At 59.6% G+C, this 57671-nt stretch carries 51 protein-coding genes (1 of these 51 running past the window's edge); 19 read left to right on the top strand and 32 right to left on the bottom strand.

The features are described 5' to 3' along the window. From rplL to B8746_RS02490, 6 genes are all read right to left on the bottom strand, one after another. Nucleotides 1-248, bottom strand: the 5' portion of a protein-coding gene (rplL, locus tag B8746_RS02515; protein ID WP_084391649.1) for a 50S ribosomal protein L7/L12. Its footprint begins 130 nt before the window's first position; only the first 248 of its 378 coding nucleotides appear in the window; it begins with the start codon at nt 246-248; its stop codon lies off the left edge, out of view. A gap of 61 nt (nt 249-309) precedes the next feature. Beyond that, nucleotides 310-825 carry a 50S ribosomal protein L10 gene (gene rplJ / locus B8746_RS02510; protein ID WP_084391648.1) on the bottom strand — a complete coding sequence of 172 codons (516 nt, stop codon included), beginning with the start codon at nt 823-825 and terminating at the stop codon, nt 310-312. Nucleotides 826-1241: 416 nt separating this feature from the next. Next, entirely contained in the window at nt 1242-1940 is a 699-nt protein-coding gene (gene rplA / locus B8746_RS02505) for a 50S ribosomal protein L1 (RefSeq protein ID WP_084391647.1), read from the bottom strand. 5 nt (nt 1941-1945) lie between these two features. Beyond that, complete coding sequence (rplK, locus tag B8746_RS02500; protein WP_084391646.1) at nt 1946-2389, bottom strand: 50S ribosomal protein L11; 444 nt, start codon at nt 2387-2389, stop codon at nt 1946-1948. A gap of 210 nt (nt 2390-2599) precedes the next feature. Continuing rightward, a complete protein-coding gene (locus B8746_RS02495) occupies nt 2600-3442 on the bottom strand; it encodes a M48 family metallopeptidase (RefSeq protein ID WP_158084518.1) in 843 nt (280 codons plus the stop codon). A 127-nt stretch (nt 3443-3569) separates the two neighbouring features. Beyond that, a complete protein-coding gene (locus B8746_RS02490) occupies nt 3570-4892 on the bottom strand; it encodes a hypothetical protein (protein WP_084391644.1) in 1323 nt (440 codons plus the stop codon). A gap of 179 nt (nt 4893-5071) precedes the next feature. Here B8746_RS02490 and B8746_RS02485 point away from each other — a divergent pair, with 179 nt between their 5' ends. Together B8746_RS02485 and B8746_RS02480 are read left to right on the top strand one after the other, a co-directional pair. Continuing rightward, entirely contained in the window at nt 5072-5884 is an 813-nt protein-coding gene (locus B8746_RS02485) for a TrmH family RNA methyltransferase (protein WP_084391643.1), read from the top strand. Further along, nucleotides 5881-6768, top strand: a complete 888-nt coding sequence (locus B8746_RS02480; RefSeq protein ID WP_084391642.1) for a class I SAM-dependent methyltransferase — start codon at nt 5881-5883, stop codon at nt 6766-6768. Before B8746_RS02485 ends, B8746_RS02480 begins: the two co-directional genes overlap by 4 nt. Before the next feature lie 10 nt (nt 6769-6778). Here the strand turns inward: B8746_RS02480 and B8746_RS02475 are convergent, their stop codons facing one another. Then, entirely contained in the window at nt 6779-9373 is a 2595-nt protein-coding gene (locus B8746_RS02475) for a response regulator (RefSeq protein ID WP_084391641.1), read from the bottom strand. Between the two features lie 372 nt (nt 9374-9745). Between B8746_RS02475 and B8746_RS02470 the strand changes: the two genes are divergently transcribed. From B8746_RS02470 to B8746_RS02460, 3 genes are all read left to right on the top strand, one after another. Continuing rightward, the gene (locus B8746_RS02470) at nt 9746-11572 is read left to right on the top strand and encodes a L,D-transpeptidase family protein (RefSeq protein WP_084391640.1); all 1827 of its coding nucleotides are present in this window, start codon (nt 9746-9748) and stop codon (nt 11570-11572) included. A gap of 3 nt (nt 11573-11575) precedes the next feature. Continuing rightward, on the top strand, nt 11576-12454 hold the full coding sequence (locus tag B8746_RS02465) for a D-Ala-D-Ala carboxypeptidase family metallohydrolase (protein ID WP_084391639.1): 879 nt from the start codon (nt 11576-11578) through the stop codon (nt 12452-12454). Nucleotides 12455-12532: 78 nt separating this feature from the next. After that, complete coding sequence (locus B8746_RS02460; protein ID WP_084391638.1) at nt 12533-13408, top strand: TerC family protein; 876 nt, start codon at nt 12533-12535, stop codon at nt 13406-13408. Between the two features lie 22 nt (nt 13409-13430). On the opposite strand, the gene B8746_RS02455 is transcribed toward B8746_RS02460, so the two are convergent. After that, entirely contained in the window at nt 13431-14465 is a 1035-nt protein-coding gene (locus tag B8746_RS02455) for a FliM/FliN family flagellar motor switch protein (protein WP_084391637.1), read from the bottom strand. Between the two features lie 291 nt (nt 14466-14756). Then, nucleotides 14757-15173 carry an RNA polymerase-binding protein DksA gene (gene dksA, locus B8746_RS02450; protein ID WP_084391636.1) on the bottom strand — a complete coding sequence of 139 codons (417 nt, stop codon included), beginning with the start codon at nt 15171-15173 and terminating at the stop codon, nt 14757-14759. A 246-nt stretch (nt 15174-15419) separates the two neighbouring features. Between dksA and B8746_RS02445 the strand changes: the two genes are divergently transcribed. Then, nucleotides 15420-16739, top strand: coding sequence for a hypothetical protein (locus tag B8746_RS02445; protein WP_084391635.1), 1320 nt, complete (start codon nt 15420-15422; stop codon nt 16737-16739). Here B8746_RS02445 and B8746_RS02440 read toward each other — a convergent pair. The 3 genes from B8746_RS02440 to B8746_RS02430 are packed head-to-tail and all read right to left on the bottom strand — an operon-like array spanning nt 16736 to nt 18099. Further along, nucleotides 16736-17389: a MarC family protein gene (locus B8746_RS02440; protein WP_084391634.1), complete on the bottom strand. Its 654-nt coding sequence runs from the start codon at nt 17387-17389 to the stop codon at nt 16736-16738. The two genes, B8746_RS02445 and B8746_RS02440, sit on opposite strands and share 4 nt — an antisense overlap. A 10-nt stretch (nt 17390-17399) precedes the next feature. After that, nucleotides 17400-17699, bottom strand: coding sequence for a hypothetical protein (locus tag B8746_RS02435; protein ID WP_143434506.1), 300 nt, complete (start codon nt 17697-17699; stop codon nt 17400-17402). 4 nt (nt 17700-17703) lie between these two features. Continuing rightward, nucleotides 17704-18099, bottom strand: coding sequence for a flagellar biosynthesis repressor FlbT (locus B8746_RS02430; protein WP_084391632.1), 396 nt, complete (start codon nt 18097-18099; stop codon nt 17704-17706). Between the two features lie 179 nt (nt 18100-18278). On the opposite strand from B8746_RS02430, the gene B8746_RS02425 reads away from it, so the two are divergent. Beyond that, nucleotides 18279-19145: an AAA family ATPase gene (locus B8746_RS02425; RefSeq protein ID WP_084391631.1), complete on the top strand. Its 867-nt coding sequence runs from the start codon at nt 18279-18281 to the stop codon at nt 19143-19145. Nucleotides 19146-19174: 29 nt separating this feature from the next. Here B8746_RS02425 and B8746_RS02420 read toward each other — a convergent pair whose 3' ends face one another. The 3 genes from B8746_RS02420 to B8746_RS02410 all read right to left on the bottom strand — a co-directional run bounded on the left by B8746_RS02420 (nt 19175) and on the right by B8746_RS02410 (nt 23408). After that, nucleotides 19175-20500 (bottom strand): amidohydrolase family protein, encoded by a 1326-nt coding sequence (locus B8746_RS02420; protein ID WP_084391630.1) that lies wholly within the window; start codon nt 20498-20500, stop codon nt 19175-19177. Between the two features lie 10 nt (nt 20501-20510). Further along, complete coding sequence (locus B8746_RS17060; RefSeq protein WP_158084517.1) at nt 20511-22598, bottom strand: beta-propeller domain-containing protein; 2088 nt, start codon at nt 22596-22598, stop codon at nt 20511-20513. 72 nt (nt 22599-22670) lie between these two features. Further along, nucleotides 22671-23408, bottom strand: coding sequence for a TlyA family RNA methyltransferase (locus tag B8746_RS02410; protein ID WP_233123842.1), 738 nt, complete (start codon nt 23406-23408; stop codon nt 22671-22673). Nucleotides 23409-23502: 94 nt separating this feature from the next. Here B8746_RS02410 and B8746_RS02405 point away from each other — a divergent pair, with 94 nt between their 5' ends. After that, the gene (locus tag B8746_RS02405; RefSeq protein WP_198943693.1) at nt 23503-24114 is read left to right on the top strand and encodes a superoxide dismutase family protein; all 612 of its coding nucleotides are present in this window, start codon (nt 23503-23505) and stop codon (nt 24112-24114) included. Here the strand turns inward: B8746_RS02405 and B8746_RS02400 are convergent, their stop codons facing one another. Together B8746_RS02400 and arfB are read right to left on the bottom strand one after the other, a co-directional pair. Then, the gene (locus B8746_RS02400) at nt 24115-24849 is read right to left on the bottom strand and encodes an SDR family NAD(P)-dependent oxidoreductase (protein WP_084391628.1); all 735 of its coding nucleotides are present in this window, start codon (nt 24847-24849) and stop codon (nt 24115-24117) included. An 11-nt stretch (nt 24850-24860) separates the two neighbouring features. Continuing rightward, a complete protein-coding gene (arfB, locus tag B8746_RS02395) occupies nt 24861-25298 on the bottom strand; it encodes an alternative ribosome rescue aminoacyl-tRNA hydrolase ArfB (protein ID WP_084391627.1) in 438 nt (145 codons plus the stop codon). Between the two features lie 115 nt (nt 25299-25413). On the opposite strand from arfB, the gene B8746_RS02390 reads away from it, so the two are divergent. After that, nucleotides 25414-26049 carry an RcnB family protein gene (locus B8746_RS02390; RefSeq protein ID WP_084391626.1) on the top strand — a complete coding sequence of 212 codons (636 nt, stop codon included), beginning with the start codon at nt 25414-25416 and terminating at the stop codon, nt 26047-26049. Nucleotides 26050-26404: 355 nt separating this feature from the next. On the opposite strand, the gene B8746_RS02385 is transcribed toward B8746_RS02390, so the two are convergent. Beyond that, entirely contained in the window at nt 26405-28411 is a 2007-nt protein-coding gene (locus tag B8746_RS02385; protein ID WP_158084516.1) for a lytic transglycosylase domain-containing protein, read from the bottom strand. A 148-nt stretch (nt 28412-28559) separates the two neighbouring features. Between B8746_RS02385 and dapA the strand changes: the two genes are divergently transcribed. Both dapA and smpB read left to right on the top strand, forming a co-directional pair. Then, nucleotides 28560-29435, top strand: a complete 876-nt coding sequence (gene dapA / locus B8746_RS02380) for a 4-hydroxy-tetrahydrodipicolinate synthase (protein WP_084391624.1) — start codon at nt 28560-28562, stop codon at nt 29433-29435. 6 nt (nt 29436-29441) lie between these two features. Then, nucleotides 29442-29921: an SsrA-binding protein SmpB gene (gene smpB / locus B8746_RS02375; RefSeq protein WP_084391623.1), complete on the top strand. Its 480-nt coding sequence runs from the start codon at nt 29442-29444 to the stop codon at nt 29919-29921. Here smpB and B8746_RS02370 read toward each other — a convergent pair. The 4 genes from B8746_RS02370 to B8746_RS02355 all read right to left on the bottom strand — a co-directional run bounded on the left by B8746_RS02370 (nt 29918) and on the right by B8746_RS02355 (nt 33216). Continuing rightward, entirely contained in the window at nt 29918-30895 is a 978-nt protein-coding gene (locus tag B8746_RS02370; protein ID WP_084391622.1) for a threonine ammonia-lyase, read from the bottom strand. The genes smpB and B8746_RS02370 overlap by 4 nt on opposite strands. 17 nt (nt 30896-30912) lie before the next feature. Beyond that, nucleotides 30913-31914, bottom strand: coding sequence for an NAD-dependent epimerase/dehydratase family protein (locus tag B8746_RS02365; protein ID WP_084391621.1), 1002 nt, complete (start codon nt 31912-31914; stop codon nt 30913-30915). 66 nt (nt 31915-31980) lie between these two features. Then, nucleotides 31981-32856 (bottom strand): UTP--glucose-1-phosphate uridylyltransferase GalU, encoded by an 876-nt coding sequence (gene galU / locus B8746_RS02360; RefSeq protein WP_084391620.1) that lies wholly within the window; start codon nt 32854-32856, stop codon nt 31981-31983. 72 nt (nt 32857-32928) lie between these two features. Next, entirely contained in the window at nt 32929-33216 is a 288-nt protein-coding gene (locus tag B8746_RS02355) for a hypothetical protein (protein WP_084391619.1), read from the bottom strand. Nucleotides 33217-33550: 334 nt separating this feature from the next. Here B8746_RS02355 and B8746_RS02350 point away from each other — a divergent pair, with 334 nt between their 5' ends. Beyond that, nucleotides 33551-34585 carry a mechanosensitive ion channel family protein gene (locus tag B8746_RS02350; protein ID WP_084391618.1) on the top strand — a complete coding sequence of 345 codons (1035 nt, stop codon included), beginning with the start codon at nt 33551-33553 and terminating at the stop codon, nt 34583-34585. Nucleotides 34586-34859: 274 nt separating this feature from the next. Here the strand turns inward: B8746_RS02350 and B8746_RS02345 are convergent, their stop codons facing one another. Further along, the gene (locus B8746_RS02345) at nt 34860-35627 is read right to left on the bottom strand and encodes an SDR family NAD(P)-dependent oxidoreductase (protein ID WP_084391617.1); all 768 of its coding nucleotides are present in this window, start codon (nt 35625-35627) and stop codon (nt 34860-34862) included. Between the two features lie 57 nt (nt 35628-35684). On the opposite strand from B8746_RS02345, the gene B8746_RS02340 reads away from it, so the two are divergent. From B8746_RS02340 to B8746_RS02330, 3 genes are read left to right on the top strand one after another with little or no spacing between them, the layout of a single operon-like run. Further along, complete coding sequence (locus B8746_RS02340) at nt 35685-36812, top strand: Re/Si-specific NAD(P)(+) transhydrogenase subunit alpha (protein ID WP_084391616.1); 1128 nt, start codon at nt 35685-35687, stop codon at nt 36810-36812. Continuing rightward, on the top strand, nt 36809-37177 hold the full coding sequence (locus B8746_RS02335) for a proton-translocating transhydrogenase family protein (protein ID WP_084391615.1): 369 nt from the start codon (nt 36809-36811) through the stop codon (nt 37175-37177). Before B8746_RS02340 ends, B8746_RS02335 begins: the two co-directional genes overlap by 4 nt. A gap of 3 nt (nt 37178-37180) precedes the next feature. Further along, nucleotides 37181-38599, top strand: coding sequence for an NAD(P)(+) transhydrogenase (Re/Si-specific) subunit beta (locus B8746_RS02330; protein ID WP_084391614.1), 1419 nt, complete (start codon nt 37181-37183; stop codon nt 38597-38599). 335 nt (nt 38600-38934) lie between these two features. Here B8746_RS02330 and B8746_RS02325 read toward each other — a convergent pair whose 3' ends face one another. The 3 genes from B8746_RS02325 to B8746_RS02315 all read right to left on the bottom strand — a co-directional run bounded on the left by B8746_RS02325 (nt 38935) and on the right by B8746_RS02315 (nt 43851). Further along, the gene (locus B8746_RS02325; RefSeq protein ID WP_084391613.1) at nt 38935-40710 is read right to left on the bottom strand and encodes a DUF885 domain-containing protein; all 1776 of its coding nucleotides are present in this window, start codon (nt 40708-40710) and stop codon (nt 38935-38937) included. A 100-nt stretch (nt 40711-40810) separates the two neighbouring features. Next, entirely contained in the window at nt 40811-41140 is a 330-nt protein-coding gene (locus tag B8746_RS02320; RefSeq protein WP_084391612.1) for a hypothetical protein, read from the bottom strand. Between the two features lie 65 nt (nt 41141-41205). Further along, the gene (locus tag B8746_RS02315; protein ID WP_084391611.1) at nt 41206-43851 is read right to left on the bottom strand and encodes a M14 family metallopeptidase; all 2646 of its coding nucleotides are present in this window, start codon (nt 43849-43851) and stop codon (nt 41206-41208) included. A gap of 186 nt (nt 43852-44037) precedes the next feature. Between B8746_RS02315 and B8746_RS02310 the strand changes: the two genes are divergently transcribed. Both B8746_RS02310 and B8746_RS02305 read left to right on the top strand, forming a co-directional pair. Beyond that, entirely contained in the window at nt 44038-45237 is a 1200-nt protein-coding gene (locus tag B8746_RS02310; protein ID WP_084391610.1) for an FAD-dependent oxidoreductase, read from the top strand. Between the two features lie 68 nt (nt 45238-45305). Next, a complete protein-coding gene (locus B8746_RS02305; RefSeq protein WP_084391609.1) occupies nt 45306-47693 on the top strand; it encodes a transketolase in 2388 nt (795 codons plus the stop codon). Nucleotides 47694-47696: 3 nt separating this feature from the next. On the opposite strand, the gene B8746_RS02300 is transcribed toward B8746_RS02305, so the two are convergent. After that, nucleotides 47697-49112: a tetratricopeptide repeat protein gene (locus tag B8746_RS02300; RefSeq protein ID WP_084391608.1), complete on the bottom strand. Its 1416-nt coding sequence runs from the start codon at nt 49110-49112 to the stop codon at nt 47697-47699. Between the two features lie 164 nt (nt 49113-49276). Between B8746_RS02300 and B8746_RS02295 the strand changes: the two genes are divergently transcribed. Further along, the gene (locus B8746_RS02295; protein ID WP_143434505.1) at nt 49277-50122 is read left to right on the top strand and encodes a hypothetical protein; all 846 of its coding nucleotides are present in this window, start codon (nt 49277-49279) and stop codon (nt 50120-50122) included. A gap of 334 nt (nt 50123-50456) precedes the next feature. Here B8746_RS02295 and B8746_RS02290 read toward each other — a convergent pair whose 3' ends face one another. Both B8746_RS02290 and B8746_RS16940 read right to left on the bottom strand, forming a co-directional pair. After that, entirely contained in the window at nt 50457-51188 is a 732-nt protein-coding gene (locus B8746_RS02290) for an HNH endonuclease (protein WP_084391606.1), read from the bottom strand. Then, nucleotides 51142-51477, bottom strand: coding sequence for a hypothetical protein (locus B8746_RS16940; protein ID WP_143434504.1), 336 nt, complete (start codon nt 51475-51477; stop codon nt 51142-51144). The genes B8746_RS02290 and B8746_RS16940 overlap by 47 nt, the downstream gene beginning before the upstream one ends. A gap of 130 nt (nt 51478-51607) precedes the next feature. On the opposite strand from B8746_RS16940, the gene uvrB reads away from it, so the two are divergent. Next, nucleotides 51608-53809 carry an excinuclease ABC subunit UvrB gene (gene uvrB, locus B8746_RS02280; protein WP_084391604.1) on the top strand — a complete coding sequence of 734 codons (2202 nt, stop codon included), beginning with the start codon at nt 51608-51610 and terminating at the stop codon, nt 53807-53809. Between the two features lie 14 nt (nt 53810-53823). Here the strand turns inward: uvrB and B8746_RS02275 are convergent, their stop codons facing one another. The 3 genes from B8746_RS02275 to B8746_RS02265 all read right to left on the bottom strand — a co-directional run bounded on the left by B8746_RS02275 (nt 53824) and on the right by B8746_RS02265 (nt 57498). Next, nucleotides 53824-56013 carry an ATP-binding protein gene (locus tag B8746_RS02275; RefSeq protein WP_084391603.1) on the bottom strand — a complete coding sequence of 730 codons (2190 nt, stop codon included), beginning with the start codon at nt 56011-56013 and terminating at the stop codon, nt 53824-53826. Between the two features lie 191 nt (nt 56014-56204). Continuing rightward, on the bottom strand, nt 56205-56678 hold the full coding sequence (locus B8746_RS02270) for a thermonuclease family protein (protein WP_084391602.1): 474 nt from the start codon (nt 56676-56678) through the stop codon (nt 56205-56207). Continuing rightward, nucleotides 56671-57498, bottom strand: a complete 828-nt coding sequence (locus B8746_RS02265; RefSeq protein WP_084391601.1) for a hypothetical protein — start codon at nt 57496-57498, stop codon at nt 56671-56673. The genes B8746_RS02270 and B8746_RS02265 overlap by 8 nt, the downstream gene beginning before the upstream one ends. Between the last annotated feature and the right edge of the window lie 173 nt (nt 57499-57671).

Raw genomic sequence — 57671 nt, 5'->3', positions numbered from 1 at the left:
AGACCGGACACGACTTCGCGCACGACCTTGATGACGTTGATTTTCTTGTCGCCGCCATCCACGAGGACAACGTCGAATTCGTCTTTCTCTTCAGCTGCCGCGCCGGCGTCGCCGCCGCCTGCAGGACCAGCAACAGCAACAGCTGCAGCGGCTTTGATGCCACGCTCTTCGAGGTAATCATTGAGCTCTTTGGCTTCGAGAATGGTGAGACCGAGAAGTTCGTCACCGAGTTTTGCAATATCTGCCATTTGTCTGTTCGACTTTCTTTAGAGGTTCTGAGGTGTTCTGGTTTTGCGTTCAGTGTCTGACCTAGGCTGCTGCCTGTTCGCCAATGACGTTGATCGCACCCGCAAGCTGAGAACCAGGCGCTGTAACGCGCTGGGCAATCTGGCTTGCCTGACCCGTGAGGCGGGCCACAACAGTTGCAATCAGCTCTTCGCGCGATGGCAGCTTCGAGAGTGCTTCCACACCCGATGCGTCCATTGCCTCATCGCCCATGATGGCACCGATGAGTTTGAGCTTGTCATTGTCTTTGGCAAATTCGGTGGTCGCTTTTGCAGGGACCGTTGGGTCTTCTGCGTAGGCGATGGCCACCTGGCCTTTGAAAAGGTCCGCCGCCGCATCGCCGCCCTTGCCACCGAGGGCAATCTTGGCAATCCGGTTCTTGACCACTTTGAGCTTCCCGCCATGCTCACCGAGCTTGGCACGAAGCCCCGTCATCTCCGCAACGCTCAAACCGGTATAATGCGTGACGATCACTGCACCGGAGGTCTCGAAAACACCTTCGAGTTCCGCGAGCGCCGCCTGCTTTCCAGCTTTATCCATTACGGTACTCCAGTAAAAGGCGTCCGGCCCATCCGGGCGCCCGGGAAATCGCCTTCAACGACCGACGGCCGCCTCCAGCGCCTGCCCAGGGCCTGACGAAGTCGAACAACCAGAACATGATCTGGTCACCTCGATAGTCGCCTACCCCGTCTATCATGGGATTTCTGCACCTTGCGGCACCACCCATGGTCTTGGACAGGAAAACGGGAGTTCCCCGAAACCAATTCGGCGACCTCCCGTCGAGCCGAGCCTGTTAACGCGGAAATTAACGAGCCGCAACCCCTCGACGGCAGAAAATGTCATCGCCGCTAGGCTTGGTTGCCTGCTTTGTGACGAAGATAGTTCGGAGTCTTCAAAAAAGCAATCGCCCGGGCCTTTGGGGCCCGGGCAACCACAGTGTTTCAGTCTTGGAAGGCCTAGTCGGCGGCAATCGCCTCGGCGGTGTCAACCTGGACACCCGGGCCCATTGTGGACGACACTGCGACCTTCTTCACATAGGTACCCTTGGCGCCGGACGGACGCGCCTTGACCAGCGCCGCGATGAAGGCCTTCAAGTTCTTTTCCAGCGCATCTTCGGTGAAGCTCGCCTTGCCGATACCGGCATGGACGATGCCCATCTTCTCGACGCGGAATTCGACGGAACCACCCTTGGCATCCTTGACGGCCTGGCCGACATTCGGTGTGACCGTTCCAACTTTCGGGTTCGGCATCAGGCCGCGCGGGCCGAGAACCTTACCGAGACGGCCAACGATGGCCATCATGTCAGGGGTCGCAATGACGCGGTCGAAGTCCATCTTGCCATTCTGGATCTCTTCCATGAGATCTTCAGCGCCGACGAAATCTGCGCCAGCCTTCTTGGCTTCTTCGGCTTTCGCGTCGCGGGCGAACACAGCAACGCGGACATCCTTGCCAGTGCCCGATGGCAGCGAGACCATGCCGCGAACCATCTGGTCAGCATATTTCGGATCAACGCCGAGATTGACGGCAATTTCGATGGTTTCATCGAATTTGGACGTCGCATTGGACTTTACCAGCTTGATCGCCTCGGACACGCCATAGGCCTTTTCGGCTTCGACGGTTTCAGCGGCTGAACGATATCTTTTTCCGTGTGCCATCTGTCTTAACCCACCACATCGAGACCCATGGAGCGCGCGGAGCCTTTGATGATCTCCGTGGCTGCATCGAGGTCGTTAGCATTCAGGTCCGGCATCTTGATCTCAGCAATCTCACGGCACTGTTTTTCGGTGACCTTGCCGGCCACATCCTTGCCAGGATGCTTTGCGCCGGAATTCGGCTTGCCGATCTTGAGGCCAGCGGCCTTCTTCAGAAGCACGCTAGCAGGCGGCGTCTTGGTGACAAAGGTAAAGGACTTGTCCTGATAGTAGTCGATCACAACCGGGATCGGCAGGCCCTTCTCCATCTTCTCGGTCTTCGCGTTGAAGGCCTTACAGAATTCCATGATGTTGATGCCGCGCTGACCGAGCGCCGGACCAACAGGAGGAGACGGGTTGGCCGCACCGGCCGGAATCTGGAGCTTGAGTTGCCCCAGGAGTTTCTTCGCCATGATGTCCTCTCTGGCTTATCTCGGGCCGGTGGTCTTTCGATCCGGCCGCCGTTCAATTGAGGTCCCGTGGTACAGCCCGGCAATGGTCTTGCTTCACCGGCACTTCCCACAGGAAGTCCGCCCCATAAGGAGCGAAGCGCGGCATACACACGAAAAGACCCGGCAGGTCAAGCCCACCGGGTCAGTTCGAACTGATTGCAGTCCGCAGGATCAATAGCCCTTTTGCTGGATGTACTGGCGAATCTGTTCGCGCCGGTATTGCGGGTTCGGGTGGGTCGACAGGAAGTCCGCTGTCCGCTGCCCGCCTGCCGCTTCCATCACTTCCCAGAGACGGACCGCCGCATCGGCGTCATAACCAGCACCGTGCATGTAATCCACACCGCGCAGGTCGGCCTCTAGCTCTGCATTGCGGCTGTATGGCAGGACCACGCCCAGGTTGGCTGCGACACTGCCGAGCGCGCTGACCTGATCGGCGCTAACGGCACCATTCGAACCGCCGGCCAATACGCTGCCGCCGATCTGCACCGCTGCTGATGCTGCAGCGGCCCGCGTCGCGCGCTGATTGGCATGGCGGTAAATGGCGTGCGCAACTTCGTGACCGAGTACAGCGGCGAGTTGGTCATCATTCTCGACGATGTTGAGCAAACCCGTGTAAACGCCGACCCGGTTTCCCGGCATCACGAAAGCGTTCACCTGATCTGAATCAAACACCTGGACGTCCCAGGCTTCGCCTGCCTTTGGCGTTGCCGCCGCGACACGCTTCCAGACCCGCTGGACACGCTGATACTGCGCGCCAGAGCTGAGTGTCGGGGTTTCGGTTTTCAACTCCTGCCAGGCCTGCGCAGACAGTTGCGAAAGCTGATCATCGCTATAGGCCGCAAATTGCGTTTCGCCGGTATACGGGTTGGTCGTACAGCTCGCACCGGCCAGCAGGACACCGCCAATCGCAGCCGCTGCAATTATCGCTTTAGCCACACCACTCCTGGGGCCGGACAGGCTCACCTTCGTCGATGATTGCACCGTATCGTCTGCTATTCTGGTGAATTTTGGCATCTGCCGCCTCCGCTTGGAAAAGTGTTCGTCTGCCAGCATTAACCACCTAACCGGCATCTCGTTCAATCGAAATTCGATTTTCTTCGAGGTCACCTGAACGCAAGCTGAAACGCCCGATGTCGCCTGTCTAGGAGTCGCTATTGACGCTTGTCAGTTCCCGCGCCTGATTGATCCAGCCTTCGCGGCTGACCCGTCCTGCAAAGTTCAGCTGGCGGTCGATCCAGATTTCATTGTCGTCGGTCCACTCCGCTATCTGGGAGAAATGCCAGATGCCATAATCATTGAGGATGGTCTGAATGCGCGGGCCGATCCCGGTGATGAGCGTGAGGTCATCCGGCTCACCATTCGGCTTGTCCAGCGCGGCAGGTTGCACACCTTCCACCCCCTCAGAAGCCTCAGCCTCCTCGTCCGAAGCCTGCTCCAGTTCAGCGGCCTCGTCGGCATCGCCTTCAACAACCTCGTTGACGGTCTCTCTCTCTGTTTCGGCAGCGTCCTTTGCATCGAGCGCTTCAAGCATCTTGTCTGCCGGATGCACGCCGTCATCTTCCTGAACGTCCGCCTCGGCTTCATCGCTGTCTTCGGCTTGAGTTTCGATTGACGACACGTCTGCGTCTGGCACATCATCCGACGCCTCATCACCAGAGATGTCGTCTGCAATCTTCTCTTCCGTCTGCGTAGCTGGCGACGCCTGAGCGACTTCAAGCGGCTCAGACGCCGTCTCAATGGCCTCATCTTCTGCGCTGTCTGGCCTTTCTTCAAAGTAGGCAAGGCGGCCTTCGAGATAGCGGTTCCGCCAGCGAAGGCGAGCCAGCTCTTCGTCGGTGGCGCTGGTATCTGCCTGGGCCGGAGGCGGTGCCGCTTGAGGTGCGGGCGCTGCCTCAACGACCTGTTCTTCAAGAGCAGCCACGCGCGATTTCAGATAATTGACCTGCCAGACAAGCTTGTCCCGGTCGGACTCCCCCCCGGTCTCGGTCGCCGTTGTGGGCGTTTCTGCTGCTACCTGACCCAGCTCATGGACTTTCGCTTCGAGCTCGCCAACGCGTTCCTCGAGATATGCATTGCGGGACTGCAGGTTCTGCAGCTCTTCCATGTCGACCGAAGGCGCCGCCTCGACCGATTGTGCCGGCGAGCCTTGCCTGAGCGACGCCAGGGATGCCTTGGCTGCACTCAGTTCCGACGCCATCCGCTGGATCTGTTCGTCTCGCTCTCGAATCTCGACGGCAAACTCGGAAGACCCTGCCGCGCTCTCCCTCTGCTTGCGCTGGGCCGCATAGAGCGAGTCCAGCTCGCCGCGCACCTGTTCCAGCTCGGTGATGGCAATGTCGCGCTCCACGGAAGCACGCCGTTTGCTGCTCGCGCCCATGGCTCCACGAATGATCCATGCCAGCAGGAACGCAAGGACAGCAGCGCCGCCCATCACGAACCAGATATATTCCATTACGAATTCCATATTGAAAACGGCTCCTTGATCGAGACGCCTAAGAAACAGATGAGTCGTGTTCTGAAAAAGGCGAAGATGAGACACTGTCCCCTGTAAATGCGGCTCTTTCCTTCGAATTGGACCGGTTAACGCAACATGATGCATGCCGCATCAATTGTTTTCAGGCAAGTCTGTGCTAAACGCCGCGCATGTCGAGCGACCCGGAAATCATCTCCAGTTCTTCCAACCCGCTGATCAAGACCCTGCGCGGCCTTGAGCGCAAGAAGGTACGTTCAGAAACCGGTCTCTTCCTTGCAGAGGGGGCACGCCTTGTCGAGCAGGGCCTTGATGCCGGCTGGGCGCTCGATAGCCTGGTTGTGTCCATGTCGGGTGCTGAGCGAGGCTTCATGCCCGCCCTGATTTCAAAGGCAAAATCGGCGGGTGCGAGGGTCGTCCAGGTGCCGGACAGGCTCGCCGGACAGATCGCCCGCAAGGATAATCCGCAAGCCGTGATCGGGGCTTTCAGGCAACGCCATCAGACGCCAGCAGACCTTCGGGCGGCACCGCTGGACTTATGGGTTGGGCTCTATGAAGTTCGTGACCCTGGCAATCTCGGGACAATTCTGCGCACTGCTGATTGCGCAGGCATTTCTGGCGTGATCCTGATCAACCAGTGCTGCGATCCGTTCAGTGTCGAGGCCGTCCGCGCGTCGATGGGCTCAATTTTTGACGTGCAATTCGCGCACAGCTCGATTGACGAGTTCACTCAGTGGACCAGCAAATCAGGGCTCGCCACCGTCGCGGCCAGCGTGAACGGGACCCACCGGCACACTGAGATCGACATGAAACGCGGGACCGTGATCCTGATGGGCAATGAACAGGCGGGTATCCCGCCGGCGGTCGAAGCCCGCTGCGACACACTCTGTCTTATCCCCATGCGCGGCGGTGCCGACAGCCTCAACCTCGCCCAAGCTACTGCCATCATGACCTATGAAGCGTGGCGCCAGAGAGATTTCGCATGAAGTACGAGCAGACGCTTTTCCTCGCCGACAACTGGACCGATTACGCCCTGCTCGACAGTGGCGACGGCTTCAAGCTCGAACGGTTCGGCAACCAGCGCATCATTCGCCCCGACCCTCAGGCCTTCTGGAGGCCTCACAAGCCGGTCTCTGACTGGAAGGCCGACGCACATTTCGATGCCAAGGCGGGCGATGACGAACGCGGCCAGTGGCGCAAGCTCAACCCGAAAGCGCCAGACACTTGGCCGATGGAATGGAACGGCCTGAAGTTCAATGCGCGCAGAACGCCATTTCGTCACCTAGGCCTGTTCCAGGAGCACTCGGTCCACTGGGCCTTTGCTGTAGACCAGATAAGAAAGGCACCCTACTCGACCAAAGTGCTGAACCTGTTCGGCTACACGGGCATGATGTCGCTTGCATGCGCGCAGGCCGGGGCTGAAGTCGTTCATCTCGACGCCAGTCCCAAATCGAACGGTTTCGGCAAGGAGCATCAGGAGATGTCCGGCCTGCAGGACCGGACGATCCGCTGGATCGCGGACGACGCCATGAAGTTCGTGTCGCGTGAGAACCGACGTGGGAACAAGTACGACGCGATCGTGCTGGACCCGCCGAAGTTCGGTCGTGGCACCAAGAACGAGACGTGGCGCTTCGAGGAAGACCTGCCCGGCCTGCTCGACGAAGTCGCCAATCTTCTGGTCGATAAGCCGCTCTTCGTCATCCTGACCGCCTATGCCGTGAGGTTGTCGCACATTGCCCTGGCGCAAGCGCTCGGCGATCGCCTTGAGCCTTTCGGCGGTCGAATCGAGATGGGCGAGATGGCTATCCCGGAACAGAAAAGCGGCCGGATGCTTCCGACCGCTATCTGTGCGCGCTGGCGCGCCAACTGATCTCTGAAGCCTAAGCGGCTTCGCGCTCCTTGCGCACGCCCAGCTGCTGCTTCACGCGCTCGGCGAGCTGGCGGACGCTGAACGGCTTTGGCAGGAATGAGACTTCTCGGTCATCGTCGAGCTTTTTCGCAAGGTCACGCTCGGCGTAGCCGGAGATGAAGATCACACGCGCCTCACCAAGATAGTCCTTCGCTTCGCGAATGAGTGTCGGACCATCCATGCCCGGCATGACCACGTCGGAAATGACAAGATCGAAGGAGCCGGACTCTTCTTCAAGAATTTCGAGAGCCTCTTCGCCATCCTGTGCTGAGAGGACCTCATAGCCACGCGAGATAAGGTGCATAACGGCAATATCGCGCACGCCCTTCTCATCCTCGACCAGCAGGATGCGACCACGGCCCGAGATATCGACCGGGCGGTGATCGACAGCCTCCTCTTCCGGCCCGACAATTTCCGGGACCGGGATTTCGTCAGCCTTGAGTGCCGGCAGGTAAATCTGGAAGGTCGTGCCTTTGCCAACCTTGGAGATCGGACAAACATAGCCTTCGGACTGTTTGATGATGCCGTAGACCGTCGCGAGACCAAGGCCCGTGCCGACGCCGACATCCTTCGTCGTGAAAAAGGGCTGGAAGATCTTGTCGAGGATATTGGCAGGAATGCCATGTCCGGTATCTGCCACTTCCACAAGGAGGTATTCGCCCTCTTCGACATAGTTGAAGCCGTGCCTGTGCGCATCTTCGGCCGTTGCGCGCGAGGTGCGAATGGTCAGTTTGCCACCTGACTGGCCAGACAGGAGCATCGCATCGCGAGCGTTGGTGACGAGGTTGATAATGGCGGTCTCAAGCTGGTTCTTGTCAGCCTTGATGTAAGGCAAGTTGCGCCCGTGCAGCGTCTCGAACTCGATGCGCTCGTCCAGGATCTGACGAAGAAGGATGCCGAACTCCGACAGGAAGTCTGTGACGTTGAACACTTCGCGCTTGAAGGTCTGCTGGCGCGCATAGGCGAGCAGCATGTGGACGAGGTCCTTGGCGCGGACCGAGAACTCATGAATGCTTTTCAGGTTCTCATAGGATGGATCACCCACCGGATGCCGCGTCATCAGGTCATCATTGTTCAGCATGATGCCAGTGAGAACATTGTTGAAGTCGTGCGCAACACCGCCGGCGAGCTGACCAATCGCCTGCATCTTCTCACCCTGGGCGAGACGCAGCTCGAGCTCCTTCTGCTCGGTCATGTCGATAATGTAGGCAACTGAAGGCTGGCCCACATTGTCGAGCGTGACGAACACATTGACCGACTTTGGTTCGTCTCCGGCGAGTTTCAGACCGACAGGCTTATCGATGGCATCGACAAGTTTCGCGGCGAGGCTGTCAGCCCCTGTTCCCTCATCGAGGAAGAGCTCTGAAAACTTGGTGCCAGGTGCAGAGCGCCCTTCAGCCATTTCGAGCAGGGCCTTGTTCGCATCAAGGATGATCGCCGCCTCAACCGAATTGCCTTCGAGGCGGACAGCGCCAAACGGCGCATCGTCAAACATCGGGTCGCCATCGGGGCGCGCGGGGCGGCTGGCAGACGCCGCTAGAAAGCGCCCTTCGCCGGCAAGCTGGGACTGGCTGTTGGCGACAACGACGGTACGGCCCTGAGCTTCTGCCCCCTTGCCGGACCAGGTCGTCATCGTCTGGACCGGCATTTCGACACCGTCGCGGGTGCGAAGCATGATATTGGCCCGGCCCGGCGCGCCTGACTTCTTGTCGCGCGCCAGCATCTTCACGAATTCCGGGCGCATGATGTCGTCGAGGCGAACATTCTTGGCTGTCTCCGGAAGACCGATCAGCTCACGGAGCCAGCCATTGGCATAGGTGATCGTGCCGTCCGGCTTGGCGGCAAAGAAACCGAGCGGGGCATCTTCGACATAGAGGGCCTTCATATCGGCTGCGCCTGTCGCTGCTTCAGCACCGTTAATGCGGCGCAGGCGCCAGAGCACACGGTTGCGCGGCAACGGTGCAACGGACACTTCGTACTGCACCGGCAGCGAATCTGCACCGATTGTCATCGCAGGAAGGACTTCACGATGCGTCTGTCCAGCCTTGGCGGCCTTGGAAAGCCGGAACACTGGCGCGGCAAGCCCCGGGCTCGCGCTGAAAATGCGGTCGACCGTCACCGGACCCGCCGAATCCTGCTGGCCTGTCAGCGCGATCCGCGTGAGTTCGCGATATGGCTCGTTGGCCGCAATGGGGGCACCGCCATGATCGGCCACGAGCACGGCCTCATCAAGCGATTCGATCCAGCCGAAACGCGGCGTGGCGGCATTGATGGCTTCCGAAGCGGCCCCCTTGTTCGGGAATAGCCCAAGCCTGCGGCCCGCGCCTTTCAGGACCCAGAGCAGGAAAACCATTCCGCCCGCAGCCATCGAAATGAGCAGGACCGGGCCTGTTCCGCCGACAGCATCTGGCCAGGCAATCGCAACAGATGCAGCAGCAACAGCGATCAGAAGACAGCCCCAGAATGCGAGCTGCAAAAGATCAAGCCGGCTCATTGGCTGCTCCGACAGAATTGTCTCGTCAGCGGCAATGTCCAGATCGTCCTGTCTGCTGCCTGATGCCGTCATGAAGCCTACTCCTACCGCCGCGTTCAAGCGTTCTGCCTTTGCGTCGATTCGCTTACTCTATACCACTCCGGAGGTACGCGCACGTCCGGCGCTCAATCCCTGATCGTTGGACGCATTTGTCGGCCGGAAAGGTTAATCAATCCAAAAGCAGCGTTAATCGAATCTGAAAAATTGCACCTAATGCCCGTCATGCTCCGTTGCAGGCATGAATACAGGCTCGGGGGCAATAGCAGATCGCCAATCTGAGCCGCGTCTGCGTCACGACGCTCCTCGCGCCTTGCCACCGCAATTGCATCTGTCGTGAAGCCTCCCCCGGAACCTCTACCGTGCGCTCGCCGTTGCAATGACAACACAAAATCGTTTGAGGACACCATGAAACCGTTCCTGCTTACCGCACTCATCGCGACAGCGTCACCGGTCGCATTGGCCCAGCAGGGCCTCGGCGACCCGACTGTGCCGACCACATCGGAAGCCGAACAGGCCAAAATGGCAGGAGCTTCCGCAAAGGCCCCCATTCCCCGCGCCATCGAGGCAGCCGTCATGGACGACTGGATGGAATCGAAGCTGGCCGGCGATGTGCACCCCAGCGTAATTGAAGGCGCACGCCGTGCCTACGCCCAGACACTCTTCAAGCCTGTCTGGACCGAGCGAGGCGCCAAGGCGCTCAAGGCCTTCTCGCGGGACCTGTTTGAATATGGACTGACGCCGAATGACGTGCTGGACGCCAATCTGCAAACCCTCATCTCCCAGCGCTTCGAAGCGCGCGACGACGCCGAGCGGGCTGAGGCAGACCTCGCCCTCTCCGCAGCATGGCTTCGCATGGCTGCCGCCATCAGCGGTGGAATGAGGGATGAAGGCGAAGCAGAATCATCGGAAATCGACGCGGCGACCTATTCGGCGCTACCTGAAAACCTGATCGCCGCTGGCAATGGAAAGGTTAAATCCGCACTCGAAGCCTACGAACCGGACTTTCCGCAATATGACAGGCTGAAAGATGCGCTCGCGACCTACAGGGAGATTCGCGCGGAGGGCGGCTGGCTCGCCATTCCCGATGGGGAAGTGATTGAAGCTGGCAACACAGACCCACGCATTCCCGCCATCCGGGAACGCCTTGAAACTGAGGGCTATGACGCAAACCGCTCTCTTATCGCACTGGTCGCGTCGGCCATTGAAGCCGGCTCTGCACCCGAGACGACAGAAGATTCGGTGAGGGCCAACGCCGACATAGACGTGCTGGACGCTGAAAGCGTCGAACGGGAGGTCAATCCCGAAGTGTATGACGAGAAACTGGTCGAGGCCGTCAAGACCTTCCAGTCGCGGCACGGCATTGAGCCTGACGGCGTGATTGGGCCCGCCACGCTGGAGGCCATGAACGAAAGCATTGATTCGAAGATCGCCCGGATCGCCGATTCCATGGATCGCTGGCGTCATCAGGGCAAGGCCGACCGAAAATACGTCTGGACAAATATTCCGTCCTATACCGCTGAGGGGTGGAAGAATGGCCGTCGTGAAATCTCAATGAAGACGATCGTCGGTATGGAGAGCCGGGAGACGCCCATCTTCAGCGATGAAATCGAATATGTCGTTGCCAATCCCAACTGGTATGCCCCCGTAAGCATCGTGAAGCGAGACAAGCTTCCAAAGCTTGAGCAGGACCCCGGCTACGCACGGCGCGGCAATTACAAGATCTATGATCGCAGCACAGGCGCTGAAGTCAGCGCCTACTCGGTAAACTGGAACGATCCGTCTTCAGCCGAGAAGTACCGCCTCGTGCAGCAGTCAGGATCAGGAAACGCGCTTGGCGAACTGAAGATCATGTTCCCAAACCAGTATTCGGTCTACCTGCATGGCACGCCGGATGACAGCCTGTTCGACCGAGCGGAACGCGCCTTCAGCTCAGGCTGCGTGCGGCTGGAACGACCGACGGAAATGGCCCAATGGCTAGCCGAAGGCGATGGTGAAGCCGATCCGGACACGCTCGAAGAAGCGGTGGAGGCAAAAGCTCATGAACGGTTTGAGTTTGCCTCACGTGTGCCCGTTCACATCACCTATATGACGGTCACGGTGAATGACGATGGTACAGTGAACTTCTGGCGAGACATCTATGACCGCACTGAAGGCATCCGTCAGGTCGAGAAGTTCGCTCCGCTCTACCAGCCTGAAGATCCAATCACGACAGCACAGATGAAACAGGGATAGGTGATGCTGAAACTGATCGTCCTTGCCGCTGTGTGGAAGCTCACAGCGGCAATTGGCAGCGCGTCTGACACGCCTCTCCAGATCAATGGCGAAGTACTGCCTTATGATGTCTGGCATGTGATGGTTATGCCCGGCGAAACCATCAACTATGACGGTCCGAACCTGCTGGCACCGTTTCTGGACGATGTCGAGATCCAGAGCCGTAATGCTTTCACGGCACCGGAAAAGCCCGGTATCTATGACCTTGAATTCAGGACACGCTCCGGCGACGTCGCCAGCGACATTGCCCTGTTTGTGCTGGAGCCGTCTTCACGCATTGATGCGAGTGGCCGGCTCAACGGATACCGCATTGGTCAGTACCCTCAGGACGAACCGGTCGGTTTCATTCGCCTGGATGAAGGGAATGGCGACGTCCAGGTGTCTCCGAATTTCCGGATCGGGCAGTTCCTCTGCAAGCAGCAACCTGACCACTGGCCGAAATACCTTCTCATTTCCAGCGCAAATCTCGGCCGGCTCGAACACTTGCTGGCGGCGATCCGCAGCGATGGCATCACCGACGCCGAGACATTCTTCGTGATGAGCGGGTACCGAACGCCGTTCTACAACACAGCAATCGGATCGGCGAAACTGTCTCGCCACATGTATGGCGATGCGACGGATATCTACATCGACGTATCGCCGCGCGACGGCGTTATGGATGACATCAACCGGGATGGTGCGCTCGACAAGGAAGACGCCAATTTCTTCTACGACTATGCCGAACAGCTGTTTGCCCGGTCCGATGTGTCCGCAGGCGGCCTTGGCAGCTACGGCTCCAACGCGGTCCATGGACCGTTCGTACATGTCGATGGACGCGGCCGCAGAGCGCGTTGGGGACGGTGAATCGGCTCTCCGCTTGCAACAGCTGGCAAGTCCCGTCAGTAAGAGCCCCGTCCGACGACAACAATTCAGGGGGCAGACATGCCGGAAATTTTTGGTGATCTCTTTACGCTGAGCGGCTTCTTCACCTTTCTCATGCTGCTGCTGCTCCAGGCGGTCCTGGGCTTTGACAACCTTCTTTACATCACGATTGAATCGAAACGGGTGGGCGATAAAGCGCCCATGGTCCGGCGGTGGGGCATCGGTCTTGCCATGCTGTTCAGGGTCGTTCTGCTGGTCATTATCGTGAGCCTGTTTGGCGTGCTCGCTGAACCCCTTTTCTCCGTGGAGATACCACGCGTACTGGACGGTGAATTCACACTGCAATCGCTGGTCACTCTGATCGGTGGCGGTTTCATCATCTACACGGCAATCAAGGAGATCACCCACTTGCTGACAGTGGATGATCTCGGACATTCGAAGGACGGCAAGAAGAAATCAGTCACGCAGGCAATCATGCTCATCGTGGCGATGAACCTGGTCTTCTCATTCGACTCCATCCTCTCGGCGATGGCGATTGCGAACGTCAAGGAGACTGTGGATGGTGTCGTCGAGACGCGTTACCAGGTCACAATCATGGCCGTCGCCATCATCGCGTCCGGCATCGCCATGATCCTGATGGCCGATTATGTGGCGGACTTCCTGCACAAGAACCGGATGTACGAGGTGCTCGGACTGTTCATCCTGTTCCTTGTCGGCGTGTTGCTGGTTACCGAAGGTGCGCACCTCGCTCACATGCACATCTTTACTTTCCCGATCGACGCCATGTCGAAATCAAGTTTCTATTTGGTCGTGGGTGTGCTTGTGATCACGGATATCATCTCGACCAGTTTCCAGAAGCGCCTGTGGGCGCAGCGGGAAGCGGAGCTGAAGATCATCCGCGCGGCAGACGTGAAGGTCGAGGAGCGTGGCAGCTAGGACTGCCTGCTATCGCAACAGGCTAGTTGCGCGCGCGGCGGATGCGGATGGCCATCCTGTCACCCTTGCGACCAATCTCGCCTTCGAAGGCAGGGACACCGTCGCGGCCGCCAGACAGCAATTCGACCGGCTGGTCTGCCGGAAGCCCAAGCAATAGCGTATCGCCGGGCTTCATCTGCGACAGGCGGCTCACCGGCACGCTGAGCGTTGCGATCCGGGCCGTCAGCAAGGCTGTCATCGGCGTCTTCTGTCTGTCGCCTGAACTAGCAAGGCGGGGACCAGCGAGCGAGAACAGGTCGAGACTCGTGGAACCATTATCCGATTGCACCGAAAAGGCCCGGTGCTGGCCGTGGTCGCGCGCCAGGATGGAGGCGGTGTATGACGCATCCGTTTCGATGCATGTCAGGCGACAGTCCGGCGCGAACGCCTTGCTCAACGGCGCGATCAATTGCTCCAGAAGCGCGCAATCGATAGCGCTCAAGGCGCGGTTGGTGACCTGTGCCCCCGACCGTCCTCCACAGGCAAAGGAGATCAGCCGTTCGGCAAGTGCGGCCGGGATGACCATGACGTGCGCGATATCGCCCTCGTCCGGTGCGAAGCAGGCATAGGCCGAGGACGGGCCACCAATCGTGCCCAGACTGGCTTCGATCGAGTCGCATGCGGCCGATGACTGTGCACGGATGACAGTCTTCAGTCCGGCCACGTGCCCAAAAAGAAGCGAGAGGCGAGCGGCGATACGTTTGGTATCTTCGTCGGGTTCGGCAACCGGAGACTGGAAGTCGTTGCCGAACTCGACCGGCGCAACCTGTTCCGGGGCCGATTCGGCCTCATTTATTTTTGGCAGGTTCGGGCGCAGCAGGGCCTCGATCTCTGCTTTCGACAGAATACCGCGCGTGGTGGGCACCTTGAAAGCCACGTCGTCGATCCGTCGCGGCTTGCCATAAACGTCTGGAAGTTCGCGCATGACAGCGCGCTCACGTCTTTCGGACATGGCCCAGTCACCGGATGTGTCTTTCACCGCGTTCTGCATGTCTGCCCTGTCAGCCTTGTCCGTCATTGTGGTGCCGCGCTGGTTAATGAGACGTTAGTATTTAGGAGTCCGTTGCACAGGGAATCGCATTTCCAGCATTAAATTTGCGGCTGGAGCTTAATCAAGCCGAGCAATGTGTTAACCAAGCCACACCGAATTTAATCTGTCAGCAACGAAGTGATAAGGATTGATTCGGATTCCCGTGTCACATTCAGCCTTAACGGACCGGCCAGAACATAACCCGCCGGGCGTTGGGTGATAAAAAACGGCAGAGGTCTTCGCGACCCCTGCCGTTTTCAGTTTCTGGAACTGGAAACCCTAGTCGTCGCGAACCGTTCGTTCCTTGCGTTCGTGACGTTCCTGCGCTTCGAGGCTCAGCGTCGCCGTCGGGCGGGCCTCAAGCCGGCGCAGATTGATCGGTTCGCCGGTCTCGTCGCAATAGCCATACGTGCCTTCATCAATACGGCGAAGAGCGGCATCAATCTTAGCGATGAGCTTGCGTTGACGGTCACGGGTGCGAAGCTCAAGGGCCTTGTCGCTTTCTGAAGATGCGCGATCGACCAGATCGGGAAGGTTGCTCGATTCTTCCTGAAGGTTGTTGATGGTCGACTTGGTCCCGTTGAGAATATCGGTCTTCCACTGCTCTAGGCGAGCCCGGAAATACGCCTGCTGACGAGGGTTCATGAACTCCTCATCTTCGCTGGGGACGTAGTTGTCGATCGTGGAATCTGACATGGCCTGTACTCCCTCTGACACGGCGGGCCTATACTGCGTGTCGCCGTCTTGCGCAATTGCGGAATGCATTTTGCGTGCCCGTTCCCTTGTCACAGGAATAAGGCGTGAATCGGCCAACAAACCGACACTTTCATCATATTGATGGCGCAGGAATGTATCGCGGGCTTGCTATCCACCGGTCCGCCGTGGCGTATAACTCTCGCCGCGTTGGTGAGCGCATAGTGTAGCTTCAGAACCAGGTTCCGTATGGCCCGAATAAAGAAACGCAGGGAAAAGGACAGGAATGGCACGTGGCGCCAAGCCTTGCTGTTCAACAGCCTGCTTCTGCTCATCGTGGTCCTGGGCACGCGCGTGCTGACCAATGCCTACACCGCCGAAAGTGTCGGCGACGTACCCGATATTCAGGCCCGAAACGAAACTCGCAAGGAAATTGACACGGCATTCCAGACCATCGTGCCAAAAGGAAATGTGGCGCGCGCCTTCTGGGCTGACCAGATCGCCAGGGAACTGGAATCACGCGATTTTTCTGCCGCGCGGGGCTATCTCCTGGCAGCGCCAGTGATGCTGGAACGTGACGACTCGCGGGCCATTCTCGCCGCCGCCGATGCAGAAGAATCAGGATCTCAGGACCAACGCCTGACTAAAGCTGCGCTACTCTTCCTGCCAAATGAAGTCCGCGCCAGCTATCAACGCGCCATTGAGCCGCCGCGTATTGATGTCTCGCCTCAGCTTGGGGAGGAACAGGTTGTCGGTGAGCGGCAGGGCGACACCAACGCGCAGCCCGAGGCGTCCGCTGGCGAAACTGGCACGGACGGCGCGACAGAAGCACCGGCGAGGACGGCTGAAGAGTCCGTGCCCGAATTCGTTGAAGCGCCGCGAAGCTCGACCTTTTCGATGGTCGGCGATCGAACCGATCTGGTACGCCGGTCCCAACGATGGGTGAACAATGAACCGGTCGACACGCTTCTCCTGCGCCTTAGCGCCATCAGTCTGGTGATGGTCGACAATGATGAAGATGCAGAGGCGTACGCTGTTGCGACGTCCGTCTTGCGTGCTGCGAGCCGTGCCAACCGTCTTACCCAGGACTATTCGAGCTATCTGGAAGGCCGTGTCGAACGCGCCATGCCGGCAGATGCCACGCTCGTCAGGGTGAGGAACGCATTGGCAGCTGTCGCCCCCATGTCCCAGCTTGAAGAGCAGGTTCTGCAAGCCTATCAATCCTCCATCGACCCTGATGGTCTCATCCGGTTGCAACGCGACCTCAAGGCGATTGCTCGCATATCTGAGCTGACCAGCCCTACCGGCGCGGTCACACTCCTGGAGACAGCGGATTCGCCAGAAGATGTCCGCAAGCTCCAGCTCATCGCGGAAGCCGGCGGTGACAGGGCTGTAGCCTTGACTAAGCAGATCGGCCCACGCGTTATCAGCCTCGCGCAGATCGGCATCAAATGGTCATTGGAGCTGACGCTTCAGCTGATGGTCATTGCAGGGCTTGGCCTTGCGTTGGGCTGGACAGCTCTTTCAGCGGTCAGCAATGCGCGGCCGGTACGCCATTACCGGCGCTAGTGTCCCGGAACAACAATGCCGAAGGCACCAATGATCCCGTCAATCATAAGCTGGGTCGACAAGGCAGCCAGGATAACACCAAAAATTCTTGTAATGGCGCCAGCGACGCTTTCCCCCATGGCCTTCACAATCGGTCCTGCCATCAGGAAGACCACCAGGCACAGCACCATGTTGAGAGCGATCGCCGAAAGTACAACGGCTTTCTGACTCCACACCACCGCTTCGCTCATGAACAGCATGGCTGTCGCAATCGAGCCGGGCCCGGCCAGCATCGGGATGCCGATCGGGAACACCGAAATGTCTTCCAGCTGCTCATGCTCTTCCAGATATTCATCGGCCCTGTTCTCACGTCGCTCGGTGCGTTTCTCGAACACCATGTCGAGAGCAATCAGGAAGAGCAGCACGCCCCCGGCAGCCCGGAAGGCATCAATTGTGATGTGTAGTTTTTCAAGCAACCAGGCGCCAAAGAAGGCGAAGCCGAAGATGATGATCGTTGCAACGAAAATGGACCGCACCGCCATGCGGCGGCGGTAGGCAGCATCGCCTCGCGCCGTGAGGGACGCAAAGATCGGGGCAACGCCCGGTGCATCGATCAGCACGAAGAAAGTGACAAAGGATGCTGTAAAGATAGAGAACAGGTCGCCGGTCATGGCCCGCGCCTTAGTCGGGCTGCCTGAGCGCGTCCAGTATCTCTTTCACCAGAGGATGCACGACCGGCTTGCTCGAACGCAGATGAGCAGCGCTCTCAATGTCTTCACCTCGCGCGATCATCTGTATAAGCCGGACACCGCGGGCCCTCTGCAAAAGACCATCAAGGCCGCTATCATCCGTCACTTCACCCACAATGCCGGCACCAAAATCAATCCGGATCGAAGCGTCGGCCTTGCCACTTTCGAGGCGGGCAATTCCCTCATCCAGCGGGACAGGGTCGGTTGCAGACAGGACCGGTGGGCGGGGCATGGCGCTATTCATCACGCAAATCCGGTGTCGGCAGTTCACGTTCAAGCTTACGGCAGGCGCCTATAGCCCGGTAGAGCTGGCCTGACGCAACGAAACGGCTGATCATCATGATCTCGTCGCAAAGCTCATCCGAGGGAGCGTCGCGAACAATATTTGCGAGGGCGACGATGCAGGCATCATAGAGCGGACCATCAGTCTCACCCGTAAGGTACATCTGCATCACCGCAAAATACGCAGCTTCGAAATTTGTATTTACCTCTTCTGGAAACATGACATCCCGCTCTCGCAAAATCCGCGCCTTCGTTTCAAGCAACAGTGTGCTGCGACGCTCGCCATTACGAATGACAGCACCATTCACGACCACCGCTTCGGTCGGCTTGAGTGACAGCTTGAGAGGCATTTTGCCCTCCCCCCGGAGATATTTCCTAGCGAATCAGCCTGTTAAGTAAACATCTCATTGGTTAATACGAGCTTGCAGCTGAATTCTATACAAATTGACGCAGTGTCATAGTCAGCCGAAGGTTGCCCTGCCCCACGCCATGCTTATCATCAATGCTGATAAATGTATTGGAGACGAGAATGCGCTTTGAAGGCACCCAGGATTACGTTGCAACCGAAGATCTGAGAGTGGCCGTCAACGCCGCCATTGCCCTGGAGCGACCGCTTCTGGTCAAGGGTGAACCCGGCACCGGCAAGACAGTGCTGGCGATCGAGGTCGCGAAAGCTCTCGGCGTTCCGCTGATCGAGTGGCACATCAAGTCGACCACGAAGGCGCAGCAAGGTCTCTATGAATATGACGCTGTCAGCCGCCTGCGCGATGGCCAGATGGGCGACGAGCGCGCCAAGGATGTCGCCAACTACATCAAGAAGGGCAAGCTGTGGGAGGCGTTTACCTCTGAAGAGCGCCCAATCCTGCTGATCGACGAGATCGACAAGGCCGACATCGAATTCCCGAATGACCTCCTGCAGGAGCTCGACCGGATGGAATTCTATGTCTACGAGACCGACCAGACGGTGAAGGCGGTTCAGCGCCCGATCGTGATCATCACGTCCAATAACGAAAAGGAGCTGCCGGACGCTTTCCTGCGCCGCTGCTTCTTCCACTTCATCAAGTTCCCGGACGAGCAGACAATGCAGGAGATCATTGAAGTCCACTATCCGGGCATCAAGCAGAAGCTCGTGAAGGAAGCGCTGACGACCTTCTACTCCATGCGCGAAGTGCCGGGCATGAAAAAGAAGCCGTCGACCTCCGAACTGCTCGACTGGCTGAAGCTCCTCATGAATGAGGATGTCGACCTTGAAACGATGCGCGAGAACGACCCGGAAAAGCTCACACCGCCGCTTCATGGCGCGCTTCTCAAGAATGAGCAGGATGTCGCCCTCTTCGAGCGCCTCGCCTTCCTGAACCGGCGCGAGAATTCGCCGCGCCGGGGGCCGGCCGGATGACAGGCTTCGCTGGGGGCGCTGAAGGCGCGCTATTGCGAATCGACGGCTGATCGCGCGTCAAACGCGACGTCCCCAGACTGGATCACCATGACAGTATTGCGCAACGCAGCGGCATCCTCCAGCGGATCGCCGCTGACGACCAGCAAGTCCGCGCGTTTGCCAGCTTCGATCGATCCATAATCGCCTTCGATTCCCATCACGCGCGCATTGTTCAACGTTGCCGCCTCAATCACCTCCATCGGCGATAGCCCGCAGGCCTGTAACCGTTCGAGTTCATCAAATAGCAGCCCAGGCTGGCCGAAAAAGTCTGTACCGGCCGTGATAGTGACGCCCGCCCGTGAGGCTTCGCCAGTAATGGCGCAGGCCCAGTCGCGCTGTGCCGTCTGCCACGGTGCCAGTGGCCGCAAGCGCATCTGCACGTCGCCATCCGCGATCAGGGCCGGCTCCAGCGCGATCCCCTTGCTTCGCATCTGGGCGAACAATTGTACGAATTTCTCTGAGCCCGGATCGATGGTCTCGAATTCAAGCTGTGGTGTCCAGGTCCCGGTTCCCTCTGCAAACGTATCCGGAATATCGCTTGCACCAACGGAAACGAGCCCCTTGGCGTGGATGAGCTGGTCTGCACCGGCCGAGACCGCATCTGCGGCAGAGGCAGGAAAGATGACGGAATGCACCCAGACCTTGAGGCCGCCCTCTTGGGCTGCGGCCGTGACACGGGCCATCTCCGCTGCGTCCAGCGAGGCATAAATCTTTATCCCCTTTGCTCCGGCGTCCTCCACCTCCTTCATGGCGGCGGCAAGATCAGTCCCAGGCGTGACGAGCTTCATCCATGGCGCCTCACCGGGTGGAAATGGCCTGGATGCCCTCTCTACTCGAGCGTCGATGAGAAAGCCCTCGCCGAACATGTTCGCGGAAAAGACGATCTCAGGGAGAGGCCCCTTTGCCGAATTAAGCGCTGAAAGCATGCCAACATTGCCTCCGAGATCCCGAACGACCACCACACCGTTTTTCAGCATGGCGGCAAGCGCCTTCTCCCGGTCAGGATTGGGCGTCAGATGTACATGGCCATTGATTAGCCCGGGCAGGACTGTCTGGCCTTCCAGATCGATCCGCTTGGCCCCTCGAGGTACGGGCGCGGAGCCGGTCGCGAAGATCGCAGCAATCCTGTCATCAGCAAGAAGCACCGTCTGGCTGGACTGAGGGGGGCCGCCAAGGCCATCGACGAGCCGAACATTCTCCAGTGCCGTAAAATTGGCAGCAGCGGCATCAGAGAATGGCGGTGCCTCCACCGGGGCCGGCCTGGAGGCGCAGCCTGCCAGGACAAGGATCAGCATGAGACAGGAAAAAGCTCTCATGACTACGACCTTAGCCTCCGCGTGCCACTACTCCAGCCTTTTTTGTCAAGTCGACGCGGCGGAGCTCGCTCACATGCTCATCGCGAAGCTCACCTTCAACGACACTCGTGCCTGACAGGGCAAAGATCCGACCGAGCGTGAAGATCGGGCGCGAATTGCCATACCAATCGATGCATGACACTTCACATTCATAGGACGGATCCGGCTCGCCATCGGCCCCCTTCAGCGTTCCGGCTGAGCGGAGCGATGCATCCTTGGCGACATGGACGTAGCTGAGGTCCGAACTGTCCGACCGCCAGACCAAGCGACCGGCCTCCCATTGCTGGAGCACGGTTGGCAAGCCGATCATGCCGTCTCCTTCGGCACCGATAGTACTGTTGAAGGCGTGGCTGCGGTTCTCGGACTCATACCGGGACACCAGCGTCAGCTGGCCTGCCAGGCGCGGCATGTCTCCACGAAGGTCCAGGCTGGTCAGGCTGAGACCGCGCCGGTCCATGTAACCTGTGGCGATTAAATGGTCGCGTGCGCGCTCCAGACGGATGACGGACTGGTTGAGTTCAACCATGACCGGGGCTTGCGGCTCATCCAGCGGGACGACGGTCAGCTGGGCACCTATCTGTTCCTGGTCGTCATCGCCGTAGAAATAGACGTGCGAGTTCTTTGATGTGTAGGCAAAATGCGTGTCCGTAAATCGGTTCTCGATCGGGCCATCTTCGACATCTGGAAGCTCGACATAGTGACGATTGTCGACAGGTTTGGGAGCGTCAGAGATCAGGTTTCGGGGCAATTGCACCAGGCGATATGGCGAGGAGTCTTCACTGTCCTGGTTTTCGGCGGTTTCATCATCTGCATCTGGCAAATCGACCCTGACGAAGGCGCGGAACAGGTCTGCGCCCGCGGCGAGTGAAAACTGGTTTACCGGTTCGCCTTGCACCTTCGCGACTCCCGGCGGAGCATCGCCATAAGGAATACTGTAGAGGAAAGCCGATCTGTCGCCGTCATGTTCAGCGTTCGATCGCTGCCACCATGTGTGCTCGACCTTGTTCACCCAGAGCCACACCGCATCCTGCGAGGCGTAATATTCATAACTGTCGCCAGCGATGAAAGCGGTCGTACGGCACGCGGGAAGCACCGCATCAGACACCTCAAGGTCTGCAAGAGGACAGAGCGTAATCGTGTGCAGGAGCGGATCATTCGTGTCCTGCACAGGGCGGTAGACCTTGGTCGCATTCAGCCGCTGTGTATCCGCGGGTGCCATTGTCCGGGACAGCGTTGGCGCGTTCAGTTTCTCAAATTCCGCCACGTCTGTGAGATAGAAGGATGTATGCATGGCCAGCTGGCCGTTAACGAGGCGCGTCGTGTAATTGTCCCCGTCATAATAGTCCCGCGCGGGCAGGAAGAAGCGGTCGCGGAACGTGATCGAGCCATCTTCCTCAAGGTCCAGGACCGCGAACACGCTGGCGCTTGCATCATAGGAATAGCCGATCACGATCATCTGCCGGCCGAAAACCAGCATCTCATCGTACCAGGTGTCCTCTTCCTCGGTCGTGTAGACATTCTGTCGGTCGACGAACCGCAATCCGGGCTGTCCATCTGGCAATAGGTCCACCGAGAATAACCGACCATCCTGCATGACAATCAGATACTGGCCGATCTGTTTGACGATGTCGCCTTCATCGACACCGGCTTCCTGCGTGTTCGTGATTGAAGGATTTGTATCAGCAACTTTGCTGCCGGTTACAGAAACCTCCTGTGCGGGAGCGGCCATAACTGGCGGTGGCGCTGACATTCCAGGCGGGGGTGGAGGTGGAGGTGGCGGAGGTGGTGCGGGCGGTGGGGGCGGCGGAGCGCCATCGGCACCGGCTTCGGCCTCGAACCATTCATCCTCTTCAGACGAATCGAGTTGCCCTTTCAAAGTCCTGTAATAGTGCTCGAATTCGGCTTCGGTCGCGAATGTGGAAAGGCGCGGCCAGACCGTTTGAGACGGCACGCTGAAATCCGGCGAAGGAGTTTCAGGCGCGATCGCTTTCTGCTCCATAGTTGCGCAGCTTGCCAGGAACCACGCACCCGATACCATCCACAATGCCCGAAATGTCATCACTGTCCTCCCACCTGGAGCCAGCAACTCTCTGCAATAAAGTTGGCACAATCAAGATGCTGGAATGATGGATCATCGCCGCTTGCGCGCATGGACAAGATATTCGGCATTGCCATCGCCGCCGAGGATAGGGCTGTCAAGGCGGGCGCAGACCTGCCACCCCTGTTCGCCCAGCCAGTCAACGAAGGCCAACTCGGCAAGTTCAGCCGCCCCCCGGTCGCTGACAATGCCGCGTTTACCGACATGGCCCGGCCCAACCTGAAACTGCGGTTTGAAGAGGGTGACGAGATCAGCCTCAATTGCAGCGAGTGAAAGCGGAACCTCAAGCAATTTTTCGAGGGAAATGAAACTTGCATCGCACACCACGAGCGATGGCGGTGCAGGCAGCATGGCACGCGCGAGGCTTCGCGCATCGGTCCCCTCCAAAGACACCACCCGCGCATCTTCCCGTAGCCGGGCGTGCAGCTGGCCGCGGCCTACATCGACCGCAACCACTATACGCGCACCGCGCGCCAGCAGAACATCCGTGAACCCGCCCGTCGAGGCCCCGACATCGAGGCAGTCTCGCCCCGTCGGATTAACGTCAAATGCCTCCAGCGCGTGGGCAAGCTTTATTCCACCGCGTGACACCCATGGATGCGGCGCGCTCGCGACAATCCTGTCAGCGGCTGAAATTTTCTGCGACGGCTTGTCGACCGGCTGCCCATTTACTTCCACGCAACCGGCTACGATGGCCGCTTGGGCGGCAGCCCTGCTTTCGTAATGGCCGAGACCGACCAGTATCTTGTCCGCCCTGTCCTTTCCGGCCACTATTTTGTCCTCACTGGAACGCGCAATACGAAACACGCGTTCGATACGAAACTGATCAATCCTGTTCCGCGGAAAGATATCGAAGGAGTCTCCCATGTCACGTGCGTTTACCCTGGCCTCAACAGTTGCCGCGTTTTCCATCCTGTTCGCCTGCTCCCAGCAAGCCTCGACGGCACAGGAGGATGAGGTGCAGCCAACGGAACCTGCTGTCGAAGACGCCGAAATTGCGCCTGACGCGAATGGCATGGAATCGCTACCATCGATGATGCGGGCGACGGGTGACCTTCTCGGCGCTGATGGCTCAAGCATCGGTTCGGTCAATCTCATCGAAGGTCCGAACGGCATCCTCATGGAGGTTGCCGTAGACGCTGGCGGACTTGAGCCCGGCTGGCACGCCGTCCACATCCATCAGACTGGCGACTGCTCTGACACCGGCGAGTACACCGCCTCCGGCGGTCATGTCGGCAAGGTTGAAGGCGGACATGGCCTGCTCAATCCGGCCGGACCTGAGCCCGGCGACCTCCCGAACCTCTTTGCCTTCGACGATGGCTCGGTGCGCTATGAGACGTTCACCGATCTGGTCAGCCTGTCCGATGTTCTCGATGACGATGGCGGCGCCATCATCATTCATGAGGGCCGCGACGATCATCTCAGCCAGCCCATTGGCGGCGCGGGCGGCCGTGTGGCGTGCTCAGTGGTGCAATAGTTACTGTAGAGACAGGCCGCCATCAGCAATGATGGTCTGGCCTGTCACATAGCTCGCTAGCGGCGAAGCAAGGAACATGGCCACCCCTGCCATATCGTCGGGGGTGCCCATACGCCCCTGAGGGATACTGCGCAAAGCGCCGGCGAGGCGCTTCTCGTTCCTTGTTGTGACATGCGTCAGCTTCGTCTCGACAAGGCCCGGCGCAAGCCCGTTTACGCGAATTCCATCTCGTGCCCAGGCGGCGCCGAGAGTCTTGGTCAGGCCAACAGCTGCGTGTTTGGAAGCCGCATAGGCCGGCGTCCCGATCGTAGCGCCAAACCCGGCCACTGAACTCACAATGATCATGCTGCCGCCGCCGTCCGCCGCAAGGGTGGCCTTAAGACCTCGTGCGACGTCCATCACACTGGTGATGTTGACCTCCATGACTGCGTCCCAGCCCGGCCGTTCGAATTCCTCCCGATTGTAGCGGACCGTTCCCTGGCAGAGGACGAGTACATCGAGCGAGGAAATCAGCGCTGTTTCGCGGTCAACGTCATCCCGGTTGGAGGCATCGACCCTTGCGTAAGTCAGGCCGGAAAGGTCTGAACCTTCGCCGCCATCATAGTCTGCAGCCGAGGCGCGGGTGCCCCAGACCGTTACCGCTGCACCGCGGGCGCGAAAAGCCTGCGCAATGCCATTTCCAATTCCACTGGATCCGCCAACGACCAGAGCTTTCTTACCGCTAAAATCGAGCACTCAGCTCCTCCCTAAATATCGCTTCGCTTGATCTTCTCACGCAGCGCTTTCTTTTCCCCGACTTCCTTCTTGGCCTTGATCCGCCGTTCAATGGCACCTCGTCCCGGCCGGGTCGGAATTCGTCGCTTCCGATTCTGTGTCGCCTTGCGGATCATCAGCGTCAAACGTTCCCTCGCGGCATCTCGATTGCGTGCCTGGGAGCGGTGTTCGCTGGCATCGACGATCACATCTCCTTCCTTGGTGATGCGATTGGCCCAGAGACGGCGAAAGCGCTCCTTGACCGGTGCGGGGATGGAGGACGCGTCGACATTCCATCGCAACTGCACAGCAGAGGACACCTTGTTCACATTCTGCCCGCCGGGCCCCGACGACCTTGTGAAGGTTTCGACAAGTTCCCAGTATGGCACTGAAATATCGTCATTAATCTTTAAGTCTTGCGAGGCTGTCATGATGAAGGGTCTGTTCAGCTAGGGTTCAAGCTTGCAACCATATTCTTGAAGCAAGGTTTCGCGTCAGGAACCAGAACCCTGCCGGGAATCCGGTAAATTCGTATTGGAGGCTTGAATGGCTCTCTTGTCTATTCTTTCGCGCCTGGGCGCAGCAGGTGCTCTTGCGGTTGCAACACTCGCCCCCCTGGCGGCCGCCGATGATCGCGGTCGTGGCGACCGGGGTGGCTATCATGATCGCGGTGATCGCGGCCACCGTGGTGACCGTGGACGGCGCGGAGACTGGGATCGCGGCCGCCGTCACGACCATAATCGTGACTGGCACAGAGGGCGCCATCACAGCAACCGTGACTGGGACCGGGGACGTCATCACAAACATCATGACTGGAACCGTGGCCGCAAACATCACGGCCACTGGCATCGTGGTCGCGACTATCGGCGGGTGAACAATTACCACTACCGCGCGCCGCGCGTTATAAACCGATACTATTACAGCACGCCGAGCTATTACCGCCCGCGTCCCGGCATCTCCTTCCATTATAATTCGGGCTATTACCACCCTCACTATAGGATCGGCGGCTACTACACCTACGGCCCGCGCACGATCGTCATCCACGACTATGACCGTTATGGCCTCTACCGTCCGCCGCACGGACACCACTGGGTCCGCGACGGCTATAATGGAGACGCCGTTCTCGCATCGGTCGCTACCGGTGCCATTATTGGCCTCGCAGTTGGTATCCTGGCGCAATAGGTGATCGGCTCGCCACCACCTGGACTGCATCGGCCCGGCGACATTTGTCGCCGGGCTTTTTCATTGTTCATCTTCCATTAGGCACGAGTCGTGCTTTAATTGACCTGCACGCGAGCGCTTGTCGGTCGGTGCTTTGTTTTCAACAGCTGAAAGGAGGTGATCCAATGTCTAGTGAGAAACCAGGAACGGGAATTGGATCCGTTCGTGCTGGTGGCCTTGGAGAGCAACCTCTCTCTGTGCGCTAGCACTGACTTTAGGTCAGGTCTGACCTGACCAGGATTCAGAGCCCATCCGGCTCACGGAGGCCACCCTTATCGGGTGGCCTTTTCGTTTTCGGGTATAGCAGGCCCATCGGCTAGTTTGCGGAGGGAAGCGTGTTCCACATCCGCCCGCGATGCAGGTCAGAGGTCAGCTGGATGTCCACGCGTTCCTGCGAAAGGCGCTGGCGATAGACCTGCGTATTCTCCAGCACGCGCTGGACGTAATTGCGAGTCTCGGAGAATGGAATGAATTCCACCCAGTCAATCGGATCGACTTCACCTGCACGTGGGTCGCCATATTCCTGGATCCAGCGGCGCGGACGAGATGCCCCGGCATTATAGGCGGCGGCCGTCATGATATAGCTACCATTGAACTGGTTCAGCAGCGTGTCGAGGTGCGCCCCGCCAAGTGTCATATTGTAGCCTGGGTCGTCGGTCAGCCAGGAGGTCTTGAAGGGCAAGCCGATATTGCGAGCTTCAGCCTGCGCCGTGCGAGGCACGAACTGCATAAGACCGCGCGCATTGGCGTGCGACACCGCAGACGGGTTCATTTCGCTTTCCTGACGCGACAACGCGTACATCATGGCGCGCTCGACGCGCGGCTCGCGCAATAGCGGGTAATCCGGAACAGGAAAGGCTGCCTCGGTCGCGACAATGCCCTTGGCGAGGCCAGCTTTCGCGCCGCGAACGCCAATATCTGCGTAGAGATAATCTGAAGCAAGCTGCGAGAGGAGCAGGTAATCTGCTTCGCTGTCGAGCAAGTCGTCGAGATGGTAAGCGAACTGACGAAATTCGCCAGACTCGCCATTCTCAGCGAGCAGCTTTAACGCCCGCACAAGCGGACGCCGGTTGAAGGCGTCGCGCTCAGTTTCGGTAATCTCGGATTGCGCCTGAAGATAGAGCTGAGCCTTGCCGACCTTTTCAGCCGCGAGCTGCCCGTAATAGACGAAAGGATATTTTGCAGCTTCCTCATAGGCTGCTTTGGCCGCTTCATCGTCATCCAGCGCTTCGCTCGCCCTGCCCTGCCAGTAATAGGCTCGGGCGAGGCTGATCGGTGTGGAGACGTTTTCAGCAAGGGTCTGGAAATGCGCCAGAGCGCGGTCGGCCTGATTGAGATGGCGCAGCGCAATCCAGCCCGCAATCCACTCTGCCTCAGCAAAGTCAGTCCCGTCGCTCATGCCGTGCGGTGCCGCAAGCGCATAGGCCGTCTGGAACTGGCGTTCTTTCAACGCATCGCGGATGGCGAGATTGCGCTCGCCCCAGAGATTGTCGCGGCCGGCAGGTGGCACATCAGCGCCGTTAATCTGCGTGAGGAGCGGAACATACGCGCTTTCAGCCTGTCGCGCGCGTCGGCGCCACTTGGCGCGGTCATATAGCAACCCTGGATGATCCTGAAGGCCCGCAGGAACTGCATCGACGGCGGCATCGACACCGCTCGCGCGGGCTTGCAGGCGAATGCGGGCCTCCGTCAGCTTCGTCCAGTCTGAGTTCAGGTATGGCATCAGGCGGCGGGCGGCAGTGTGCTGCGCCGTCCACATCAGGAAGTCTGCACGCTTCTGATGGTCGTCCTGGGTCAGGCTGCTGCCATAGGTCGACAGGACGTCTGAAGTCTCATCAGCGCTCAGCGTATTTCCATGCCAGGCATCGCGAATGATTTGCGTCGCCTTGTCCATCTGGCCGGTCCTTCGATAAGCCTCGGCAAGGGCAAGTCTGCCAGAACCGGATATCGGACCACCGGCTTTCTCGAACCATGCAATTCGCTGCTCATTGTTCAGGGCAGACAGGCTGATCGCCTCTTCGGCACGCACCTGAACGCTACGCATCTGCGGCCAGTCGCCCTGCGTGCTCAATAGTCCGTTCAGCTCATCGAATGACATCTGGACGTCTCCGCGACCACGGTACCAGAGGATGAGCTGGCGAACGGTTTCATCGCGGGCCTGTGCTTCCAGCGAGCGGACAGTCGACCAGTTATTGCTTTCGACAGCATCGATGGCGCGCCGCAATATGCCAGCATCGGTCGTCGACACGACGTTGGATGCAGCAGCCAGATCCGGTTTCAGACTCGGCGCCGTCGGTATGGCAGCCGCGCTACCCGCTGTCATTGTTGCGAGTATTGCTGCTGCAAGAGTTGCCCTTGATGTGCTAACGCGCATAAAGCCCTGCCTGTTTCCTTATAGGTGTCGCCGTGCCAAACACGACGTCACCGATTCCAACACAAGTGTTCAACATATAAATCGCGGCAATATTACGATGTTCCATGGTTCCATTCCTGCTCTCGTCACGCCATTCAAGAACGGGGCCGTAGATCGCAAGGCATTCGCTGATCTGGTCGAACGCCAGATCGAAGCTGGCGCCGGTGCTCTGGTTCCCTGTGGCACCACCGGCGAATCGGCAACGCTGAGCCATGAAGAGCACCGCGAAGTCGTCACACTCTGCATTGAGGTCACCGCTGGCCGGATCCCTGTCATTGCCGGCGCTGGCTCCAATTCGACGCGCGAAGCCATCGGCCTCGTCGAGCACGCCAAGGAAGCGGGCGCGGACGCGGTCCTATGTGTCTGCCCCTATTACAACAGGCCTGATCAGGCCGGTCTTGAAGCCCATTTCCGGACAATTGCCGAAACTGTCGCGATGCCGATCATCCTTTACAATGTACCAGGGCGCACGGTCTCCGACCTGCTGCCAGACACTGTCATCCGGCTCGGCAAGCATCCGAATATTGTCGGAATCAAGGATGCTGCGGGCGACCTTGCCCGGGTCAGCCTGCATGCAGCCGGCCTCGAAGGGGAACAATTTGTCCAGATTTGTGGCGACGATCCCCTGACACTCGGACACCGCGCCATGGGCGGAACGGGCTGTATTTCCGTGACGGCCAATGTTGCGCCAGCGGACATGGCGGCGCTGCACACAGCCGTCGACAAAGGCGACATCGCCGTCGCGCAGGCAATCGAGAAGAAATTCATCGCGCTTCACAAGGCGCTGTTCCTGTCGCCGTCTCCGGGACCTGCGAAATATGCGCTATCCAGGCTTGGACTGTGCGAGGCGTCGACCCGGCTGCCAATCGTCGGACCGGACGAAGCAGCGCGCGCGAAGATTGACGCTGCAATGGAAATTGCAGGCCTTATATAGTCAGGCATGTCCAAGAAGAACCAGATCAAGGGCCGCAGCGACGGCCTGGTGGCAGAGAACCGCCGTTCCCGCTTCGATTACCATGTCGAAGACACGCTGGAGGCTGGCCTTGTCCTCTCAGGCAGCGAGGTGAAATCGCTGCGCAATGGCCGCGCGAACATCGCCGAATCCTACGCCGCCGTCGAGGAAGGCGAACTTTGGCTCGTTAACTCTGACTTTCCGCCCTATGAAGGCGCGAACCAGTTCAATCATGAGCCCAAGCGCCGGCGCAAACTGCTCGTGTCGAAACGGGAAGTGGCAAGACTGGCGCAGGCCGTCGAACGGGCCGGCCGCACGATCGTGCCGCTCAAGCTCTATTTCAACGAGCGCGGCATTGCGAAACTTCTGATCGGCGTGGCGACCGGCAAACGTGCCCCTGACAAGCGCGAGACCCAGAAAAAGCGCGACTGGCAGCGCGACAAGGCCCGGATCCTCAAGGAAAACTAGCCGGTCAGGATTGCCGCAAACTGTTTCGGATCAACGTTGCCACCTGATATAATGATGCCGACGTTCCCGCCTTTCGCCTGTGCAGGCAGATCGTGAAGGGCGCAGGCGAGCGCAGCGGCGCCGCCCGGCTCCACGACCAATTTCAGATGGCGGAACGCCAGACGCATCGCATCGCGAATCTGGTCGTCGGAGGCCGCCCGTCCGCCGGCCAGCAGCTGTTTGCCAAGCTCCCAGGTCAGTTCTCCAGGCGATGGCGTCAGGATAGCATCGCATATCGACCGGGTACCCGGTTCGTTCACCTGGATATCGCCGCTATCGAGTGACCGGCGCCAGTCATCATGGTCCGCCGGCTCGGCAGTCCAGACCCTTGTTGAAGGGCTTGAAGCCGTGAAACCAAGTGACAGTCCAGTGATCAGCCCGCCCCCACCCGCGCAGCAGATGATGTGGTCCAGTTCCACGCCAAGCTCTTGCGTCTGACGGGCAAATTCAACCCCGCAACTGCCCTGCCCTTCGACAATGAACGGGTCATCGAAGCTCGGCACCAGCACCGCGCCCCTTTCATGCGCAATGCGTTCAGCAATAGCTTCGCGGCTTTCGGTATTGCGGTCGTAGAGATGAATATCCGCGGCGTCAGCCCGGACGCCTGCGATTTTCACACCTGGTGCGTCGGACGGCATGACGATCAGGGCGGGCATGCCGAGCAGTCTTGCCGCCCGGGCCACACCTTGCGCATGGTTTCCGGACGAAAAGGCAACCACACCTGCCGCTTTCCTTTCAGGCGGAATCTGCAGGAGGCGGTTCATCGCCCCACGAATCTTGAAACTGCCGGTCAGCTGGAGGTTCTCGCATTTTATGAAGAGACGCGCGCCTGCCAATTCGTCCAGGACATCATTGCGAAGGACAGGGGTCGTGAGCACGCAGCCTTGCAAGCGCGTATGAGCCTCAAGAACCGTTTCAGCCGTTGGCATCCGCATGAGTCTTGTCCGTGTTGTTAAAACCGTCGCAAGGCTGGCCCGGCGGCAACACGCTGGGTCCGGAACCAGTGAACAAACTGGCCAATGCCGTCGCTAAGGCTCACCTTTGGTTTGTAGCCGTAATCGGCCTGCATGCGCGAAATGTCGGCGCAGGTTTCGGTCACATCGCCGGGCTGCATCGGCTCAAGCGCCATGCGCGCCTTCTGGCCCGTCGCCGCCTCGATCGTGGCAATGAAGTCCATCAACGAGACCGGCTGGTTGTGACCAATATTGTAGAGTTTATGGGCAAGTTCGCCTTCCACAAAGATCGCGCGACGCGTCGCGATGGCCATCAATCCCGCGATGGCATCCTCGATGAAGGTGAAATCGCGCTTCATCTTTCCGCCATTGAAAACGCGGATTGTTTCGCCCCTGAGAATGCGGTCGGTGAACGACCAATAGGCCATGTCCGGGCGCCCCCAAGGACCATACACCGTAAAGAATCGAACACCGATCTGGCGGATATCGTAGAGCTTGGCATAGGCTTGGCTCATCAATTCATCCGCGCGCTTTGTGGCTGCATAGAGGGAAACTGGCCGGTCGACATTGGCATCTTCGCTGAACGGCGCGACAGCGTCATCACCATAGACCGAGCTTGAAGACGCATAGATCAGGAGGGGGGCCTTTGCCGCCCGGCGGCAGAATTCCAGCACGGCGAGATGACCTGTCATATTGGACTCGGCATAGGCGAACGGGTTCTCGAGCGAATAGCGAACACCAGCCTGCGCGGCGAGATGAAGCACCCGGTCAATCGAATCGCGTTCGGGCAGAGCCAGCAGCGCTTCATGGTCTGCAACATTCATCTTGTGGAACTGGAAAGCCTTGCTTGCTTGCAAGCGATGCAGGCGCTCCTGTTTCAACGCAACATCGTAATAGGCATTGAGATTATCGATGCCTATGACGTCGTGGCCGGCGTCAAGCAGGGCCTTGGAAATACTCGAGCCGATAAAGCCGGCGACCCCGGTCACAAGAAATTTCATGCGTGCTCCTCGCAACGGAGCCTATAGCCTCGCCCGCGTGAAAGCGACAGCAAATGACCGTGATCGTCAGCTAGCATCGCTGTATTTTGCGAGGATGCGGCGCGCGTCCTCGGCGGTCTCGGGGTGCTGGAGCGCATGCGCAACGACGGCTTCGAAGTATCCCGACTTTGACCCGCAATCGAACTCCTCGCCGTCGAACTCATAGGCGAAGAAGGCCTGGGATTCCATCAGGCGGACCATAGCGTCGGTCAACTGGATCTCCCCGCCTGCACCCTTCCCCTGATCTTCAAGAAGTCCAAAGATTTCAGGGCGCAATATGTAGCGGCCGGTAATCTTGAGGTTTGACGGCGCTTCCTCGCGAGGCGGCTTCTCGACCATGCCGCTCATTTCAATCAAACGGCCATCACGCTTCTTTGGCGCAATGACGCCGTAGGAAGAAACGAGTTCTTCCGGCACCGGGTCCACAGCGACTATATTGCCTCCAGTCTTGTCAAACGCTTCGACCATCTGGGCGAGGCAGGAGGGCCTGGCGCGAACAATAACGTCCGGCAGCAAAACGGCGAAAGGTTCATTGCCAATAATGTCCCTGGCACACCAGACAGCATGCCCCAGCCCGAGCGGGGCCTGCTGGCGCGTGAAACTGGCCGCGCCGGCAGGCAGTTTGGTCCGTTGCACGTCCTTCAGGATGTCCGCCTTCGACGCTTTGGCGGCGAGGGAATCCTCAAGCTCATAAGCATGGTCGAAATAGTCCTCGATGGCCTGCTTGCCCCGCCCGGTGACAAATACAAGATGCTCGATACCGGCTTCCAGCGCTTCGTCGACGACGTATTGGAGAGCCGGCCGGTCGACGACGGGGAGGAGTTCCTTCGGAATCGATTTTGTTGCGGGAAGCACACGTGTCCCGTGTCCTGCAACTGGCAAGACGGCCTTGCGAATGCCCATTCTGATTTCCCCCTGAACTGTCTGGATGGTGGCGAACCATAGCGATTTGCGGCGGCATGGCCAGCCGGGGTTTCACCACATTGCGGAGAAGATGAAGACGCCCATGATGGCTGTGATGCCCGATGACACTGCCAGGACGCGGCCCGTGTCCATCACAGAGCGACGCGGCTCTTCCCGGACGACCGCTTCCTGCAGCTGTTCCTGCAGGACGCGAGCCGGAGACGGGGTTGGCTCTGCGTCCATATCGGCAAGCGCTTCGGTGACGCGGGTTGGCGGGCTCAGCTGTGTTGCCTGCGATTCCTGCACCGCTTCCGGTGTCATCTCCACGTCAGGATTTTCATGTTTGCGCTTGGCGGACATGGCGGGCCTTTCTTGCTGTCACCCTTGTGGCATACCATCCCTAATGAAGCGCTAAGCCGTGGGATGAAATTTATCAAAACCCCTGACTTTTCTGGCGACTAAACTGGCGGAAACTCCCTGCGCGATCCCGCGATTCCAACCGTCCAGAAACCGTCCAAATACCGTCCAGAACCCGTACAAATTTGAGCGAAGGTATCTCAGCGCGTCTGAACCGGCCCAGTACTGCCCAGGCGTTGTGCAGACCTCCATTCAATCTCACATCGGCTGTCGCCATGCCAGAACTCTCATGGGGTCTCGTGCATTCTTCCTGCAACAAAACTCAAAGGACGCCATCATGACGACCAGGACACCGGGCAGGTTCGCCTGGATTGCGAGACTACGGATACCGCTGCTGATTCTGCTGGCTGCCGCGAGCCTGTGGGCGGGGGCGACCCATGTCTGGGCCGGGCATGGGCTGGCCGATGACACGCTGGTCCTCGTGCGTTTCCTGGTGATCGGTGCGATTGGCTGGGCGATCACGGCGTTTGTCGATCTCTCGATCAAGCGGCGCATGGACAAGCTGGTCATCGACACTGACGACAATTTCGAAGCACGAAAATCGGCAACGCGGCTCGACGTGATGCGCCGCGTGATTGTGGTGATTGGTGCAATAGCCACGCTGGCTTCGGCGCTGGTGGTGGTGCCCTGGGCGAGGCAGCTTGGCGTGTCCCTGCTCGCTTCAGCAGGCATTGTGGGTATCGCCGTCGGCCTTGCCGCCCGGCCAGTTCTCTCCAATCTCATTGCAGGCATCCAGATCGCTTTCACCCAGCCCATCCGGATCGAGGATGCGGTCGTGCTCGAGAATGAGTGGGGCTGGATCGAGGAGATCGATCTTTTCTATGTCGTCGTCCGCCTCTGGGACCGGCGGCGTCTCATCGTGCCGCTCACCTATTTCATCGAGAAGCCTTTCCAGAACTGGACCCGAAAGACGGGCACGATCATCGGCTCGGTCTACTGGTGGCTCGATTATCGTGCACCGGTCGCGAAGATGCGCGAGAAGCTGGAGGAGATCGTCCGGACAACAGACCTCTGGGACGGGGATGTCGTGAACCTTCAGGTCTCCGAGACGGACAAGACGTCCATCCAGGTTCGCGCGCTCGCTTCGGCCCGCACGAGCCCTCGCGCCTGGGATTTGCGCTGTTATATCCGCGAGCAGATGATCAACTGGCTACAGGCTGAACACCCCGAAGCCTTCCCGCGCTTTCGCGCGACAACGGAAGTGGAGGAAAAACCGGCACCTTTCGAAATGCCCGCCCCTTCGCAGGATATTGCGCTCGGGGATCAGTCTCTGGAGGGGAGCGAGGCAGTGGATGGGGATAGCACTCGCTAGCGTCGGTCAGATAATCATCGTCATCCCGGAATTTGCACCAGCAAATATCCGGGGCCCAGTCGCTAAACTCAGCCTGGGTCCCGGATAGCCGCTTTGCGTCTTCCGGGATGACGGCTCTGGGGAGGTGGTCTTCGAAATCAGGCGTCCCTATCGATGCGCGTCAGCTCATCTGAGAGCCCATCTCCCGCCATGACCAAACAGGCGAACCGAACCATTGGGAGGTAGGCCCTCAGACCGCTGCGCTGTCGATGGATGCAGAGACCGAGAACTAACCCTAGAGCGTGCTGACCAGATGCCCGCCGTCGACGACGATGGTGGTGCCGGTCATGTAGCTGCCGGCGTCTGAGGCCAGCAGCAGCAGCGCACCGGCGAGTTCCCTGTATTCGCCGAAGCGGCGCATCGGGACGCGTTTGCGCATCTTCTCGCCCTGTTCGCTCTCAAGGAACTCGTCATTGATGTCGGTTGAGAAATAACCGGGCGCGATCGCGTTGGAGCGGATGCCGTAACGCGCAAGTTCGAGCGCCATGACGTGGGTGAAATGTTCGACCGCCGCTTTCGAGGCGGCATAGGCCGCGATCGTATGCTGCGGGCGGCGCGCCGTAATCGAGGCGATATTGATGATAGACCCCGGCTTGCCGGCGTCGATCAGGGCATTGGCGCCTGCCTTCGCGACGCGCCAGACCCCATCGAGATTGGTATTCATCACGGCGCGCCAGTCTTCCTCCGTCATCCGGGTAAACCAGTCGTCGCGGGAAATGCCGGAATTGTTGATGATGATGTCGCAGGGCCTTCCGAGCGTTTCCTGAACGGTTGCGAATGCCGCGGTCACGCTGTCAGGGTCCGTCACATCCATTGCAACGGCGAGGGCCTTTCCGCCGGACGCCTCAATCGCATTCGCCAATGATTCCAGCTTCTCCAGACGCCGCGCGGCGAGCACGACATGTGCCCCGGCAGCGGCCAGCTCCCTTGCGAAGCTTGCGCCCAGGCCACCTGATGCCCCTGTTATGAGCGCTGTCTTTCCCGAAAGATCAAACAATTCCATGCCTCAAATCCTGATTTACTATTGCTTTCACGCAAGATTTTTCCGATCACTCGCCCCATGAAGCTGACAATTCTGAAAGAAACAAGTCCGGGAGAGACGCGCGTCGCGGCAACCCCGGAGTCGGTGAAGAAGCTTGTCGGGCTCGGACATACCGTCACCATTGAGTCTGGTGCCGGTACCGTTGCGGGTTTTCCCGACAAGGCTTTTTCAGATGAAGGAGCAACCATCGCCAAGACGGCGGCGACAGCGCTGAAAGGGGCTGACGTCCTGCTCAAGGTGCGCGGACCAAGCGCGGCCGAGGCAGCCAAGTATCCGGAAGGCCTGACGGTCATCGCCCTGATGAACCCGTTTGCCATGGGCGACGTGACCGATGCGCTGAATGCGAAGAAACTGAACGCGCTCGCCATGGAGTTCACGCCGCGGATCACGCGGGCGCAGTCCATGGACGCGCTCTCATCGCAGTCCAACCTTGCTGGCTACCGCGCCATGATCGAAGGCGCGCAGATCTATGGCCGCGCCATGCCGATGATGATGACCGCTGCGGGCACGGTTGCCCCGGCCAAGGTCTTCGTCATGGGCGCGGGCGTTGCCGGCCTGCAGGCCATCGCAACCGCCCGCCGCCTTGGCGGTGTTGTGACAGCGACAGATGTGCGCCCGGCCGCCAAGGAACAGGTTGCCTCGCTCGGTGCGAAATTCATCGCGGTCGAGAATGATGAGTTCAAGGAAGCCGAGACTGCTGGCGGCTACGCCAAGGAGATGTCTGACGATTACAAGAAACAGCAGGCTGAACTGACGGCGGCCCACATCGCCAAGCAGGATATCGTCATCACGACGGCGCTGATTCCGGGCCGCCCTGCCCCGGTCCTGGTCAATGAGGACATGGTCAAATCCATGCGCCCCGGCTCTGTCATTGTCGACATGGCCGTCGCTGCGGGTGGCAATTGCCCGCTGTCAAAGCCGGATGAGGTTGTGGATGTGAACGGCGTGAAGATTGCCGGCTTCTCCAACCTGCCCGCGCGCCTGCCCGCAGACTCGTCTTCCCTCTATGCGAAGAACCTGCTGGCCTTCCTGCCGCTCATCACGGCGGAGGACGGCGCGCTCAATCTCGACACGGACGATGAGATCGTCACCGCCATGCTGCTGACGCGCGGCGGAGAAACCGTCAATGAAAGGCTGAAATCATGAAAGCCATCCCTGTAATTGCATCCGCAATTGCGCTGGCGCTGCCAGCCCATGCGGCTGAGATATCCAACTTCAATCCGACTGTGTTTCTGGCCGCGATCTTCGCGCTCGCCTGTTTCGTCGGATATTATGTCGTCTGGTCGGTGACCCCGGCCCTGCACACGCCCCTGATGGCTGTTACCAATGCCATTTCGTCGGTGATCATCGTTGGCGCAATCGTTGCGGCAGCGTCCCTGACCAACATCAATGGTGGCTGGATCGCCAAAGGACTCGGCGGCCTCGCCGTGATGCTCGCCAGCGTCAACATCTTTGGCGGCTTCCTCGTCACCCAGCGCATGCTGGCCATGTACAAGAAGAAGGGGGAGTAGGCCGTGGAACAGTTCACAAACACCTGGGCCCCGCTGCTCTATCTCGTTGCGGGCATCCTCTTCATTCTTGCCCTGCGCGGGCTATCCAGCCCGGCGACCAGCCGGAAAGGCAACCGCAACGGCATGATCGGCATGACCATCGCCGTGGGCACGACACTCGTCCTGCTGTGGCCGCTGCTGGACGCCGTTACCTGGGGAATCCTGATCGGCGCAGCGGCAATTGGTGGCACCATCGGTGCGATCATTGCCCGGCGCATTGCCATGACGGCCATGCCACAGCTGGTCGCGGCCTTCCACTCTCTGGTCGGCCTGGCAGCCGTACTGGTGGCAGCTGCGGCGCTCTATGCACCAGCCGGATTTGGCATTGGTGCGGTTGGCGCGATCAACACGGTCTCACTCATCGAACTGTCGCTCGGTTCGGCGATTGGTGCGCTGACCTTTACCGGCTCGGTGATCGCGTTCGCCAAACTCAATGGCAATATGTCCGGCGCGCCGATCATCCTGCCGGCACGCCACCTGCTGAACATTGCGCTAGGCGCTGGCATCGTTGCGCTGATCGTTATCCTGATCATGTCGAATGGGGCGGCGACCTGGGCGTTCTGGGGCCTCACAGCCCTCGCCTTCATCCTTGGTGTCACGCTGATCATCCCGATTGGCGGGGCGGACATGCCGGTCGTCGTGTCGATGCTCAACTCCTATTCGGGGTGGGCAGCAGCGGCGCTCGGCTTCACGCTCGGCAATTTCGCGCTGATCATTACCGGCGCGCTGGTTGGCTCTTCGGGTGCGATCCTGTCCTACATCATGTGCAAGGGCATGAACCGCAGCTTCATCTCGGTCATCCTGGGTGGCTTCGGCGCTGAAGATGGCGGCGGCGCATCTGCTGGTGCGCAGGTCGACCGACCGTTCAAGCAGGGCTCTGCCGAGGATGCGGCCTTTATCATGAAGAACGCCTCCAAGGTCATCATCGTGCCGGGATACGGCATGGCAGTGGCGCAGGCTCAGCACGCGCTGAAAGAGATGGCCGAAGCGCTGAAGGAAGAAGGCGTCGAAGTGAAGTACGCCATCCACCCTGTCGCGGGCCGGATGCCGGGGCATATGAACGTGCTGCTTGCCGAGGCGCAGGTGCCGTATGACGAGGTGTTCGAACTGGAGGACATCAACTCCGACTTCCGCAATTCCGAAGTCGCCTTCGTTATCGGCGCAAATGACGTGACCAATCCGGCCGCCAAGACCGATACCAGCTCGCCGATCTATGGCATGCCGGTGCTCGACGTGGAGAATGCCGGAACGGTGCTCTTCATCAAGCGGTCCATGGGCTCCGGTTATGCCGGCATCGAGAATGAGCTCTTCTTTCGGGACAATACGATGATGTTGCTGTCCGATGCGAAGAAGATGGTCGAGGAGATTGTGAAGAACCTCTAGGTCCTTCCAGTTCCGTCCAAAATCAGAAAGCCCGGCTGCGATGGCCGGGCTTTTTTGTTTATCTCAATGCTGCGTCTCTCCGCGGCCCTCATCCTGAGTTCGTTGAAGGACACCATAGTGCCCCTCTCCAGCCTCCTCGGGAATCGCAGGGTCGAAGATGGCCCCGTGGTCAAGCCACAGGGAATCACCAAGTGGCTTAAAGATCGGCGTCAATAGCCGTCATCCCGGATTGCGCCGCGGCGCAATTCCGGGACCCAGAACAGCATTCGGCTCCAGCCGCGGCTGGGTCCCGGTCTTTCGCTTCGCGAAAACCGGGATGACGGCCAACCAATAGCCTATTCGTCAAACACGGCTCGTGCTTCGTCTTCGCCCATCATGGCCTGGCGGACCTGCGGGATGTTCGGGCCGCCATAGGAGAGGAATTCGTCGTGGAATTGCTTCCAGCCTTCGGTGCCTGTCGCATCCGGATAGTTCGCAGCGACCCAGTCATCACGCAGCTTGCGGATCATCAGCTTGCCCATGGTGTAGTTTAGATAGGCCGGGTCGTAAGTGCCGCGCGCGGCCTGCTGCATGGATGTGCCCGCATCCTGGTAGCACTCCTTGCGGAACAGCTCATAGCTGTCATCCACGCTCCAGCCCTGCGCGTGCAGGCCGATCGCTGAAAGGTAGCGGCAATTGCGCAGCAGGGCTTTTGAGAGCTGGCCGACCCTGGTTTCGAGGTCGCCATCATTGAGCCCGGCATCAATCATCATTTCCTCGGCATAGTGCGCCCAGCCTTCTGCAAAGGCGTAGCCGACGAACATCTGTCCGAAGACGGAGTCGGACCGGTTGGCGTGCAGGAAGTTCAGGAAGTGTCCGGGCCAGACTTCGTGCACGGACGTGCCAAGCAGCGCCATGCGGCCTGGAATGTAGGCGGCGCGGGTCGCCTCATCCCATTCCGGGTCGGGCGGCGAGATGTAATAGACCGAGGGCATGCCGGTCTCATACGGCCCGGGAATGGAGATATAGGCGGAGTTCTGCCGGTTATAGGGCGGCGACTCCTCGACCAGCGCTTCTTCCGTGCCGGGGATGGAAACGAGGTCCTTGTCGATGATGAACTGCTTCAGGGCCGGCAGCGAAGCGCGAGCCGCTTCGACCGGGCCGGGGACCGGCTTGTTGGCGGCCATCTTCTTCATGCAGTCGGCGACGCTCTGTCCGGGCGCATAATCGGTGCAGGCGTCGGCGAGTGCCCCCTGATTGGCCTTCAGGTCGGCCCGGCCGATGGCTTCCAGTTCCTCCAGCGAGACATCGACGCCTTCGGTGAGGCGGACCATGTCCGCGAACTTCGTGGCGCCAAGCGCATAACCATCCGGCGTGCCCGGCTGTGACTCGATATAGGCTGCGACCGAACGCATCGCGGCTGCCGCCACCTCGACCACCGCATCATATTCGGCCTGCAGCGCCTCGTCTTCGACTTCAGCAAAGGCCTGCTTCGCGCCATTTTCATAGTGATCGGCAAGCCCATTGAAGCCCGCCGTGCCGAGCTTCACGTAGGTTTCGGGCATGGGCAGCCTGAGATTGGCCTTGGCCTGTTCTGCCGCTTGCGGGACGTTCCTGGCATATTCGATGAACGCCTTCATCCGCGTCTCGGCATCGGCGTAAGGCCGCGCGACATAGACGCTTGGGCCAAGCGGTCCGAGATAGAAGGACGGATTGAGGTACGGCTCATCAGCATCAGACAGCCAGAACAGCTCACCCTGCATCGTATTGATGAAATACTGGCGCTCAAAGGCGTCGGCAGCGCTGAGCGTTGCCGGATCGATGGCCTTGGCGGCGGTGATCATGCTCCTGCGATAGTCGATCTGCGCCTGCAGGCCTGCCTCGCTGAAATCTGGTAGCTGCCCGTCGAATTCGTGCTTGCCTTGCGAGATGGCGAATGTCGGGTTCAGTTCGAAATACCCGGCCAGAAAGTCCGCCATGAAGGCGTCCCAGCTCACTGTCTCGGCTGCGGTTTCAGCGGACGGCGCAGACACGGAAGCGGTGTTTGGCGCGGTTGTTGTTTCGCTCGTCGTGCAGCCTGCAAGCATGAGCGTTCCGGCCGAAACGGCCGCCATCAGGGTCGGGAATTTCATGGGTTGCCTCCAACAGCTAGATGCGATGGGCGTGACAAGATCACGATCAGGGGTGTGGCACAAACGTGAAAAGGCCCGGCGGTTTGCCGGGCCCTTCTGTCTATTGTTTCGGTTCGACGCCAGGATCCGGTACCGAATAGGCGTCCTCAAGAATGTGCCCGTCGGGCTTTTTCTTCAGCGCGGCGCGGGCTTCGATCTCTGCGCTGGAATCGTCGTCCGTGCCATCATTGGGGGCATTCGGAACGCGCTCGTCCTGCATGTTGGTGACAAGGTCCGAATCAGCGCCTGCCTGTGCGGCGACGGGTGCGCCGTCCTTGTAGCCTGCTGTGGACGTGGACTGGTTTTCCAGTTCCTTGCCCTTGCGAAACTCTTCGCCATAGCCGCGCTGACGGCTGACTTCTTCTTCTCGTTCGATGTCGCGTTCTGCCATCTGGGCCTCCTTGGAACTTGCTTCACAAAGGAAACGGGCAGGACGGCGGCGAGGTTCCGAACGGACTACCGCGTATGGCTCGGCCCGAAGAGGATCGCATTGGCGAGCAGGAGGTCGAGACCATTGAGATAGGCGCGCGTCACCGGGCTTTGCGTGAACCCGATCACCATGCCGGCGCCCTCTGGCTGGACCATCACAAAGGGCTTGTAGGCAAGCTGCGCGCGGTTCTCCTCCCAGAGATAACCGCTGGCAACGAGGTCATCAGCGCCCGCGAAGCGGAACACATTGGTGCCGTCTGCAGCGTTGAGCGGCTGGTAGATGCCGGACCCGGTGTAGAGGGCGACAGCCGCATCATAGCCTGAAGACAGCCAGTGATCAGTGTCTGCAACGACATTGGCGAGCACACCCGGCACGTCTTCAGGCGAAGCGTGCGAGTGGGCGACAATGGCTTCATAGGCTTCATCATCCTCAATCAGAGTTCCCTTTGCCGGGCCCTCCTCGTCTTCCTTGCCGTTGGCTTCAGCATCTGAATAGGCAAGCTCCTGCCGCGTCGAAAGGAGGCCGGCATCTTCGTCGGCGAGGTAAGACACGGCAGACCCGAACCCGACCAGGACGCCGCCGCGCTGGACATAGGATTTCAGGGCGGCTGTCCCGCCGCCGCCAAGCCGTCCCTCGAAGCCGTAGCTGGTGGATGGCAGGATGATGACGTCATAACGGTCAAGATCAGCGCGGGCGAGCGAACGGACACGGATTGGCGTCACGGGCAGTCCGAGCTGGCGCTCGATGACATAGCGGGCCGCGCCGGCATCTGTCGCGCTGGTGCCTTCGCCCCAGGCCATTGCGACCTTCGGGACGGAAACTGGCGTGAACTTGTCGCTGCCATAATTCGGGCCGTCCTCGACCCAGCTGGAACGGAGCGACACGACTTCGGCGCCGATCTCGGTCGCGATCGCATTCAGCCGGGCACCGAGATCCACCTCATTGGCAGCGGCCGGGAAGACGATCGTGCCACGCGGGAATGACCGCCCTTCAGCAATGAAGGCTTCGGAGGTGACGCGGCCGAACGCACCGTCCTGCAGCGCCGCAAAAGCAAGTTTCGCCTGCCCCGTATCTGTCCATGGAATGGCATAGCCATAGGCGCTCGTAGAGGCCGTGATTGCGCGAATGGCATCATCCGGGGCGATACGGGTGGCATTTGACAAATTGGCGCGGGCACAGGTGCGGCTGGTGACACCATCCATCAGGGGAAGCGACCAGGCGGTCACATCGTAGAGCTCATGATTGAGGCCGCGATCCCGGCGCGATTCCTGCTCATCGACAAAGTCTTCCGGCAGGTTCGTTTCCTTCTGCAGAAGCGTAGCAATACGCTTGCCGCTTGGCTGTGCCCGGTCAACGACGATAGCCCCGTCTGGATACCGCGTGCCGCACGCTTCGAAACCGGGCCCGACGCGCTGAACGATGATGTCCTGAGCGGCAAGGCGGCGGGCGAGTTGCTCGGCCTGCCAGCGCCGGTCAGCAAGATCAAAGATGAAATACCGGTCGCTCGCGCCGCGTGCGTCAGCGATGGCCTGCTGACGATAGGTTGCGAAGTCACCGAGGAAGAGATCGTGATTATTGGCGACGACTTCGGCGGTCGAAAGCGTTGCGATGAAGTGGTGTTCGACACCGTCCTTGTAGGTGAGGACCCTGCCATCGCTGCGTTCGAACTTGAGTCCGCGCGCCGAACCCTGCTCATAAGTCATCGCGATGGCCCCGCCGAGGGTTGGCCACATGTCGCCATAGCCCGGATAGAAGGCATCGTAGACTTCGCGGGTGAAATAGTCATAGCCGCGCTGGTCGAACCAGCGGGCATGATTGCGCCCGATCAAGGCCTGCTTCGCCTTCTGCGCATCGGTGATGTTCGGATTGAACGGGTCAGCCGCCGGCGCAAAGAAGTAGGAGCTGTCACCGCTCATCTCGTGGGCGTCGACAACGACGACCGGGTTCCATTCAAGGATGCCGGCGACACGGCCGCGCGTTTCGGGCTGAGTCAGAGCGAACCAGTCGCGGTTCATGTCAAACAGGTAGTGGTTGAAGCGGCCGGCGGGCCAGGGTTCGTCATGCTCGGCGCTGGCACGGTCGGCGAAGGATTCGAGGCCGCGCGCCGCTTCAAACGAATGAACGAAGCGGGCGCGCCCATCCGGGTTCTGCATCGGGTCAATGATGATGATGGTTTCGCGGAGGATCTGGTCCACAATGGCATCGCCGCGGGCAGCGAGCAGGTGATAGGCGAGCGCGAGACCGGCATCGGTGCCGGAAATCTCATTGCCGTGGACGCTATAGGAGAGCCAGACGACTGCCGGCGTGCTCGTCAGAATGTCGGCGCGGTCCTGAGCGGAGAGTTGAGCACCTGAGGCTAGACGGCTGAGATTGGCCTTGGTCTGCTCGAGCCGCGTCATGTTCTCGGGCGAAGAAATGACAGCGTAGATCAGTGGGCGACCTTCCCAGGATTCGGCATACTCAGTGATCTGCATCCGGTCCGGCGCGGCTTCGGCGAGGGCTTCCATGTAAGCAATCGCGTCTTCGGGACGCGTAATCTCATCGCCCGGCGCGTGCCCGATCTCCTGCTCCAGCGTCGGGATCGCCGGGTCGGCATTGATATCCAGGAAGGACTGGGCATGGGCCAGTCCGCACAAGCTCAGGGCCGCCATTAGGCTCGCGATCAGTTTCATTCATACCCTCCCCGGCACCCGCCGGTCTGTTCACCCACTCCTGCTAAAGAACAAGGCGGACATCAGCTCAAGCAATTCTGCGTGAAATTGCTGGCCAGTGACTGCAATTGCTTCAAATTTCGGCGACAGCAACGCTGAGCCTGTATTTGAAGTGACTCGGCCCCCCAATCACGACAAGCTGCACCTATGAACCGGAAGCTCGATATTGCGGTGTGTGGGGCGGGGATTGGCGGACTGGCCGTGGCCACCCTGCTGTCGCGGCAGGGCCATCGCGTGACGCTTTTTGATCAGTATGACGAACCCCGACCGGTCGGATCCGGCCTGATGCTGCAATCGACAGGGCTTGCGGTGCTGGGCGCGATGGGATTGTCCGGGCGGGTCTTGCAGCTTGGCAGCCGTCTGGAGCGGCTCTGGGGCCGGTCGGAGCCGTCTCGGCGCACCGTGCTCGATGTTCGGTTTGAGACGCTCCGGCCGGGTCATTTCGGTCTCGGCGTGCAGCGCCAGATGCTGTTCGACACGCTCTATCAGTCAGCGCTGGCGGAGGGCCTGTCGCTACAGACATCCCGGCGCGTCGAGACAGTCGACCGGCACACCGGCCAGACCGGGTTCGAGACGGGCCAATTCGTCGATGGCTTCAACCTGGTGATCGATGCGCTCGGCGTGCGCTCACCGCTGACACGCGCGCCGAAACGCGAACTGGCCTATGGCGCGCTGTGGACCACCCTGCCCTGGCCTGCTGATGGCCCATTTGAGAAAGCTGCACTGGAACAACGCTACCGCGCCGCGCGGCAGATGGCAGGTGTGATGGCATCGGGAAAGACGAGTGACGGCGCACCCGAAAGCCTCACCTATTTCTGGTCGATCCGCGCTGACCGGTTCGACGCTTGGCGCAGCGCGTCGCTGGACAGCTGGAAAAGCGAGGCCAAAGCGCTCTGGCCGCAGACAGATGCCTTGCTCAATCAGATCAACAGTCATGACCAGATGGTCTTCGCCCGATACAGGCATCGCACGCACCGCGATCCGGTGAGCGGGCCGAGACTGGTGCATATTGGCGATGCCTGGCACGCAGCCTCGCCCCAGCTTGGCCAGGGCGCGAACATGGCGCTGCTCGACGCCTATGCGCTCAGCCTCGCACTGGACGCGACCAATGATGTCAGCCTTGCCCTGGCGCGGTACCGGTCCTTGCGCCAATCCCATGTCGGCCTGTACCAGTTGATGAGCTGGCTGTTTACGCCCGTCTATCAGGGCGATGGCCGGTTCACGCCGTGGCTGCGCGACTATCTTGCTGCGCCGCTGTCACGCATTCCGCCAGCGCCGAAACTGCTCGCGGGCATGGTGACGGGCGCATTCGGTTCGCCGCTCGGCAGGCTTGGATTGCGGGACTGATCTGGACGGGGCGACTGCCCCCGTGCGAAGAAGGGCATCAAGATAGTTGCAATCGCAAAGAGTTTCTCATGACGGCCAATCTCGACGCGCTGAAGACCATCGAGCAACGCCTGCTCTGGCTCTCGGCCTGGACGATCCACAACGCCAACAATATCCGCCCCAAGGAAGACGGTGCGATCAAGGTTGGCGGGCACCAGGCCTCCTGCGCCTCCATGGTGCCGATCATGACGGCGCTCTACTTTCACACGCTGCGCCCCGAAGACCGGGTCGCCGTGAAGCCGCATGCCTCGCCTGTCTTCCACGCCATGCAGTACCTGATGGGAAACCAGACGCGCGAGAAGCTGGAGAATTTCCGCGGCTGGGGCGGCGCGCAATCCTATCCGAGCCGGACCAAGGATGTGGACGATGTCGACTTCTCGACGGGATCTGTCGGCCTCGGCGTGGCGGCGACAGCGTTCAACTCGCTGGTGCAGGATTATATCCACGCGAAGGAATGGTCGAAAGACATGAAGCTCGGCCGGCAGGTCGCGCTGGTCGGTGATGCCGAGCTCGACGAGGGCAATGTCTATGAATGCCTTCAGGAAGGCTGGAAACATGACCTTCGCAACACTTGGTGGGTGATCGATTATAACCGCCAGAGCCTCGACGGCGTCGTGCATGAAGGCCTCTGGGAAAAGATCGATGCGATCTTCAAGGCGTTTGGCTGGCGCACCGTCGTGCTGCGCCACGGCGTCCTGCAGCGCGAGGCGTTCAGGGAGCCGGGCGGCGAAGCGCTGAAAGCGTGGATCCAGTCCTGCCCGAATTCCGACTATTCCGCCCTCACCTATCAGGGTGGCAAGGCGTGGCGCAAACGCCTGATGGACGATATTGGCGACCAGGGCGACGTTACCAAGCTGCTCGACAAGCGTTCCGATGAAGAGCTTGACGCGCTGATGAACAATCTTGGCGGCCAGTGCCTCGCGACGCTGACCGAGGCCTTCGATGCCATTGACGACGACAAGCCGACCGTCTTCCTCGCCTATACGATCAAGGGCTGGGGCACGCCGCTCGCCGGCCACAAGGACAATCATGGTGGCATCATGAACAATCCGCAGATGGCGGACTTCCAGAAGAAGATGGGCGTGCCGGAAGGCGAAGAATGGGAAAAATTCGCAACGGTCGATGACCCGGACGCACTGCAGGCCTTTCTCGATGAAGCCGCCTTCTTCAAGGACGGCATGCGCCGTTACACTGCGCCGGAGGTGAAAAGCCCCGGCCCTGTCTGGCTGGATGACCGCGAACTCGCAACGCAGGCCGGTTTCGGCAAGATTCTCGACGGCCTCGCCAAATCCAGGTCCGAGCTCGCTGACCGGATTGTGACCATGTCGCCGGATGTGACCTCATCAACTAACCTTACCGGCTGGGTCAACCGGCGCTCGCTCTTTGCCCGCCGCGAGGTCTCCGACACCTTCAAAGAGAACTCGATCCCGTCCGCGCAGAAGTGGGAATTCTCGCCAGAAGGCCAGCATTTCGAGCTTGGCATCGCGGAAATGAACCTCATGCTGCTGCTCGGTCAGGCCGGGCTCGCGCATTCGCACTTTGGCGAACGGCTGCTGCCCATCGGCACTGTGTACGACCCGTTCATCGCGCGTGGTCTCGATGCGCTCAACTATGCCTGCTACCAGGATGCTCGGTTTATCATTGTCGGCACGCCATCCGGCATTACACTCGCCCCGGAAGGCGGCGCGCACCAGTCGGTTGGGACGCAGCTGATCGGGATGAGCCAGGACGGTCTTGTGAGCTTCGAGCCGGCTTTCCTCGACGAACTTTCAATCATCATGGACTGGAGCTTCGACTATCTCCAGCGCTCCGGCGAGAACGATCCCGACGAGCGCACATGGCTGCGCGACGAGACCGGCGGCTCGGTCTATCTGCGCCTCTCGACCCGCCCCATCGAACAGCTCGGCCCCCGCAACCGCGATGATGAAGAATTCCGCCGCGGCGTCGTCGACGGCGCCTACTGGCTGCGCAAGCCGGGGCCGAATTGCGAAGTCGTGATCGCCTATCAGGGCGTCATCGCGCCGGAAGCCATCGAGGCCGCCGGGCGCATTGGAAATGACCGCCGCGACATTGGCGTCCTCGCCGTGACCTCCGCCGACAGGCTCAATTCAGGCTGGACGGCCGCCCGCCGCGCCCGCGCGCGCGGCCATACAACTGCCGTTAGCCAGATCGAGCGTCTGATGGCGGGCGTGCCGCGCGACGCGACCCTCATCACCGTCACTGATGGCCACCCGGCCACGCTCGCCTGGATCGGCTCTGTCGCCGGCCACATGACCGCGCCCCTCGGCGTCGAGCATTTCGGCCAGACCGGCACCATCCCCGACCTCCACCGCCACTTCCAGATTGACAGCGACGCCATCGTCGCGGCAGCGCAGCATCTGAGTGCCGGACGCCGGATCAGGCTGGCGGGGAGTTAGCCACTACCCCGCGGCCAGCGCCTGACACACATGCGCGTCTGGTTCTTCGGCGCAGAAGTCGGGGGGGCCGGCGTCGATCCAGTATTCATAGAGGCCGAGCTCTTTTGTGATCTCTGTGAAGCGCGGGCCGGACCGGACGCTGCGGTGGCGCGGATCATACATGACAACGGCTGTCACGAACCGCCCTTTCCGGCTTTCCTGCTCTGCAATGCTGAGAAGGGTATCGTCCGCATCGCCCTGGACGAGCAGCATGAAGGCAAGGAAAGCGGGCATGCCGGCTGCATACTGGTCGGCGATATAGGTCTTGAAGGCGTCATAGCGATCCGGGTCGCCACTTTCATAGACGTCGGTCGCCTCAACATAATGGCGACATCCCTCTCCGAGCGGGCATTCGGCCAGCCAGGCGCGCATCGCCGCGAAATCTTCCTCCCAGAGGAAGGTTGTCCAGCGCGCGAACCAGAGATTTGGATAGTGCAGGCCGAGCTCATGCCAGAGATAATCGAGCTGGCGCACGCCCTCTTCGCGGTCGCCATAAAAGGTCGTGGTCATGGCGATTTCGTTGAGAGCAGGAGGTGAGTTCGACTCAAGCTCCAGCGTCGCTTCGGCAAGGCGCAGCGACTCGCTGAGATAGCCCGCCTCGCGGAAATGGCCGGCCGCCCAGATCAGGATGGTCGGATTGTCCGGTTCGGCCTGCATTGCAGCTTCGTAGATCTGCCGGGCCCGGCGCCAGTCACCCCGGCGCTCTGCGATCTCCCCCATCAAGGTACGCGGCTCGGCCAGTTCCGGGTTAAGGCGGAGGGCGCGGTCCGCCGCCAACAGGGCCTTGTCGAGCGAGGCTTCGAGGTCGAGCGTTTCGTCATAGGTCGGATAGGTGGCCCAGGCCGAAGCGAGAGCGGCCCAGGCTTCGGCGAAATCCTCATCCTGCTCGACAGCCTGTGTCAGCAGCAGAACAGCGCGCCTGTTCTGGTCCTTGCCCCGCTGCTTCCAGAGTGCGAGGCCGCGCTCATAGAGGTCGAGCGCATTGGCATTGTCGCTCAGCGGCGCGGCTCCGGGCGCGGCAGGGCCGGCTGTGTCGCGGCGAAGATCGAGATAGCCGCCAATATTAAGCGCCAGGAGGATGACAATCACGACCCCCGCCACCCATGGCCAGACGGTCGGTGCGATCCGTCCAGGGCTTCTCTTTGGCCCGGTGCGCTCAGCGTCCGGATCAGCCTCCGGCGCGCGTGAGCGGATCCACGCATCCAGCTCTGCCGGAAGGGCATAGACGGTGCTGCGCGCCTCATGGATCTGGCGATGAACCGGCAGGCCTTCCTCGGCCTCCCAGCGCCGGGCGGTGCGTTCGCTGCAGCCGACATGGCGCGCAATACGCTTCCAGCCAATCAGGCGCTCGCCGTCCGGAACCGAGCTGTCAGTTGCCATACCTGCCCTGCCTTACGTCCTTCCTTCTTCCGATGCCTACCGCAGCAAAGATGAACGGACAATTGCGGTCATGGCGGCGGCCAGGAGCGGTCACGGCCGCGCCGCCTGTAGAAATCGCTGCAGGACCGGGTTCAGCTGTCGGTCATCCAATGCGGGAGATGAGCATGCTACCTTTTCCACGAGCCCACTATTATGTCGGCGCCTTCCTGATCGCGACCTTTGCAGCCTTCTGGCCCTCCTATTTCGCAGTCCTGAAGGAATCCTCCTTTGCCAATCACCTGCACGGCATCACGGCAACGCTCTGGATCGTGCTCATCATGGCGCAGAACTGGACGATCCATAATCGCAAGCGAAGCGCGCACAAGTGGCTTGGCCTGTCGAGCCTCGCGCTCATCCCCTTCTTCACGGTAGGCGGCCTGCTGACGACACAGAACATGGTCACGGGCGACGGGATCTTCACGCAGATGTTCGGAATCCGGCTGTCACCGGCCGACCTCGTCGCCACTTTCCTCGTCTGCCTGTTCTTCGCGCTGGCGCTCCGCAACCGGCGGAATGTCCACCGCCATTCACGCTACATGTTGGCAACGATCACCCTGCTGATCGGGCCGGTCGTCGGGCGCATCGTCAATAATTACGTGCCGGGCTTTGTCATCATGGGGCCGCAGGACCTGCCGAAATTCGCCGAGGGCGTGACGATCGCTGTCGGCTTCGCTGTCATCCTGCTCGCCATCATGGTCTGGCGGGACTATCGCAATGGGCGGCCAACCCTGCCCTTTACGCTCGCCCTGATCGGAACGCTGGTCATGTATAGCGGCTTCTTCGTCTGGGGAGACAGCGACGCCTGGCGCGCCGTGACGCAAGCCTATGCAGCGGTTCCAGCCTCGGTGCTGTGGCTCGTCGGCATGGCCATGGGCATTGTCGCCGGCGCATGGGGCTGGCAGGCCGGCAAGCGGCCGAAGAAGCGGGCGGCACCCGCTGCAACCATCCCGCTAGGTAATCCAACAGCCTAGCGGACAGTCTGCGGGCGAGTGGGGACGCAACGCAGCCGGAACGGGCGAAGTCGAAAGGCTTCGTCCGTTCTCATGCCATCAACGACCCGCCCAATTGCTAGCGCGATGAACCGAGAAAGAACGCGGCACAAGGCGCTGAGGGAAGCGCGGGTGTAGCGATTGATCCGAGTCGAGGCGTTAGAGGGTAAGCCCCCCTCCCCCGCCTGCGGGGGAGGTGCCCCAAGGGCGGAGGGGGAAGCAGTGCATTTTGTAGCTCCCTCCTCAGAGCAGCTACGCCGCCCACCTCCCCCGTGCACGGGAGAGGAGAAGCAAACCTTATTGCATTGGGAAATGCCTAGTTTACCTCGAAGACTTCATCCCTGTGATATGCAAGATACTCCGGCAGCGGTCGAAATTTTGCGGGTTTCAAACGGATATCTTCGTTGAACAGTGATCGGACATGATCCGGGACAATGATCTTCGAGGACACCAGCATGCTCAGATCGTCGCGAAACGAAATCATTCCGCGGTCGAATGCGCGGTCATGCAACGGGTTGAGGCTAATGCCGTTTCGGGGATCGAGGCGCGTATCTTCCCGCGCCCTCCATGGAACGATATGGCTTGCAGTCAGCAATTCTGGCGAGACTTTACCGATTACAGCGCATTGATTGTCGTAAGACGGGAGGACGATCTCCCGAAAGACCCGTTGGTTCTGGCGCACTTTCACCGTGCGCTCGACTTCCTTGCCTTCGGCGACTTCGAGCACAACTGATTGCTCCGCTTCATTGTAGAAGATTTCGCTGACGATCCGCCTAGCGCGCTCAATAAATTGCGTCGGATGCGCGGTGAAGTCCGCCCATACCTCTCTGTCCAGCGAGGATGCGTTTCCAAGACCCCTCCGGTCTAAATCCTCATCCAGCGACGCAAGATTCACGAGTTTCATGGCCAGCGCACTCGGCGTGCGCCCGATCTGTCCGGCGAGTGCGATAATCTCTGGATTGCCGCTATGCAGCCGCCCGAATGGCAGCCGCGTGTAAAGCTCAATCGCGAGCGTGACTTCTCTGCGATCCCAGTTCTGACGTGCCATCCAGCTCCCGGCTGCTTTCCCCTCTAACAGCCGAGACTATCGCATGCGCTCGATTACGAAAGTCTTGCGGCAGATCGCCGGAGGCTACGGCTTCCAGGAGTGCCAGCATTTCAGGTGCCGCGATCAAAAGGTGGAGGATGCGGTCTGTCTCAGGCCCCAAGCACGGACTAATAGCCGCGACCAGATAGTCGTCCGCGAGTTCGATGGCCCGGCAGGTCTCGCCAGCCGCTTCTTCGAGAAGCTCGATCACTTCATCGGTGTCCCGAACACTATCGCGAAACTCGAACATGATCGCTCCATTGGCCACTATTGCAATCTAAAGATGTTTTTCCGATAAATACAATCGGCACCACTCCTGACACACCCCTGTCAGCAGCTCCCCCTTTACCTTCCTGCCCGTCCGCACCATCTTCGCGTTCATGGCTCGTTCCCCTTCTTCCGGCGTCGCTGATGCAGGCGCGACATTCAACTGGTCTGGCGCGGCGCGCGATGCGGCGGGCGGGCTGCCGTCCGACAACTGGACGCCGCACAGGCCGGACCGGCAGTGGGAGAAGATCGAGGGCGGCAAGCGCTTCAAGGTCGCGTCCGACTATGAGCCGGCCGGCGACCAGCGCACCGCCATCCCCGAACTCGTGGAGGGCATCCAGCAGGGCGAGCGCGACCAGGTCCTCCTCGGCGCGACCGGCACCGGCAAGACCTTCACCATGGCCAAGGTCATTGAGGCGGTGCAGCGCCCGGCCCTGATCCTCGCGCCGAACAAGACACTCGCCGCGCAGCTCTATGGCGAGATGAAATCCTTCTTCCCGGACAATGCGGTGGAGTATTTCGTCTCCTATTACGACTATTACCAGCCGGAAGCCTATGTGCCGCGCTCGGACCTCTATATCGAGAAGGAATCCTCCATCAATGAGGCGATCGACCGGATGCGCCATTCGGCGACGCGGGCGATCCTGGAGCGCGATGATGTGATCATCGTGGCGTCGGTCTCGTGCATTTACGGTATCGGTTCGGTCGAGACCTACACATCGATGACGTTCAAGCTGGAGGAAGGCCAGCGCATCGATCCGCGCGAAGTGGCGCAGAAGCTGGTCGGCCTGCACTATACGCGCAACGACGCCGCCTTCCAGCGCGGCAGCTTCCGCCTCAAGGGCGACGTGCTCGACATCTTCCCGGCGCACTATGATGACTGCGCCTGGAAGCTCTCCTTCTTCGGCGACGAACTGGAGAGCATTGTCGAATTTGACCCGCTGACCGGCAAGAAGATCCAGGAGCTGCCGGCGATCAAGCTTTACGCGAACAGCCACTATGTGACGCCGCGTCCGACGCTCAACAATGCCATCGGCGCCATCAAGCAGGAGCTGAAGGAAACGCTCGCCCATTTCGAGAAGCATGGCAAACTGCTCGAGGCGCAGCGCATCGAACAGCGCACCACTTATGACCTCGAAATGATGGCCGCGACGGGCAGCTGTAACGGCATCGAGAACTATTCGCGCTATCTCACCGGTCGCAAGCCCGGCGAGCCGCCGCCGACCATGTTCGAATACCTGCCGGAGAACGCCCTCGTCTTCGTCGATGAGAGCCACCAGACCGTGCCGCAGATCGGCGCCATGTTCAAAGGCGACTTCAACCGCAAATCGACGCTGGCCGAATATGGCTTCCGCCTGCCTTCATGTATCGACAACCGGCCGCTGAAATTCCCCGAATGGGAGGCGATGCGGCCGCAGACCGTGCACGTCTCGGCGACGCCGGGGCCGTGGGAGCTGGAACAGACGGGCGGGGTCTTCACCGAGCAGGTGATCCGTCCAACGGGACTTGTCGATCCGCCAGTGGAGGTGCGCCCGGTCACCGGCACCAAGGAAAACGGCAACATCAACCAGGTCGATGACCTGATGGCCGAGGTGAAGGCGGTCGCGGCCAAGGGCATGCGCTCGCTCGTCACCACTCTGACCAAGAAGATGGCCGAGGACCTCACCGAATATCTCCATGAGAATGGGGTCAAAGTGCGCTACATGCACTCCGACATCGACACGGTGGAGCGGATCGAGATCATCCGCGACCTGCGCCTTGGCGAGTTCGATGTGCTGGTCGGCATCAACCTCTTGCGCGAGGGGCTCGATATTCCCGAATGCGGCTTTGTCGGCATTCTCGATGCGGACAAGGAAGGCTTCCTGCGCTCCGAGACCTCTCTGGTCCAGACGATTGGCCGGGCCGCGCGGAACGCGGAAGCTCGGGTCGTGCTCTATGCGGACAAGATCACCGGCTCGATGCAGCGCGCCATGGACGAGACCGAACGGCGCCGCGAGAAGCAGATCGCGCACAATGAGGAACACGGCATCACGCCGACCACGATCAAGCGCGCCGTCGCGGACATCCTCAAGGATCTCGGCGAGAGCCGCGGCAAGTCCCAGCAACTCAAGGGCGGCAAATCCCGCCGCCTCCCGCGCGGGGTCTCGGAAGACAAGGCTCCGGCGCTGGAGCCCGGCTCAGGCCACAACCTCAAAGCCGTCATCGCCGACCTGGAAAAACAGATGCGCGAAGCGGCCGCGAATTTGGAATTTGAGGAAGCGGCGAGACTGCGGGACGAGGTGAAGAAGCTGCGGGAGGAGGAGCTGGGGCTTTAGGGCTCATTGCACAACTATGCTGGCTCGCAGGCAACTTTCAACTCAGAGTGCAATTTCGACAAATGTTCTATCGACATGTCTAAGAGCGGTTCGTACATGAACGAGTTCAAATGAATGTTTTCCGGAGTCATCAAGTTTACTCTGTCCATTAAAGCCGTGAGCGGCTGGAACGATGCATCGTGTCCGATTTTTTCTTTGAACCTTTTGAGTAACTTGGCCGTCTGGTTGCTGCTGAGGCCGGCAACGTAATCAGCGTCATTGATTAGCTCTATCATTTTCTTTTCGGCTATCAGTCTAATAGCTATAGAAAGCACTACTTTTTTCTCGAGATCTAAAGCCGTTTCAGGAGCTCCGGCTACTTCGTTGGCGGTTTTCAATATGAGAGGGACAACCAAAGAATCTGACGGAAGTTCGGTTTCAAATTCTTTTCCATTTAAAACCTTAGAATAGATCGCCAACAGCTCAGATATCTTGATGGTGTCGCTGTCACTTTTTCTGTGCAGCAGACTTGTGAGCTTTTTGTATTCCTCTTCGAAGCCGCAATACTCGGCCAAGTTCCGAACAAAGGGAACCATAGCGAGTAGAGCATCCTGCTTGGCCGAATTGTTTGCCGCTTTTTTCCATTTTTCAAATGGATCACTGTACATGGTCTCTTTCGACAACTCGATTTTCTCTGCGGTTTTGGAGATGTGGAAATTTGCGCCACTTAAGTCTAAGCGCTTCCAAACCGTTCGATAAAAATCGTAATTGTGCGTCAGGATGATCTGGCGAAAATGTGGCTCGGCGAGAATATCGCAAAGGTATTCAACAATCGCGTACTTATTCTTGTAGTCGAATGAGTCAGCAATATCATCAATTATGAATAGAGTTTCGACGCTGTCGCTCTTGCGCGCCTCAACTTCAAATATAATATTGAGGATATAGAGAGCTCGTCGTTCGCCATTGCTCAGTACATCAACAAGCTTCGAACGGTCCACGACTACAGTCTCGTGGGAACCATCCTCAAAAGTGAATCCGATGTTCGGAGTAGCGCGCTTTAGAATTACATCCTGCTTGTTTTCGATGCTAACCTTGAAAGGGACAGAGAAACGGCGATTGAAGATGTTGATCACTTCTTGCCACTGTGTGGCTTGGTCAGACGCTTCCTTTGTAATTTCATCGAGACGTTTCTTGCCGACTGCGAACTCTTCCATCAGTTCATTAAACTCGTCCTTGTGCAGCATTAAGTATGACTTCAACAAATCTTCTTTGAACACTTCCACGTTTTTAAAGCGCGGAATAAGCATCTGATTTTGTAGCAGAAACTCTCTGAACTCTCGTAGTTCTCTATTGGAGAGTTTTTTGTCGATCTTTTCGAATTGAGACTTCAAGGCGTTGCTCGAAAGAATGGTCTCCAGCTCTTGGGAGATCAGTTCCTCAAGTTCCTTCTCGGTCTCAACCTTAGTTTCCTCGCCGTTGGAGTTGAGATACACCTTGTGATCAGCTTGGAAAAATCCATGGTTCTTCAGCTGCTTAGCGATCTCTCCGGCTTGATAGTGGTTAAACACTCCTTTGCGAAAAAATCGGGACTTCTCGAGCAGGGAGTCATATGTCGCCGTGTAATCTTCCAGTGCGGCCTTAATGTCGGGATCGGCTAGAAAGCTTTCTACTTTGTCGTTAAAAAGTGAGCCAAGCTTGATGCCGTCTAGCGAGCTATCAAATTCCTCTTCGTTGACTTCGGCTCGTACGCGCTCTAGCGACCGCAACAGATTGTCGGGCTTCTTCGAAATCACTGTTGAAATGATCTCTTCGATGCCTGACCGAACGCCCGCATCCTTTTTGACTTTTGAAATTAGGGCTTCTTCTTTTTCTCGAATGTTCTTGAGAATGGCGTCATACTCCTCCTTCAGCTCCTTATTCACTAGAAGAGTTGAAACACGGCCAGATTGGTATTCAGCATTGTAAGGCTGGACAACAAAGATGCTGTCCGCCGACAACTCATTGCCCTCATGATCGAAGATGGCACGTTTCGTTGGGCGATCTGGGTAAATTCGGTCTCGTGAATCCGACGAAGAACTATGATCCAAGAATGTCGTCGCGAACGACGATTTCATGGCACCGTTTGGAGCATAGATTAGCTGCGCGGCTTTCTTCGAAAAATCGAATTCGGCATCCATCTTCTTGATACCGTAACAATGTTCGAAGCTAACTGTGACGCGTTCCATATTTGTATTCCTCAAACCGCAGGACTGTTTGCTACACACTTTACGGACAACGAGTGCCCCCGAGGATGAATTTTCGACCGCACGAAGAATCTGGCCTCCTTGGAACCTGCCGGGAGTCCGATGAAGGGACAAGCGGACCGAGGCAAATCTGGTCAAGCACCTAGCTTCGCATCCTCATTGAGGGGACCGCCCTACCCACACCAATCCACCTGCCTGCCCTCTTCCAGCGGCTGGGCCAGCCCGTCCTTTGAGAGGAGCCAGCCGATATGCACCCCGTCGAGGTAGACGTGGGCGCGGGTGCGGCCGTATTGGTCGGTGCCTTCCGGCAGGAAGGTGACCTTGCTGCCCTCGGCGAACATCTCGCGGGCGCGAGCTTCGGTCTTCTGGCCGAGTGCGTTTTCTTCCGGGCACTGGGCGGCGTCGCCTGTCTCGGGGCTGTCCCATCCGATGAGGCGCAGCCGCACCCGCTGCTCGCCGCCGCTCGCGCTGAGGCGTCTGAGCTCAAACGTGTCGCCATCGACGGCCAGGAGGTCACGCACCGGCACGCTGACACAGCGCGTGCCCGCCGCCTCGCAGAGATTGGGCGGCTGTTCATACCCGCCGCTATTGCAGGCAGCGAGGCCGATGAGCGCGGCCGAGTACGCAACCGGCCAGCGCCTATCCATGCTGCATGCTTCTGTTCACCGGCTTCGGGCGCTTCCTCGGTTTTGGCCGGGGCGGCGTATTGTGGAAGATACAGGACACCGCAACCACGATGGCGGTGATTGCGAAGAAGCCGGAGACGAAGAAGCAGAACATTGCCACTGTCGGTGACAGGCCCTGGAAGGCCCCCTCGCCGGTGAGCATTGTGATGAAGTCGATAAAGTCCCGCGTCATCGTGACGGAGCCGACCGCTACTTGTTCCAGCCCCTCTTTCCAGACCGCATATGTCTCAGCCAGCGGAAGGTCGAAGAAGATCGCGGTAAAGGCATAACAGGGCAGGAGCAGCCAGTAGCCGAGATTAATGGTGATGATGGAGAAGGCGAAGGTCAGGGGCAGGAGCGTGAAAAGAAAGCCGATCCCGCCAATGACCTGTCGGCCGAACCGGAAGATCAGCGCCAGGCCGACAATCAGGCCGGGCAGCACCCAGACGGCGAGCGGTGTTGCATTGTCCGCAGAGGCGAACTGGAAGGAAAAGGCCAGATAGAGGCCGATCACGCTGCCGAGATATTTGACGATCATGCCGAGTACGAAAAGCAGCCAGACCACGGCGCGCCAGGCGGTCATGACGGGGTTGACCGACACCACATTGAAGGCCGCGCGCAGCGTCTGCTCGACGCCCTGGCGCACGCTGGCCAGTCCGCTCACCATGCCCGCGCCGGAGCTTCTGACACTCCTGAAGGCCTGCAGCGCAATATAGGTCAGGAGCGCCGTGGCGCCGTTGACCAGTATGCCCAGAATGATCTGCGATGGCAGATCGTCGAGAAATGAACCAAAGTCTGGCACGCCCCCTCCCCTTCGTCCTATTTTGCCTGTCTGAATGTTTCCGAGCGGCGCGTTTTAATCAAGCGTCAAACCTCTCGGGTGGGGTTTTCCACAGACATCACGTTGGTCGTGCTGATCGCCGGACGGCCTGTGGGGTGCGGCGCAATCTGGAACAGCAATTACAGGGTGTGCGC

It is taken from the genome of Henriciella pelagia (assembly GCF_002088945.1).
Lineage (GTDB): Bacteria > Pseudomonadota > Alphaproteobacteria > Caulobacterales > Hyphomonadaceae > Henriciella > Henriciella pelagia.
The sequence above is the reverse complement of the archived record's forward strand: the minus strand, read 5'-3'. Positions and strand labels throughout refer to the sequence as shown.

Coding starts and splice junctions, on each gene's coding strand:
- rplJ (WP_084391648.1), bottom strand. CDS start 825: ATGGATAAAGCTGGAAAGCAGGCGGCGCTCGCGGAACTCGAAGGTGTT.
- rplA (WP_084391647.1), bottom strand. CDS start 1,940: ATGGCACACGGAAAAAGATATCGTTCAGCCGCTGAAACCGTCGAAGCC.
- rplK (WP_084391646.1), bottom strand. CDS start 2,389: ATGGCGAAGAAACTCCTGGGGCAACTCAAGCTCCAGATTCCGGCCGGT.
- B8746_RS02495 (WP_158084518.1), bottom strand. CDS start 3,442: ATGCCAAAATTCACCAGAATAGCAGACGATACGGTGCAATCATCGACG.
- B8746_RS02490 (WP_084391644.1), bottom strand. CDS start 4,892: ATGGAATTCGTAATGGAATATATCTGGTTCGTGATGGGCGGCGCTGCT.
- B8746_RS02485 (WP_084391643.1), top strand. CDS start 5,072: ATGTCGAGCGACCCGGAAATCATCTCCAGTTCTTCCAACCCGCTGATC.
- B8746_RS02480 (WP_084391642.1), top strand. CDS start 5,881: ATGAAGTACGAGCAGACGCTTTTCCTCGCCGACAACTGGACCGATTAC.
- B8746_RS02475 (WP_084391641.1), bottom strand. CDS start 9,373: ATGACGGCATCAGGCAGCAGACAGGACGATCTGGACATTGCCGCTGAC.
- B8746_RS02470 (WP_084391640.1), top strand. CDS start 9,746: ATGAAACCGTTCCTGCTTACCGCACTCATCGCGACAGCGTCACCGGTC.
- B8746_RS02465 (WP_084391639.1), top strand. CDS start 11,576: ATGCTGAAACTGATCGTCCTTGCCGCTGTGTGGAAGCTCACAGCGGCA.
- B8746_RS02460 (WP_084391638.1), top strand. CDS start 12,533: ATGCCGGAAATTTTTGGTGATCTCTTTACGCTGAGCGGCTTCTTCACC.
- B8746_RS02455 (WP_084391637.1), bottom strand. CDS start 14,465: ATGACGGACAAGGCTGACAGGGCAGACATGCAGAACGCGGTGAAAGAC.
- dksA (WP_084391636.1), bottom strand. CDS start 15,173: ATGTCAGATTCCACGATCGACAACTACGTCCCCAGCGAAGATGAGGAG.
- B8746_RS02445 (WP_084391635.1), top strand. CDS start 15,420: ATGGCCCGAATAAAGAAACGCAGGGAAAAGGACAGGAATGGCACGTGG.
- B8746_RS02440 (WP_084391634.1), bottom strand. CDS start 17,389: ATGACCGGCGACCTGTTCTCTATCTTTACAGCATCCTTTGTCACTTTC.
- B8746_RS02435 (WP_143434506.1), bottom strand. CDS start 17,699: ATGCCCCGCCCACCGGTCCTGTCTGCAACCGACCCTGTCCCGCTGGAT.
- B8746_RS02430 (WP_084391632.1), bottom strand. CDS start 18,099: ATGCCTCTCAAGCTGTCACTCAAGCCGACCGAAGCGGTGGTCGTGAAT.
- B8746_RS02425 (WP_084391631.1), top strand. CDS start 18,279: ATGCGCTTTGAAGGCACCCAGGATTACGTTGCAACCGAAGATCTGAGA.
- B8746_RS02420 (WP_084391630.1), bottom strand. CDS start 20,500: ATGAGAGCTTTTTCCTGTCTCATGCTGATCCTTGTCCTGGCAGGCTGC.
- B8746_RS17060 (WP_158084517.1), bottom strand. CDS start 22,598: ATGACATTTCGGGCATTGTGGATGGTATCGGGTGCGTGGTTCCTGGCA.
- B8746_RS02405 (WP_198943693.1), top strand. CDS start 23,503: ATGTCACGTGCGTTTACCCTGGCCTCAACAGTTGCCGCGTTTTCCATC.
- arfB (WP_084391627.1), bottom strand. CDS start 25,298: ATGACAGCCTCGCAAGACTTAAAGATTAATGACGATATTTCAGTGCCA.
- B8746_RS02390 (WP_084391626.1), top strand. CDS start 25,414: ATGGCTCTCTTGTCTATTCTTTCGCGCCTGGGCGCAGCAGGTGCTCTT.
- B8746_RS02385 (WP_158084516.1), bottom strand. CDS start 28,411: ATGACAGCGGGTAGCGCGGCTGCCATACCGACGGCGCCGAGTCTGAAA.
- dapA (WP_084391624.1), top strand. CDS start 28,560: ATGTTCCATGGTTCCATTCCTGCTCTCGTCACGCCATTCAAGAACGGG.
- smpB (WP_084391623.1), top strand. CDS start 29,442: ATGTCCAAGAAGAACCAGATCAAGGGCCGCAGCGACGGCCTGGTGGCA.
- B8746_RS02370 (WP_084391622.1), bottom strand. CDS start 30,895: ATGCGGATGCCAACGGCTGAAACGGTTCTTGAGGCTCATACGCGCTTG.
- B8746_RS02365 (WP_084391621.1), bottom strand. CDS start 31,914: ATGAAATTTCTTGTGACCGGGGTCGCCGGCTTTATCGGCTCGAGTATT.
- galU (WP_084391620.1), bottom strand. CDS start 32,856: ATGGGCATTCGCAAGGCCGTCTTGCCAGTTGCAGGACACGGGACACGT.
- B8746_RS02355 (WP_084391619.1), bottom strand. CDS start 33,216: ATGTCCGCCAAGCGCAAACATGAAAATCCTGACGTGGAGATGACACCG.
- B8746_RS02350 (WP_084391618.1), top strand. CDS start 33,551: ATGACGACCAGGACACCGGGCAGGTTCGCCTGGATTGCGAGACTACGG.
- B8746_RS02345 (WP_084391617.1), bottom strand. CDS start 35,627: ATGGAATTGTTTGATCTTTCGGGAAAGACAGCGCTCATAACAGGGGCA.
- B8746_RS02340 (WP_084391616.1), top strand. CDS start 35,685: ATGAAGCTGACAATTCTGAAAGAAACAAGTCCGGGAGAGACGCGCGTC.
- B8746_RS02335 (WP_084391615.1), top strand. CDS start 36,809: ATGAAAGCCATCCCTGTAATTGCATCCGCAATTGCGCTGGCGCTGCCA.
- B8746_RS02325 (WP_084391613.1), bottom strand. CDS start 40,710: ATGAAATTCCCGACCCTGATGGCGGCCGTTTCGGCCGGAACGCTCATG.
- B8746_RS02320 (WP_084391612.1), bottom strand. CDS start 41,140: ATGGCAGAACGCGACATCGAACGAGAAGAAGAAGTCAGCCGTCAGCGC.
- B8746_RS02315 (WP_084391611.1), bottom strand. CDS start 43,851: ATGAAACTGATCGCGAGCCTAATGGCGGCCCTGAGCTTGTGCGGACTG.
- B8746_RS02310 (WP_084391610.1), top strand. CDS start 44,038: ATGAACCGGAAGCTCGATATTGCGGTGTGTGGGGCGGGGATTGGCGGA.
- B8746_RS02305 (WP_084391609.1), top strand. CDS start 45,306: ATGACGGCCAATCTCGACGCGCTGAAGACCATCGAGCAACGCCTGCTC.
- B8746_RS02300 (WP_084391608.1), bottom strand. CDS start 49,112: ATGGCAACTGACAGCTCGGTTCCGGACGGCGAGCGCCTGATTGGCTGG.
- B8746_RS02295 (WP_143434505.1), top strand. CDS start 49,277: ATGCTACCTTTTCCACGAGCCCACTATTATGTCGGCGCCTTCCTGATC.
- B8746_RS02290 (WP_084391606.1), bottom strand. CDS start 51,188: ATGGCACGTCAGAACTGGGATCGCAGAGAAGTCACGCTCGCGATTGAG.
- B8746_RS16940 (WP_143434504.1), bottom strand. CDS start 51,477: ATGTTCGAGTTTCGCGATAGTGTTCGGGACACCGATGAAGTGATCGAG.
- uvrB (WP_084391604.1), top strand. CDS start 51,608: ATGGCTCGTTCCCCTTCTTCCGGCGTCGCTGATGCAGGCGCGACATTC.
- B8746_RS02275 (WP_084391603.1), bottom strand. CDS start 56,013: ATGGAACGCGTCACAGTTAGCTTCGAACATTGTTACGGTATCAAGAAG.
- B8746_RS02270 (WP_084391602.1), bottom strand. CDS start 56,678: ATGGATAGGCGCTGGCCGGTTGCGTACTCGGCCGCGCTCATCGGCCTC.